This window comes from Roseateles sp. P2_H4 (genome assembly GCF_056403315.1).
Map to the genome: position 1 here is coordinate 1 of NZ_JBFUFR010000046.1, position 47406 is coordinate 47406.

46 protein-coding genes and 2 pseudogenes are annotated in these 47406 nt (G+C 69.5%); 29 read left to right on the top strand and 19 right to left on the bottom strand.

Annotation, left to right across the window (positions count from 1 at the left end):
• The first annotated feature begins 112 nt into the window (after positions 1–112).
• The gene (locus tag AC1DW3_RS25875) at positions 113–535 is read left to right on the top strand and encodes a GNAT family N-acetyltransferase (RefSeq protein ID WP_477936296.1); all 423 of its coding nucleotides are present in this window, start codon (positions 113–115) and stop codon (positions 533–535) included.
• Here the strand turns inward: AC1DW3_RS25875 and AC1DW3_RS25880 are convergent.
• From AC1DW3_RS25880 to AC1DW3_RS25890, 3 genes are read right to left on the bottom strand one after another with little or no spacing between them, the layout of a single operon-like run.
• Complete coding sequence (locus tag AC1DW3_RS25880; protein ID WP_477936298.1) at positions 532–1758, bottom strand: hypothetical protein; 1227 nt, start codon at positions 1756–1758, stop codon at positions 532–534. The two genes, AC1DW3_RS25875 and AC1DW3_RS25880, sit on opposite strands and share 4 nt — an antisense overlap.
• A gap of 58 nt (positions 1759–1816) precedes the next feature.
• Positions 1817–2476 carry an alpha/beta hydrolase gene (locus AC1DW3_RS25885; RefSeq protein WP_477936300.1) on the bottom strand — a complete coding sequence of 220 codons (660 nt, stop codon included), beginning with the start codon at positions 2474–2476 and terminating at the stop codon, positions 1817–1819.
• The gene (locus AC1DW3_RS25890; protein ID WP_477936302.1) at positions 2469–2918 is read right to left on the bottom strand and encodes a GNAT family N-acetyltransferase; all 450 of its coding nucleotides are present in this window, start codon (positions 2916–2918) and stop codon (positions 2469–2471) included. Before AC1DW3_RS25890 ends, AC1DW3_RS25885 begins: the two co-directional genes overlap by 8 nt.
• A 52-nt stretch (positions 2919–2970) precedes the next feature.
• Between AC1DW3_RS25890 and AC1DW3_RS25895 the strand changes: the two genes are divergently transcribed.
• From AC1DW3_RS25895 to AC1DW3_RS25915, 5 genes are all read left to right on the top strand, one after another.
• Positions 2971–3642: a histidine phosphatase family protein gene (locus AC1DW3_RS25895; protein ID WP_477936304.1), complete on the top strand. Its 672-nt coding sequence runs from the start codon at positions 2971–2973 to the stop codon at positions 3640–3642.
• A 44-nt stretch (positions 3643–3686) separates the two neighbouring features.
• Entirely contained in the window at positions 3687–4082 is a 396-nt protein-coding gene (locus AC1DW3_RS25900) for a hypothetical protein (protein WP_477936306.1), read from the top strand.
• A 117-nt stretch (positions 4083–4199) separates the two neighbouring features.
• Complete coding sequence (locus tag AC1DW3_RS25905) at positions 4200–4727, top strand: PEP-CTERM sorting domain-containing protein (protein ID WP_477936308.1); 528 nt, start codon at positions 4200–4202, stop codon at positions 4725–4727.
• 12 nt (positions 4728–4739) lie between these two features.
• Complete coding sequence (locus AC1DW3_RS25910; RefSeq protein WP_477936310.1) at positions 4740–5990, top strand: class I SAM-dependent methyltransferase; 1251 nt, start codon at positions 4740–4742, stop codon at positions 5988–5990.
• Positions 5991–6608 carry a YdeI/OmpD-associated family protein gene (locus tag AC1DW3_RS25915; protein WP_477936312.1) on the top strand — a complete coding sequence of 206 codons (618 nt, stop codon included), beginning with the start codon at positions 5991–5993 and terminating at the stop codon, positions 6606–6608.
• Between the two features lie 8 nt (positions 6609–6616).
• Here the strand turns inward: AC1DW3_RS25915 and AC1DW3_RS25920 are convergent, their stop codons facing one another.
• Together AC1DW3_RS25920 and AC1DW3_RS25925 are read right to left on the bottom strand one after the other, a co-directional pair.
• A complete protein-coding gene (locus AC1DW3_RS25920; RefSeq protein WP_477936314.1) occupies positions 6617–8188 on the bottom strand; it encodes a cation:proton antiporter in 1572 nt (523 codons plus the stop codon).
• Between the two features lie 58 nt (positions 8189–8246).
• Entirely contained in the window at positions 8247–9080 is an 834-nt protein-coding gene (locus AC1DW3_RS25925) for a PEP-CTERM sorting domain-containing protein (protein ID WP_477936316.1), read from the bottom strand.
• A 116-nt stretch (positions 9081–9196) separates the two neighbouring features.
• On the opposite strand from AC1DW3_RS25925, the gene AC1DW3_RS25930 reads away from it, so the two are divergent.
• Positions 9197–11833, top strand: coding sequence for a winged helix-turn-helix domain-containing protein (locus AC1DW3_RS25930; RefSeq protein WP_477936318.1), 2637 nt, complete (start codon positions 9197–9199; stop codon positions 11831–11833).
• Here the strand turns inward: AC1DW3_RS25930 and AC1DW3_RS25935 are convergent.
• Positions 11800–12480 carry a hemerythrin domain-containing protein gene (locus tag AC1DW3_RS25935; protein WP_477936320.1) on the bottom strand — a complete coding sequence of 227 codons (681 nt, stop codon included), beginning with the start codon at positions 12478–12480 and terminating at the stop codon, positions 11800–11802. The two genes, AC1DW3_RS25930 and AC1DW3_RS25935, sit on opposite strands and share 34 nt — an antisense overlap.
• Positions 12481–12651: 171 nt before the next feature.
• Between AC1DW3_RS25935 and AC1DW3_RS25940 the strand changes: the two genes are divergently transcribed.
• The 3 genes from AC1DW3_RS25940 to AC1DW3_RS25950 are packed head-to-tail and all read left to right on the top strand — an operon-like array spanning position 12652 to position 14476.
• The gene (locus tag AC1DW3_RS25940) at positions 12652–13488 is read left to right on the top strand and encodes an SRPBCC family protein (RefSeq protein WP_477936322.1); all 837 of its coding nucleotides are present in this window, start codon (positions 12652–12654) and stop codon (positions 13486–13488) included.
• Positions 13485–14006, top strand: a complete 522-nt coding sequence (locus AC1DW3_RS25945) for a c-type cytochrome (RefSeq protein WP_477936324.1) — start codon at positions 13485–13487, stop codon at positions 14004–14006. The genes AC1DW3_RS25940 and AC1DW3_RS25945 overlap by 4 nt, the downstream gene beginning before the upstream one ends.
• Before the next feature lie 26 nt (positions 14007–14032).
• Positions 14033–14476: a hypothetical protein gene (locus tag AC1DW3_RS25950; protein WP_477936326.1), complete on the top strand. Its 444-nt coding sequence runs from the start codon at positions 14033–14035 to the stop codon at positions 14474–14476.
• Positions 14477–14796: 320 nt separating this feature from the next.
• Here AC1DW3_RS25950 and AC1DW3_RS25955 read toward each other — a convergent pair whose 3' ends face one another.
• From AC1DW3_RS25955 to puuE, 8 genes are all read right to left on the bottom strand, one after another.
• Positions 14797–15324, bottom strand: coding sequence for a YcnI family copper-binding membrane protein (locus AC1DW3_RS25955; RefSeq protein WP_477936328.1), 528 nt, complete (start codon positions 15322–15324; stop codon positions 14797–14799).
• The gene (locus tag AC1DW3_RS25960) at positions 15321–17696 is read right to left on the bottom strand and encodes a TonB-dependent receptor (protein ID WP_477936330.1); all 2376 of its coding nucleotides are present in this window, start codon (positions 17694–17696) and stop codon (positions 15321–15323) included. The genes AC1DW3_RS25955 and AC1DW3_RS25960 overlap by 4 nt, the downstream gene beginning before the upstream one ends.
• A gap of 86 nt (positions 17697–17782) precedes the next feature.
• Entirely contained in the window at positions 17783–18178 is a 396-nt protein-coding gene (locus AC1DW3_RS25965) for a DUF2946 family protein (protein ID WP_477936332.1), read from the bottom strand.
• A gap of 12 nt (positions 18179–18190) precedes the next feature.
• Positions 18191–19501: a HipA domain-containing protein gene (locus tag AC1DW3_RS25970; RefSeq protein WP_477936334.1), complete on the bottom strand. Its 1311-nt coding sequence runs from the start codon at positions 19499–19501 to the stop codon at positions 18191–18193.
• 31 nt (positions 19502–19532) lie between these two features.
• The gene (locus AC1DW3_RS25975; protein ID WP_477936336.1) at positions 19533–20753 is read right to left on the bottom strand and encodes an ArgE/DapE family deacylase; all 1221 of its coding nucleotides are present in this window, start codon (positions 20751–20753) and stop codon (positions 19533–19535) included.
• Positions 20750–21115: a hypothetical protein gene (locus AC1DW3_RS25980; RefSeq protein ID WP_477936338.1), complete on the bottom strand. Its 366-nt coding sequence runs from the start codon at positions 21113–21115 to the stop codon at positions 20750–20752. Before AC1DW3_RS25980 ends, AC1DW3_RS25975 begins: the two co-directional genes overlap by 4 nt.
• Positions 21112–22869, bottom strand: a complete 1758-nt coding sequence (gene uraD, locus AC1DW3_RS25985) for a 2-oxo-4-hydroxy-4-carboxy-5-ureidoimidazoline decarboxylase (RefSeq protein ID WP_477936340.1) — start codon at positions 22867–22869, stop codon at positions 21112–21114. The genes AC1DW3_RS25980 and uraD overlap by 4 nt, the downstream gene beginning before the upstream one ends.
• A complete protein-coding gene (gene puuE / locus AC1DW3_RS25990) occupies positions 22866–23831 on the bottom strand; it encodes an allantoinase PuuE (RefSeq protein ID WP_477936342.1) in 966 nt (321 codons plus the stop codon). The genes uraD and puuE overlap by 4 nt, the downstream gene beginning before the upstream one ends.
• Before the next feature lie 31 nt (positions 23832–23862).
• Here puuE and uraH point away from each other — a divergent pair, with 31 nt between their 5' ends.
• The 5 genes and pseudogenes from uraH to AC1DW3_RS26015 form a co-directional block, all read left to right on the top strand.
• Positions 23863–24216: a hydroxyisourate hydrolase gene (uraH, locus tag AC1DW3_RS25995; protein ID WP_477936344.1), complete on the top strand. Its 354-nt coding sequence runs from the start codon at positions 23863–23865 to the stop codon at positions 24214–24216.
• Positions 24206–24430, top strand: coding sequence for a hypothetical protein (locus AC1DW3_RS26000; protein ID WP_477936346.1), 225 nt, complete (start codon positions 24206–24208; stop codon positions 24428–24430). Before uraH ends, AC1DW3_RS26000 begins: the two co-directional genes overlap by 11 nt.
• A complete protein-coding gene (gene xdhC / locus AC1DW3_RS26005) occupies positions 24423–25190 on the top strand; it encodes a xanthine dehydrogenase accessory protein XdhC (RefSeq protein ID WP_477936348.1) in 768 nt (255 codons plus the stop codon). Before AC1DW3_RS26000 ends, xdhC begins: the two co-directional genes overlap by 8 nt.
• 514 nt (positions 25191–25704) lie before the next feature.
• Positions 25705–26166: pseudogene (locus AC1DW3_RS26010) on the top strand (methyl-accepting chemotaxis protein); the annotation flags it as partial.
• Between the two features lie 111 nt (positions 26167–26277).
• Positions 26278–26769: pseudogene (locus AC1DW3_RS26015) on the top strand (Cache 3/Cache 2 fusion domain-containing protein); the annotation flags it as partial.
• A 3-nt stretch (positions 26770–26772) separates the two neighbouring features.
• Here AC1DW3_RS26015 and AC1DW3_RS26020 read toward each other — a convergent pair.
• Positions 26773–27606, bottom strand: a complete 834-nt coding sequence (locus AC1DW3_RS26020; RefSeq protein WP_477936350.1) for a substrate-binding periplasmic protein — start codon at positions 27604–27606, stop codon at positions 26773–26775.
• Positions 27607–27798: 192 nt separating this feature from the next.
• On the opposite strand from AC1DW3_RS26020, the gene AC1DW3_RS26025 reads away from it, so the two are divergent.
• The 4 genes from AC1DW3_RS26025 (at position 27799) to AC1DW3_RS26040 (ending at position 34068) form a co-directional block, all read left to right on the top strand.
• Positions 27799–28983, top strand: coding sequence for a urate hydroxylase PuuD (locus AC1DW3_RS26025; RefSeq protein WP_477936385.1), 1185 nt, complete (start codon positions 27799–27801; stop codon positions 28981–28983).
• On the top strand, positions 28980–30266 hold the full coding sequence (locus AC1DW3_RS26030; protein WP_477936352.1) for a glycerate kinase type-2 family protein: 1287 nt from the start codon (positions 28980–28982) through the stop codon (positions 30264–30266). The genes AC1DW3_RS26025 and AC1DW3_RS26030 overlap by 4 nt, the downstream gene beginning before the upstream one ends.
• Before the next feature lie 76 nt (positions 30267–30342).
• Positions 30343–31182, top strand: coding sequence for an HDOD domain-containing protein (locus tag AC1DW3_RS26035; protein WP_477936354.1), 840 nt, complete (start codon positions 30343–30345; stop codon positions 31180–31182).
• 54 nt (positions 31183–31236) lie between these two features.
• Positions 31237–34068, top strand: a complete 2832-nt coding sequence (locus tag AC1DW3_RS26040; protein WP_477936356.1) for a DUF3857 domain-containing protein — start codon at positions 31237–31239, stop codon at positions 34066–34068.
• On the opposite strand, the gene AC1DW3_RS26045 is transcribed toward AC1DW3_RS26040, so the two are convergent.
• Positions 34065–34610, bottom strand: coding sequence for a phosphoglycerate mutase family protein (locus tag AC1DW3_RS26045; RefSeq protein WP_477936357.1), 546 nt, complete (start codon positions 34608–34610; stop codon positions 34065–34067). The genes AC1DW3_RS26040 and AC1DW3_RS26045 overlap by 4 nt on opposite strands.
• 87 nt (positions 34611–34697) lie before the next feature.
• Between AC1DW3_RS26045 and AC1DW3_RS26050 the strand changes: the two genes are divergently transcribed.
• From AC1DW3_RS26050 to AC1DW3_RS26065, 4 genes are read left to right on the top strand one after another with little or no spacing between them, the layout of a single operon-like run.
• A complete protein-coding gene (locus AC1DW3_RS26050; protein WP_477936359.1) occupies positions 34698–35954 on the top strand; it encodes a lipoprotein-releasing ABC transporter permease subunit in 1257 nt (418 codons plus the stop codon).
• Positions 35947–36633 (top strand): lipoprotein-releasing ABC transporter ATP-binding protein LolD, encoded by a 687-nt coding sequence (gene lolD, locus AC1DW3_RS26055; protein WP_477936362.1) that lies wholly within the window; start codon positions 35947–35949, stop codon positions 36631–36633. The genes AC1DW3_RS26050 and lolD overlap by 8 nt, the downstream gene beginning before the upstream one ends.
• Positions 36630–37484 carry a formyltetrahydrofolate deformylase gene (gene purU, locus AC1DW3_RS26060; RefSeq protein ID WP_477936364.1) on the top strand — a complete coding sequence of 285 codons (855 nt, stop codon included), beginning with the start codon at positions 36630–36632 and terminating at the stop codon, positions 37482–37484. Before lolD ends, purU begins: the two co-directional genes overlap by 4 nt.
• A gap of 15 nt (positions 37485–37499) precedes the next feature.
• The gene (locus AC1DW3_RS26065; protein WP_477936366.1) at positions 37500–38330 is read left to right on the top strand and encodes a TatD family hydrolase; all 831 of its coding nucleotides are present in this window, start codon (positions 37500–37502) and stop codon (positions 38328–38330) included.
• Here the strand turns inward: AC1DW3_RS26065 and AC1DW3_RS26070 are convergent.
• The 3 genes from AC1DW3_RS26070 to AC1DW3_RS26080 are packed head-to-tail and all read right to left on the bottom strand — an operon-like array spanning position 38305 to position 40336.
• Positions 38305–38670 carry a hypothetical protein gene (locus AC1DW3_RS26070; protein ID WP_477936368.1) on the bottom strand — a complete coding sequence of 122 codons (366 nt, stop codon included), beginning with the start codon at positions 38668–38670 and terminating at the stop codon, positions 38305–38307. The genes AC1DW3_RS26065 and AC1DW3_RS26070 overlap by 26 nt on opposite strands.
• 17 nt (positions 38671–38687) lie before the next feature.
• Positions 38688–39512 (bottom strand): MOSC domain-containing protein, encoded by an 825-nt coding sequence (locus tag AC1DW3_RS26075; protein ID WP_477936369.1) that lies wholly within the window; start codon positions 39510–39512, stop codon positions 38688–38690.
• 14 nt (positions 39513–39526) lie between these two features.
• Complete coding sequence (locus tag AC1DW3_RS26080) at positions 39527–40336, bottom strand: mechanosensitive ion channel family protein (RefSeq protein ID WP_477936371.1); 810 nt, start codon at positions 40334–40336, stop codon at positions 39527–39529.
• A 48-nt stretch (positions 40337–40384) separates the two neighbouring features.
• On the opposite strand from AC1DW3_RS26080, the gene AC1DW3_RS26085 reads away from it, so the two are divergent.
• The 6 genes from AC1DW3_RS26085 to AC1DW3_RS26110 all read left to right on the top strand — a co-directional run bounded on the left by AC1DW3_RS26085 (position 40385) and on the right by AC1DW3_RS26110 (position 47001).
• Entirely contained in the window at positions 40385–40909 is a 525-nt protein-coding gene (locus tag AC1DW3_RS26085) for a DNA-deoxyinosine glycosylase (RefSeq protein ID WP_477936373.1), read from the top strand.
• A gap of 10 nt (positions 40910–40919) precedes the next feature.
• Positions 40920–42344 carry an amidohydrolase family protein gene (locus AC1DW3_RS26090; protein ID WP_477936375.1) on the top strand — a complete coding sequence of 475 codons (1425 nt, stop codon included), beginning with the start codon at positions 40920–40922 and terminating at the stop codon, positions 42342–42344.
• The gene (locus tag AC1DW3_RS26095; RefSeq protein WP_477936377.1) at positions 42341–43114 is read left to right on the top strand and encodes a spermine/spermidine synthase domain-containing protein; all 774 of its coding nucleotides are present in this window, start codon (positions 42341–42343) and stop codon (positions 43112–43114) included. Before AC1DW3_RS26090 ends, AC1DW3_RS26095 begins: the two co-directional genes overlap by 4 nt.
• A gap of 15 nt (positions 43115–43129) precedes the next feature.
• Complete coding sequence (tfpB, locus tag AC1DW3_RS26100; RefSeq protein WP_477936379.1) at positions 43130–44911, top strand: type IV pilus assembly ATPase TfpB; 1782 nt, start codon at positions 43130–43132, stop codon at positions 44909–44911.
• 105 nt (positions 44912–45016) lie between these two features.
• Positions 45017–45481 carry a tripartite tricarboxylate transporter TctB family protein gene (locus tag AC1DW3_RS26105; RefSeq protein ID WP_477936381.1) on the top strand — a complete coding sequence of 155 codons (465 nt, stop codon included), beginning with the start codon at positions 45017–45019 and terminating at the stop codon, positions 45479–45481.
• An 8-nt stretch (positions 45482–45489) separates the two neighbouring features.
• Positions 45490–47001, top strand: coding sequence for a tripartite tricarboxylate transporter permease (locus tag AC1DW3_RS26110; protein ID WP_477936383.1), 1512 nt, complete (start codon positions 45490–45492; stop codon positions 46999–47001).
• Positions 47002–47406: the final 405 nt, after the last annotated feature.

Consider the following 47406-nt stretch of genomic DNA (forward strand, 5'->3'; position numbering starts at 1 on the left):
GGTCGGTCCCCCGAGGGGACGGCGATGCTTGCGGCATCGAGCCGCAAGCACATCGCCAGCGCGGGCCGGCTAGGGAGCGGCCCGGCGCTCGGCCCGCAGAAATGCGATGACCATGATCCGCGATCTGGGCATCGGCGATGTCGATGCCCTTGTTGATCTCTATCAGCATCTGAACGCCGGTGATGCGCCGCCTTCGCAAGAGGCGGTGCGCGCTGTGTTTGCCTATCCGGGGCTGCGGCATTTCGGGCTCTTTGGCGGTGAACGGCTCATCGCCAGCTGCAACCTCGCCGTCATCCCCAACCTGACGCGTGGCGGCAGCAGCTACGGCGTCATCGAGAACGTTGTCACCCATGCCGAGCATCGCGGCCAGGGCCACGGCCAGGCCGTCATACGCCATGCCATCGACAGAGCCTGGGACGCAGGCGCCTACAAGGTCGTGCTGACCACCAGCCGCAAGGACCCGGCCGTCTGGGCCTTCTACGAGCGCTGCGGTTTCGACAGCGGCGACAAGCGCGCCTTCGTCATCCGGCGCTAGAAGTTCACGGCCTTGGTCTTGAGGCCACGCGCCACCAGCGTCGCGTTGATCAGCTGGGCCTGCTCCCGGCTCGGGAAGGGCCAGACCGTGGCGCGCCAGCCTTCGGGCGTCTGGATGACGTCGGCCTGCAGCGCATCGGGATTGCCGTGCATGCCCACCAGACCCGCCTTCATCTTCAGCAGCAGGGCTTCGGCCTCGGCCTTGCTGCCCGGCGGGCCGACGAGGGCGACGACGATCTTGTCTGGCGATTGGGCAAAGCGGGCCAGGCGCGGGTCGGCGGGTTCGGGCTTGCTGGCGGCCGCTGCTGCAGAGGCTGCCGCCGCCGTCTCGGTAGCAGCCTTCTCGGCAGCTTTTTCCCCCGGCGTCTCCGCGGGCTTTTCCGAGCGCTGCATGGGCGGGCGCTTGATGCCATCGGTGCGCTCCACGAAGCGCGGGCGGATGTCGGGCGGCGGCGCGTCGGCTGCCGCATCACTGGCAGCGGCTTCGGCGGCGGAAGCAGCGGATGCCGGCATCGATGCCGCTTGCGCTGCTGGCGCGGGCGCCGATGCCGCCGATGCCGCCGATGCCGCTGTGGCGGGTACGGCGACCGGTTCAGCCGCGTGGCGTGGCCACAGCGTCCAGGCACCCGCCGCGATCAGCAGCACCAGCACGGCCGCCACCGCACCCAGGCGGATCGGGTCCCACAGCCGGCGGCCGATGATTTCAGATGGGATGCCGCGGCCTGCCAGCACGCGGGTGCGGCCGCTGCCCATGTCGATGCCGGCCGTCATCAGATAGAGCTCGAAGGGCCAGCCGCCATGGCTGCTGGCCAGGCTCTCGTCGATGACGATGACCCGCCAAGGCTTGCTTTCGGGGGTTGCCGGCGGCTCGGCAAAGCCGTGCGCCAGTGCAAAGCGCTCGACCTGGTTCGGGCTCAGGCCAGGCAGGAATTTCTCGCTGAAGGCTCGCCACTGCGTGCGCGGGCGCCGGCTCAGCAGGCGCGGCAGCTGCTTCAGGCGCTGCTGCCAGGCCGCCCAACGTGACAGCGGTGGCGAGCCATGCAGCGCGTCGAAGGCGCTGACGACGTCGGTCAGCACGGGCTCGACCAGGCCGCCCGCCTCGGCGGAGGCGCGCACAAAGGGCAGGGCCACCACGCCCACGGTGTGCACATCGCCCAGGGCGATGCGCCGCGCCAGCGGGTGGCGGTTGTGCCAGTCAACGATCTGTTCGGCCAGGCGCTCCATGACTCATCGATCTTCGCCCAGCGCTGCAGAGGTCAGCGTCGGGAACAGGACGGCGAAGTCAGCCCAGTTGCTTCAGCAGCCAGGCGTTCAAGTCCTCGATCTCTTCCATGCAGACCGAGTGCGGCATGGGGTAGTCATGCCATTCGACCTCATGCCCCAGGGCGCGCAGCGCATCGCGGCTGGCCGTGCCGCGGGCCGGCACGACGACCGGGTCCTGGCTGCCATGGGCCATGAAGATGGGCAGGTCGGCGTTCGCCGCCGAGCGCTCGGCGGCCGTCGTTCCAGCCAGTGGCAGATAACCCGACAGGCCGACGGCACCGCCCAGGCGCTCGGGGTAGCGCAGCGCCGTCATCAGCGCCATCGCGCAGCCCTGCGAGAAGCCGATGAGCACGATGCGCTCGGCCGCGACGCCGCGCTGGCGCTCACCGTCGATGAGTTCGGCGATCTGCCGCTGCGATTCGCGCAGCCCGGCCTCGTCCTCGCGCTTGACGAGGTCGGCGCCCAGGATGTCGTACCAGGCCCGCATCACATAGCCGCCATTGATGGTGACCGGCCGCTCGGGCGCGTGCGGGAGGATGAAGCGCACGGCGCCCAGGCTCTTCAGGTCCAGCTCGCCGCAGATGGGCACGAAGCCGTGGCCGCTGTCGCCCAGACCATGCAGCACGATAAGGGTGGTTGCGGGGTTGGGGCCGGTCTCGATGACTTGGGCTTCAAGCATGGGGTTTCCAGTCTTCGATGTGCAGTTCAAAACGTTTGTCGCCGTAGGCGTCCAGGCCTTCGTCGGTCGGCGTCCAGCCGGCGCGGCGGTAGAAGGCCTCGGCGCGTGAGTCGGGCATGGTGCCCAGGTCCAGGCGCTTGTGGCCCTGCTCAAACAGCCAGTCCACCATCACGTCGTGCAGCTGGCGGCCGTAGCCCTGGCCGTGCAGCGCCGGGTCGACGAACATCGCCCAGATGTGGCCGTCGCGGGCGTCGCCAATGGAGAAGCCGGCAATGCGGCCAGGCTCGAGCTCGACGACCCAGCCACGGCCGTAGTCCTCGAGATAGGCATGCAGCTCGGCGTCGGAAATGCGGCCCGGCGTGAGGGTGTTTTCGGTGACGGCATAGCGCACGCGCCAGAGTTCGGCGGTGTCGTCGCGGGTGGCTTGTCGGAGTCGGGACATGGCGTCATTGTCGCGACAGCCGAAGGCGCCATCGCGATCCATGATGCGGGTCATGGGAAGCCTCTACCTCGTCCGCCACGGTCAGGCCAGCTTTGGCGCGGCCGACTACGACCAGCTCAGTGCCAAGGGCCATGAGCAATGCCGCCACCTCGGCGCCTACTGGCGCGAACGCGGCCAGCGTTTCGACGTCGTCTTCACCGGCACGCTGAAGCGCCATGCCCAGTCGCTGGCCGGCATCGTCGAGGGCTATGGCGAGGACCTGCCCGCCGTCGCGCTGCCGGGGCTCAACGAGTACGACAGCGAGGCCATCGTGCGTGCCGTCCACCCCGAGCCCATCGAGCCACCGACCAGTCCGGAAGCCGTCAAGCACCATTTCCGCCTGCTGCGCCAGGGCCTGCTGGCCTGGATGAGGGGCGAGACGGCGCCGGTGGGCATGCCGCTGCACGCCGACTTCGCCGCCGGCGTGGCCGATGCGCTGGCCCGCGTGCTGGCCCTGGGCGTGGGCAAGCAGGTGCTGATCGTCTCCAGCGGCGGCCCGATCGCGACGGCCGTGGCCCAGGTGCTGTCCACGCCGCCCGAGACCTTTGTCGAGCTCAACTTGCGCATCCGCAATTCGGCCGTCACCGAGTTCGCCTTCAACCCCAAGCGCCATCACCTCGTCACCTTCAACACGCTGCCGCACCTGGACACGGCCGAAACGCGGGCGCACATCACGCACGCCTGACGCAGTCCGGGTCGCCGCACAATGCGGCGACGGATGTGATGGCGATGACGAATTCCCGTTTGGAAATTGCGCTGGCGGTCTTCTTTATCGGCGGCGGCCTGGTCTGGGGCTGGCTTGCGACACGGAAGTCTGAGAGGCGGGCGACTGCAGGATTCCGGACTCGCGCTCACGCGCAGTTCAAGAATTCCAGGGTGGACAGCGTGGATGCGCGCTACGCGTTCTGCGGGCATTCGGTGCGCGTCGTCACGGAGCGGCAGCGCAGGCACTCCCGCGAGGGCTGGACGACCGACGTGGTGCTGGAGCGCTACTGCGTCAATGACAGCGGCGAATACTTCCACTTCATCTCGAACAGTGGGGGGCAGGCCTACATCCGGCACGTGCCGCATCACCTTGTGCGGCTGGTCTTGAAGGACAAATACGTCCCGCCGGCGGACGCCTGATCGGCCTGGCCCCAAACGGGCCATCACCAGCGGCATGGGCATGGCTCTCCTGGGCGAAGCGGCAGCGCGATCTGATCGGCAGCATGACGCCTCCTCAACCCCCGATGGAGTTCCGTCATGTCCACCCCTCGTTTTCTTGCCCTCTCGACCCTCGTCAGTCTGGCCGCGGCGTTCGCCCAACCGGCCCAGGCCGAGAGTTTCAATTTCAACCAGACCGGCTACGCCGATGGCGCCGCGCTGAGCGGCCACTTCGCCGGCAGCGACCTCGACGGCAACGGCTGGCTCTATGCCTACGAGCTGACCGCGTTCGAGCTCCACTGGTCCGGCAACCGCGCCGTGCAGGCCTTCAGCCTGGGTTTCAACGAGCGTGCGGGCCTGGAATACGAGCTGGGCAACGGCACGCTCTGGCATATGGCGGCCTTCAGCCAGAACGACGAGGGCACGCGCTTCTTCAGCTTCGACAGCAAGGGCTGGCCCACTTACATGATCCCCGGCGTCGTCACCGACGAGCGCCTGGGCCTGGTGTCCATGAGCTGGGAGCCGTTGCAGGTGACAGCCGCCGTGCCGGAGCCGCAAAGCGTGGCCCTGCTGCTGGCCGGCATGGGCTTCATCGGCCTGTGGAGCCAGCGCCGGCGGCCCCAGTGACAATGTGCGGCTATGGCCGCGCCCCTGTTCACGTCCCTCATCACGCCTCCGCCGGCCGCCACGGCGCCGGCCCACGAACGCTTTCTGCACCTCGTCCGCCTGGCCCTGGCCGGTGGGCAGTTCGGCAAGCTGCTGCTGTCGGGTCCGGTGGGCGATGACCTCGACGTCGAGCGGCTGACCGTGCGCCTGGTCGAGTTGCGCGGCGAGCCGGCGCTGAGCTTTCTGTGGCGGCACCGCACCAAGGACGTCACCAAGAACCACGCGCCCGAGGCGGGCCTGGCCGAGATCGCCACGCTGCTGGGCGCGCGCTTTCGCAACGCTCACTTGCATACGACCACCGAAGAGGTGCAGTTCGCCGTCAGCCGCAAGGGCCGCGAGACGCTGCGCGTGACGCGCGTGGACTCGGACAAGGGCGCCGAAGCGCCGGCACCGGCCGCCCATGACAAGGCCAAGCAGCGCCCGCTGGACATGGCCCACCCGGTCTGGTCGGCCCTGGGCCTGACCCATCTCGTCAAGGGCGAGCCGGCCCTGGTGCCGGCGATGGCGCGCAAGTGGAAGCAGATCAACCGCTTCGTCGAGATCCTGTCCTCGGCCGTCGAGGAAGCCGGCCTGGCAGGCCCTGTGCGGGTTGCCGATTTCGGCTCGGGCAAGGGCTATCTGACCTTTGCGGTGCACGACTGGCTGCAGTCGCAAAACCTGCAGCCGCGCGTGACCGGCATCGAGCTGCGCGACGACATGGTCAAGCTGTGTGGCGCCATCATCGACAACGAGGGCCTGACCGGCCTGCGCTTCGACCAGGGCGACGTGCGCACCCAGGCCGTGCAGCCGCTGGACGTGATGATCGCCCTGCATGCCTGCGACATCGCGACCGACCATGCCCTGCACGTCGGCCTGCAGTCGGGCGCCCGCGTCATCATGAGTTCGCCCTGCTGCCACAAGGAGCTGCGCCCGCAGATGACGATGCCGGCCGTGCTGCGCCCCATGCTCCAGCACGGCATCCACCTGGGCCAGGAGGCCGAGATGGTGACCGACTCGCTGCGTGCGCTGCTGCTGGAAAGCCAGGGCTACCGCACCCAGGTGTTCGAGTTCATCGCGCTGGAGCACACCAGCAAGAACAAGATGATCCTGGCCGTGAAGGCGCAGGGTTTGGCAGCCGAGGCGCTGGCCGCGCGCCGGCCCGAGCTGCTGGCGCAGATCGCCGAGATCAAGCGCTTTTATGGGCTGCGGGAGCAGCGGCTGGAGCAGTTGCTGGCAGAAGTCTGAGTGAGGGAGCGCCCACCAATGGCATCAGTAGCAGTCGACCCCAAGAACGTCCGCGAATTCGCCGATGAACAGGATTTCTACGACTGGCTCGCCCGGCATCACGACAAGGCGGATGAGGTCTGGATCAAGATCCACAAGGTGAATTCGGGGCTGGCATCGGTGACGCCGAAACAAGCCATCGACGTGGTGCTTTGCTGGGGCTGGATCGATGGCTTGCGCAAGGGGTTGGACGAGCAGAGTTTTCTGCAGCGCTACACGCGACGGCGCAGCAAGAGTGTGTGGAGCAAGATCAACGTCGCCAATGTGGCCAGGCTGATCCAGGAAGGCCGGATGACTGAGCATGGACTCAGGGAAGTCGAGGCGGCCCAGGCGGACGGTCGCTGGGACCGCGCCTACGGCAGCGGCAAGGAGATGAAGATCCCCGATGATCTCCAGGCGGCCATCGACGCCGAGCCCAAGGCCAGGAACATGCTGACGGGCCTCAGCGCGCAGAACCGCTTTGCGCTCGCCTTTCGCGTCCACAACATGAAGACCGCGGCGGGGCGCCAGAAAAAGATTCAGGCCTTCGTCGACATGCTCAAACGCGGCGAGACGATCTACCCGCAGGGAAAGAAGTAGGGCCGGGCCTACCCCGTCGCATCCGCATTCGCCGCCCTGAGCGGGTCCGACACCTCCAGCCAGTCCAGGTCGTTCTCCAGCGTGTGGAAGGCGTCGTCGCCGATGTCGCCGGCGTCGCGTAGGGCCAGCAGCACCTGGCGAGCGGCCTGCAGAGCGGCGCGGTAGCGGTCGTCGTATTCGGCGCCGAAGGAGGCGAAGGCGCTGCCGCTGTCGTGCAGCGGCCGGCCCAGGTGCATCTTCAGGTTCTTGCGCACCAGGCTCACGGCGGCGGAGCCGTCGGCCGGCAGTTGCGCAAAGGCGGCTTCCAGCATGCGATGGCGGGCCGCGTGCTCCTCGTGCTCGACGGGGTTGCCGTCTTGCAGGTCCAGCGCGCGCAGCAGCAGCTTCAGCGTCAGGCCCTGAATCAGCAGCGTGCCCAGCACGACGAGGAAGGCCGTCAGCACGATCAGGTCGCGGCCCGGAAAACCCTCGGGCAGCGCCAGCGCTGCCGCCAGCGTGACGATACCGCGCATGCCGGCCCAGGAAATCACCAGGCCGCTGCCGACCGTGGGCCTCAGCATGGGCCGCGGCGGGTTGAAACCGTGGCGGCGGTCGCGCCAGCGCACGACGGCGTTGAAGCTCATATGCCAGGCCATGCGCACCAGGATGACTGTCGCCAGCACGGCGGCGGCCACGCCCAGGTATTGCTCGCGCGCCGGCGCCTCCAGCCCCATCACGATGGGGCGCAGCTGCAGGCCGATGAAGATGAAGGCGAAGATGTTCAGCGCGAACACGACCGTCGCCCACACCGCATTGGTAGGGATGCGGACGCGGGCCGGGATGCGGGCGGGTGCCATGCGCGCCAGCGTCATCGCGAAGCAGACGGTGGTCAGCACGCCCGACAGGCCCACGTGCTCAGCCAGCTGCCAGACGCTGAAGGTGCCGACAAACTGCAGGATGATGGCCGTGGGGATGTGCTGCACGCGTTCGAAGAGGCGCTGGGCGAGAAAGCCCAAAGCGGGGCCTGCAATCAGGCTGCCCAGCACGGCCAGCAAAAAGGTCGGCGCCACCGCCTGCACGGAGAAGCCGCCGGCCGCCACCGCGCCCACGGCGAGGCGGTAGATCAGCAGCGCGCTGGCGTCGTTCAGCAGGCTCTCGCCTTCGAGGATGCCCAGGATGCGCTGGGGCGGACGCAGCGGCCGCAGAACCGCCGTGGCCGCCACGGCATCGGGCGGCGCGACGATGGCGCCCAGTGCGATGGCCGCGGCCCAGGGCAGGCCGGGCACCAGGGTGTGGACCACGACGGCCACCGCGGCCGTCGTGAGGCCCACCGCGACGATCACCAGGCCGACCAGCGGCGCCCAGTTGTCTTTCAGGTCGCGCAGTGAGGTGTCGTAGCCGGCATCGACCAGGATGGGCGCGACGAACAAGGCCAGCACCAGGTCGGGCGGCAGGCTGAGGCTGGGCGCGCCGGGGATCAGCGCCAGCAGCGCGCCGCCGATGGCCAGGAAGACAGGGTAGGGCGCACCGGCGCGCCGCGCGGTGGCGGCCAGCACCACGGCCGCAACGAAGAGGATCAGGATCTGTTCGAGGGCGTGCACCGCGCGGAGTATGGCGGCCTCGCTCGGACAAAGGAAGGCGCGGTCGGCGCCTCCCGATTCAGTCGGCGCGGCGGCGCCGTGCGAGCATCCCCAGGCAGCCCAGGCCCGCCAGGATCATGGCCCAGCTGCCCGGCTCCGGCACGGGCACGGCCGAGGTGATGAAGTGGCCGTCGGTGGCCAGGCCGTTGGCGGCCGTGAAGCCGTAGAACACCGGCACGCCGACGAGGCCGAGAGCCTCGAAGCTGACCTGGGCGCTGACCGTGTAGATGCCGAGGTTGAGGTGGTCGATGGTGCCGGTCAGCGTGCCGGCGTTGTCGTTCAGGCCCGAGGGCGTGTACTGCACCGAGGCATACCACTGGAAGTCGGGGTCACGGATGCTGTCGCCCAGGCCCGTCTCGGTGGCGCCCAGCGGCGTCACCGAACCGCCGGACAGGATCTGCAGGCTGGGCGACACCGGCTCGCCATTGAAGTGGAAGGTGTCGATGGCGAAGGCGACGCTGGCCGGGCTCAAGCCCTCGTAGCCCAGGCCCGAGCCGGCATTGCCCACGCCGGCCGTGTCGCTCAGCGTGAAGGTGAAGCCGTCACCGCGCAGGCCCTGGCTGACCGGGATGAAGAAGTGGAAGTCGAAGCTGAAGGCCTGGTTGAAGTCCAGCGCGAGCGACTGGGGCGCAAAGCCGGCGCCGCCCTGGCCGCCGGCGCCCGGCTGCGTCAGCTCCAGATCGCTGTAGGTGAAGCCGTTGCCGGGCGTCATGTTCTGCGCCGTCGCGCTGCCGTACAGCGACCAGGTCGTGAAGTCGGTGAAGCCGCTGGCGAGGCTCACGCCCTGCTGGGCATGGACGCCAAGGCTGGCGGCAAGGGTCAGGGGCAGGAGCAGCAGTCGGGCGAGCTTCATGGTGGGGTCTCCGATCAGGTTGGGCGCCAGTCTGGAAAGCCACCGTTAGGCAATCGTTAGCGGCAAGGCCCGCGCGACCCCCTCGATTCGGGGTGCTTGCACTAGCATGCGCGCCCATGGCCCTCGCCCACACCAAGACCCGTGCGCCGCGCCCCCGTGCCGGCCTGCTGCTGCCGCGTCCGGCCCTGCTGGCCCATGTGCGGCAGGCGCTGGACGGCCACCGCGTGCTGCTCATCTGCGCGCCGGCCGGCTACGGCAAGACGGCGCTGCTCACGCAGGCCCTGGCCGACATGCCCGCCGACGGCGCCGTGGCCTGGGTGGCGCTGGACGAAGGCGACGACCTCGGCCGCCTGCTGGACTGCCTGTTCGCCGCCTTCGAGCCCTATGACCCGCCCTGGCGCACGGCCCCCGAAGGCCTGCGCGACGCGGCCCTGCGAGGCGGTGCCGAGATCGTCGCCGTGGCCGACGCGATGCTGAATGCGCTGGAGGCCTGCGAGGTCGAGCGCGGCCTCATCGTGCTGGACGACGCCCACCACCTTGTCGACCCGCCTTCGCTGCAGTTCCTGGACCGCTGGCTGGCGCGCATGGGCGAGCGCTGGCGCCTGGTGCTGGCGGCCCGCCACGAACCCGAGCTGCGCCTGTCCCGCCTGCGGGCCGCCGGCGAACTGGCCGACATCGGCCCGGCCGAACTGGTGCTGGCGCGCGCCGAGGTCGGGCAACTGGTGCAGGCCGCGGGCCTGGACGAAGCCGCCGCGGCCGGCATCTACGAACGCTGCCAGGGCTGGCCGGCCGGCCTGCGCCTGGCCCTGGGCATCAACCAGGGCGGCCAGCGCCAGCCGGCCGCCATCGACCGCGCCACCTTCGACTACCTCGCCGCCGAGGTGCTGGACCGGCTGGAGCCCGGCCTGCGCGGCTTCCTGCTGCGCACCAGCGTGCTGCACGAACTGGACGCCGCCCGCTGCCAGGCCCTGGGCGAGGATGCCCACGCCGCCGGCTGGCTGGCCGAGATGGAGCGCCTGGCCCTTTTTGTCACCGTCGTCGACCTGGCGCCGCACACGCTGCGCCTGCACCAGCTGCTGCGCGACATGCTGCAGCAGCGCCTGCGCCAGGAGCAGCCCGAGGTCTACCGCCAGCAACTCGAGCGCGCCGCGGTGCTGGAGACGGACGCCTTGCGCCGCCAGGGCTTGCTGCTGGCCGCCGGCCGCCCCGAGCGCGCCGCCGAGCTGCTGCTGGGTGACGGCGCGCTGCTGATGAACCAGCTCGGTGCCCAGGGCCTGCTGGACCTGACCCGCCATTTCGACGCCGCCTTCGCCGAGTCCAACCCCGAACTGCACCGCGTCAAGGCGCTGGCCCTGTGGGTGCTGTGGGAGGCCCAGCAGGCCGAGTGGCATCTGAGCCGCGCCGAGGCGCTGTTCGACGCGCGCGGCGATGAAGCCGGGCTGCGCGCCTCCCGCGCCCACCGCAGCATCCTGCTGATCGCCCAGGGCCGGCTCAACGAGGCCGAGGCGCTGCTGCGCGACCTCGACCCCTTTGCACTGAGTGGCGAACTGCGGCGCCTGACGCTGCTGGGCCGGGCCTGGCATGCGCTCGAGAGCTGCCGCTTCGACGCCGTCGCGCCGCTGTTCGACGCCCTGGTGTCCGAGCTGGAGCAGACCACCTCGCTGGAGGCCTGGTACACCGGCTCGCCGCCGCCGCGCCAGATCAGCTGCGTCGGCATGGCCCCCGTGGCCGACCGCTGGTATCGCGGTGCCATGCAGGTGATGGGCGACCGGCCGCTGCCCTTCGGCGTCAATGCCCACATGGCCCAGGCCTGGAATCTGTTCTGGCAGGGGCGGCTGGCCGAGTCCGGCCAGCTGCTGGCGCGCGCCGAGGCCGACGCGGCCTGGTTTGGCCGCATCGTCATCGCGCGCAACCATGGCCAGGCCCTGCACGCCATGCAGGACCTGATTGCCGGTCGCCACGACGAGGCCCTGGCGCTGATGCGGCTGCGCCTGGCCGAGCATGTGCCGGGTTATGGCGCCTGGGGCGGCTGGCATGCCAGCTTCTTCATGTCGCGCATGGCGGCGGCCAGCGGCAACCGCGAGGCCCTCGTCGAGGGCCTGGAGCGGCTGGTGCGCATCGGCGCCGACCTGCCCGACCTCGTCATGCCGCACCGGCCCCGGCCGCTGCTGGGCCTGCAGGCCCAGCTCGCGGCGTTGGAGGGCCGGCGTGACGAGGCCATCGCCGCCTGGCGCGCTTTCCTGGCCGACGGCGAGAGCGGCGACCTGCTGGGCCAGCTCGCCGAGGCCCGCGTGCGCCTGGCGGCGGCCCTGCTGGAGGCCGGCGACCGCACCGGCGCTGCCCAGGCCCTGGCGCCAGCGCTGGCCAGGCGCGAGCCGGGCGGCCTGATGTGGGCCGTGCCGCGCCTGCTGCAGATGGCGGCGCAGGACTGGGGCGATCTGCTGGAGGCAGCCGATGTCGCTCGCCTGCGCGGCTGGGCGGATGCCGTTCGGCCGGCCACGCTGGTTGTTGTCGAAACGGCGGCAGCGCCGGTGGACGACCGCCTGTCCCAGCGCGAGGCCGAGGTCATCGCCCAGATCGCCGCCGGTGCCAGCAACAAGCACATCGCCCGCGCGCTGGACCTGAGCCCCCACACCGTCAAGCGGCATGTGGCCAACATCCTCGACAAGCTGGGCCTGAACTCACGCGGCGAAGCGGCCGCATGGTGGAACCACCAGCGTCATGCCTCGACGAGGCCCGGCGCGCTCGGCTGACCCAGGGCCCGGCACAGCTTGGCCCAGGCCGTGTCGTTGAGCAGCGACCGGGCGGCGGCCAGCACCGGCCCCTGGACCTGGGGCGGCAGGCCGCCGACGACCAGGGCGCGCTCGGCGGGCGTCAGCGCCGGAATCATCCAGCGCAGCGTCTCGCTCATCTCGCGCGGGCCGATGCTGGCGAGGATGCGGTGGTGGATGTCCAGCAGTTCCGCATCCGTGTAGGCCGCCCACAGCGCCTGGTTGTGGCGGCTCTCCTCCACGCCCATGTGCTCGAAGTTGTGGGCCACGAAGGCCGCGAAGCGGCGGTACAGGCGCTGCGCCGCGCCGGGCGTGGGCATGGCGCGCAGCGCGGCCGACTCGGCGCGCAGGCCGGCGATGGCGTCCAGATGCTCGTCGTGCTCGACCTCGATGGCCGCGCTGGCGCCGGCGCGGCGGGCCTCGATGGCGGGGTGGACGAACTCGTTCTCGCGCTCGACATGCTGCCTGGCGGCCTCCAGCAGCGTGTCCAGCTGGGCCAGGCTGGTGGCCAGGTCCAGCGGGTCGTCGACGTCGAGGCGGCCGAGCTGCTGCAGCGTGTCGCTCATGAAGAGGCGCAGGGCCTTGTGGATGTGGGCATACAGGTCCAGGCGCGGGGCGGTGGGGGTCATGGGATTCCTTGAGGCCGGTGCGAAGGTGAACCGGATGGCCGCCAGTGTTCCGGCCGGGGCCGCGCCTGCCATCGCTCCGAAGGGCCATGTGCGATGGCTGATGGCGATGGCCCGCCGTATGGCTCTTAGTGGCGATGGCAGGGCCAGGTCCGCTCGGCACAGTGCCGGTCCATGCACTCCCTCGCCCTCGTTCTCCTGCTCGGCACCGCCGCCTTGGTGGCGCGTGCCGAGCTGCCCGAGCGCCTCAGCCAGACCGGCCTGGGTGAGGCCGGTGTGCGCAGCTTCGAGCCGCGCTTTGCGCTGTGGTCCGACGGCGCGAGCAAGCGGCGCTGGATCGCGCTGCCGCCCGGCGCCCAGGTCGACGCGAGCCAGCCGGACGCCTGGCGCTTCCCGGCGGGCACGCGGCTGTGGAAGGAGTTCAGCGTCGACGGCGTGGCCGTGGAAACGCGCCATCTGCGGCTCGGCCAGGACGGCCGCTGGGAGTTCGCCAGCTATGTCTGGAATGGCGCCGACGCCGTGCGTGCGCCGGCCCGCGGCCAGGTGCTGGATCTGCCCGGCGGCCGGTCCTATGTGATTCCTTCGGTCGGCGACTGCATTGCCTGCCATGCCGGCGCGCGCAGCCCGGTGCTGGGCTTCGCCGCCCTGCAGCTCGGGCCCGCCGTGCCGGCCCTGGCGCGCACCGGCCTGCTGAAGAACGCGCCTGCGGCCTGGGCCAAGCAGGCGCCGGATTTCGTCGCCGCGGACACGGCCGAGCTGGTCGCCCGCGGCTATCTGCACGGCAACTGCGGCCACTGCCATTTCGCCGGCGGCGTGCCGGTGCCGCTGCGCCTGGCGCTGGACGTGGGGCAGCCGCCGGTAGCCGTGGATGCGGCCAAGGTGATGCGCCGTGCCGGCACCCGCAACCCCTACCAGCAGATGCCGCCCCTGGGCACCCGCGAGATCGACGCCCAGGGCCTGGCTTTGTTGGCCCATCACTTCAACCCGCTCAACCAGGAAAACCGCCCATGAAAGCCTTGATCCCCCTGCTCATCCTGCTGGCCGGCAGCGCGCAAGCCACCGATCGCATCGAACGTGGCCGCTACCTCGTCAACACCAGCGGCTGCGCGGACTGCCACACGCCGCTGAAGATGGGCGCCAACGGCCCCGAGCCCGACGCGGCGCGGCATCTGTCGGGCCACCCGCAGCAGCTCGTCATCACCGCACCCGTCGCCGCGCCGCCGGGCCCGTGGATGGTCGTCACCGCCGCGACGGCCACGGCCTTCTCGGGGCCCTGGGGCGTCAGCTTCACGGCCAACCTGACGCCGGATATGCAGACCGGCCTGGGCCGCTGGAGCGAGAACGACTTCATGCAGACCATCCGCACCGGCCGCCACCTCGGCCGCGGCCGGCCGGTGCTGCCGCCGATGCCCATCCCCGTCTACAGCCAGATGACGGACGACGACCTCAAGGCTGTGTTCGCCTATCTGCAGAGCCTGCCTCCCATCCGCAACCAGGTGCCCGAACCTTTGGCACCGCTGTCCCACTGACCCCCGTCTTTTTTCAGGAGACCTCCATGAAGCGTTCTGATTCCTCCGCCCCGCTCGGCCTGGGCTGGGCCCTCGTCACCGCCCTGGGCCTGGTAGCCGCCGGTGTGCTGACCCTGCCCGCCGAAGCCCATGCGGCGGCTTCGACCTGTGAAGACAAGGCCGCGCTGCAGCGCCGGCTGGATGATTTCGATGCCCGCTGGAATGCCAGCGACGCCTGGGGCCTGACGGCCCAGTTCACGCTGGACGGCAGCCTGGGTGCCGCCAGCGAGGCCGGCCGGCAGGCGGTCTACCGCGAGCTGCTCGACAGGCTGGGCCGCTCGCCGCAGCCGCGCAAGACACAGTTGCTGCGCGCCACCAGCGTGGGCCCGACCTGCCTGGTGGACGTGCAGGTGCGCAGCGGCGACCGCAGCGAGGCCGGCCTGTTCCTGCTCGCGCCGGCCGCCGAGGGCGGCATCGTCGCAATGCGTTGATCCAAAAAGGAAAGCCCCGCCTGGCCGTAGCCAGTCGGGGCGCAAGAGCGCCTCACGCCGCCCGGGACACACCCGGATGGGTGCGTGGGGCTGCGGCGTTCATCAGCGCAGGCGGCCTGCCTGAAGCGACACCGGCAGGCGGTGACGCGGGCGTGGCCCGGATCTCGTGCTTTCATGGTCGCGGGCGGTTCGCGTTTGTCCGCCTCGCCAGGGGCCGCAACGTTGCCGGGGGCCATGCACTGGTGACGGGCTGAATCATCGGCGCAGCAGCCTGCGAACAAAGCCGCGATCAGCCGGGGTCAGCCCGGCTTTTTTTCGCTTCAGTGGACGTGAGCTTCCGCCCGAGCCGGGGTCACCTTCAGGCGTACGGCCGGTGCGCGCGGCTTGGGGTTGGCGGCGCTGGGCAGCTCCGCCCAGTTCCATTCGCCCTGGGTGCAGACCTGGCGCACGGCGAAGGCCAGTTCGCCCGGCTCGGTGGGCAGCGAGGCGCGCAGGATGAACTCGTCGTACCAGGCGTCCGGCAGGTAGTTGGCCTCGCCGTTGGCTGTCCAGCGCACCTCGGCCAGTTCGTCGGTGACGGGTTTGCCATGGCTGTCGTAGGGCGTCTTCAGCGGGCGGCGTTTGGTCGCCAGCGTCCAGCCCGGTTTGGGCATGGGCTTGGCGCTGCCCAGTCCTTCGGGCAGGGTGACGACGATCTCCTTCGTCGCCGCGCCGCCCTCGCAGCCATGGCCGACCTTGAAGACGGCGCGGTAGCTGCTGCCGGCAGCGGCTTCGGGCTGGTCCAGCGCGATGTGGGCCTGGGCGGCACCCGTGAGGGCGAGCAGGGAAGCGGTGAGGGTGGTCTTCATAGGTCGAATTTCAGCTCAGCCGAATAGCTGCGTTGCGGGTAGGGGTGGAAGTTCCAGTACTTGTCGTTGTTCAGGTTGTCGATGCCGAAGGCGGCTGTCCACTGGCGGTCGATCTTCCAGAGCAGGCGCACATCGGCCGTCGCGAAGCTGCTGACGCCCATGTAGGCGAAGCCGTTGACGTCGGCATTGTTCAGCGTGCGGTACTGGCGGCCGCTGTAGCGGGCGGCGAGGCTGGCGCTCCAATGCGCGTCGAAGCGGTAGCCGGCCAGGGCCGTGGCGCGCCAACGCGGGATGTTGGGCTGCCAACGGCCGAGGGTGTCGCCCGGCGTCGTGACGAAGCCGGCGTTGGCCTTGATCCTGGAGTCCGTGTAGGTCGCGCTGGCCGACAGATCGAGCCCCTTCACGAGCCAGTCGGTGGCGGCCAGCGTGGCCTCCAGGCCGGTCGTGGCGATGCGGTCTATATTCTGCACGCGGCTGATGTTCCGGTTGGCCACGGGGTCGAGGAGCGTCTGCGAGTACAGCGAATCGCGCGTCGTCTCGGCGAACAGCGTCAGGCGGGACTGCAGCGGCCCCCAGGCCTGTTCCGCGCTCAGCTCGGCCGTCCAGGACTTCTCGGGCTTGAGGTTGGGGTCGTTGACGTACTGCGAGTTCGTCGTCGCCGTGGCGCCATAGAGCTCGCTGACCGTGGGCATGCGCACCGCGCGGCCGACCGAGGCCTTGAGCACCGTGTCGGCCGTGGCCTGCCAGGACAGGGCGGCCTTGGGCGACAGGAAGTTCTCGCGTCGGGCGGCGTAGTCCTGGCCAGCCGTGGCCGAGAAATCCGTGCGGCCGTTGCGGGCCTGCCAGGACTCGGCGCGCAGGCCCAGCACCGCCTTCCAGTCCTCGCTGATCAGCCAGGCGTCCTGGGCATAGGCGGCCTGCAGGCGCGTGTCGCCCCGCACATTGGCGGCGAGAGCGCCTGGCGCGTCGACGAGGTAGTTGCCGGCGATGCTGGACGTCAGATAGCGCAATTGGTAGCTGTCCTGCTGCAGGCCCAGGTCCACGACATGACCGCTGCCGGCCGGGCGCCAGATGCCCTTGAGCGCCAGCGTGTGCCAGCCGGTGCCGCTGCCGTCGGCCAGCGTGCCGGCCCCGCCGGTCCAGGCGCCGGGCTGAGGGTTGCCGGCGGCGTTCTGGCGCTTGTCGTCCTGGCGGTAGTCGTAAAGGCTGGCGGCAAGCTCCCAGTCCCATTCACCGCCGGTGTGGCTTTTCACCGAGACACCGTGCATGAGGTGCAGCAGCCGCTCGCGCGTGAGGGCGAAGTCGCCGCCTGTCAGCGCGGCGAACTGCTTGCCGTCGATGACGATGGCGCCGCTGTAGACCGGCTTGCCGTTGGCGTCGCGCAGCCAGCTCTCGGCATTGCCGTCCGAGTCGTTGCGCCAGGCGCCCATCGCATAGCTGGCGCGCAGCGTCGGGCTGAGGTCATAGGCCAGCTTGAGCTTGAAATGATCCTGGCGCGTGCTGTAGGTCGTTGCCGAGCCCAGCAGATACCAGGGCTGGCCATTGCTGTTGGGCATGAGCACGGCACCGGTGACCGGCGTGCCGTTGGTGACGGCAGCGCCCGTGCTGGCCAGCCGGTTGGCAAAGGTCAGCGGCTGGCCGTCGCTGTCGGTGTGGTTGACGTTGAGCCACCAGCTGAAATCACCGGCACGGTCGCCCAGCGAAGCACTGGCCTGCCAGGCGCGGTAGGTGGCCTTCGTGCCGTAAAGATCGAAGGGCTGGACGACGTAGCCGACCTTGGCGTGGGCCTCGAACTTCGTCGGCATGCGCGTCACGTAGTCGACGACGGCACCGGCGGAGTTGCCCGGATAGGCCGCAGAGAAGGGGCCGTACATGACGTCGACGCGTTCGATCTCCTCGGGCGTGACCAGGCCCCAGCGCGGCGGGAAGCTCAGGCCACCGACGCCATTGCCCAGGTAGTTGGACAGCAGCATGCCGTCGGCATAGACGGCCGAGCGGGCGCTGTTGCCGGTGCCCGAGGCACGGCTGGAGAGGATGGCGTGGTTGTAGTCGCCGATATAGCGCTTGCGCACCAGCAGGCTGGGCAGGTACTTCAGCGCGTCCTCGGCATCGGTGGCGTTGACGCTGCGCTCAATGTCTTCGCGCGTGACGGTCTCGCGGGTGGTGGGGATGTTGGTGGGCAGGGAACTGGGCGCGGCGCCTTGCACGCGCACCAGGGTGAGCTTGTTGCGGGGCGTGGGCGTGTCGGCGGCGGTGGTCTGTGCGGACGGCGTCGCGTCGTCGCAGTCGCATTCGTCGCAGGCCTGGGCGAGGGGCCAGACGGACAGGGCGGCGCAGGCGGCAGCCGCGCGCGCAAGGGAGGAGGGTTTCATGGAAGGGCTGGATCTGGGTCGGCCATCGCCCGGGGGGCGGACGACGGCAAAACGCCGGGCCTGCACGGGCCGCGGCGACAGAGGACTCAGATCAGCCCGGGTGGGGCGCGTGCGCTGGCGGGTCGCCAGGCGTGGGCAGTGACGGGGGCGGTCCAGAAGCGCTCCGGGGCTTCCAGCACCAGGTCGTCGCGCAACTGCAGCTCGGGTGCCGCAGGAGGCTCGATGAGGTCGGCGACGCCCAAATGGCAGGCCGGGCAATGGCCGTGGGCCAGCAGGTCCAGCGCCGCTTCGATGGGCTTGGGCTTGGCGGCATTGGCGTTGGACGTCGGCGCACGGCAGATGTCCTGCCAGGCCGAGAAATCACCGCGCGCATGGGCCAGCGCCGCGCTGAGGCCCGGCGCAAGCACGCCCAGCAGGAACACCGCCACCAGCCACCACGCCGAGCGGCGGGCGGTGCGGGTCGTGATCGGGAGCTGGGCCATCGTGGGCGGATTCTAGGAGAGGCGCCCGGCCATCTCGCCGGCCACGTCACGCAGGCCACGACTCACGTCGCCGGAGCGGGCGAGTGCGTTCCAGAAAGCCCGTGCCGGCACGCGCGCACCGCTATCCAGCGCCAGCGCGTCTGGCTCAAAGGGCGCGTAGTCCGGTGCGCCGCCCAGCGTGGCATCGGGTCGCCACCGCATCGGCAGCATGTCGTACACCGGCGCCAACGTGAAGCGGCCGCGCAGCATCTGCGCCAGGCTTTGGCCCTCGGCCCACAGCGACAGGTTGCCGGCGTGCATGTCGGTGTTGCCGATCAGGCGGCCGAAATGCCAAAGTGCCTGGATCTGCGCGGTATCCAGCGCTGGCAGACGCCGCTGCCGGGCCAGTGCCTCGGCGGTGCGTGGCCAGCTCCAGTAAGCATCCGAAACGAAACCGGCATGCGCGCCGCCGATAGCCACCACGTGCCGCCGGCCGCGAGGCCCCAGTCGGTCAAAACGGGTGCTGACGAAATAGCTGCGCGCGGCGCTGCACACCACGCGGCTCGCGGCCACGGGGACGCCGTGCTCGGCCAACACCTGCAGCGCCAGGTGTTCTGCATGCAGCAGGTCGTGCCAGCGTTCGCCAAAGGGTGTGCCGCGCGGGGGCGTGAACTTCACGAGCAGCGCCTCACCCTGGCTGCCATGTGCAAGGAATTTGGGCTGCTCGCCGCCTGCCGACGAGCCCGCCGGCAGCGTGCGTGCGACGTCGGCCGCCAGTGCGTCAAACGCCGCGGCCTCGCCTTGCGCGTCGGCCGGCAGGCTGACGGGAGCTTCGTGCGCCGGTTCGCCCAGCGTCAGCGCGCCGGGCCCGTCGTGCAGATGCAGCGCGGCGAAGAGCTGTGTTTCCAGCCGCCAGCCGGCCGGATCGGGTGCGATGCCGGGTGCCGCCAGCCGCTGCGCGAGCAGCCGGCCGAGAAACCCCTGTGCGAGCAGCGGCGCAAGCAGCCAGGGCAGCTCTCCGTTCGCGCTCAGGCCCGCTCCCGGGCCACCGACGTGCAGCACCTCGGGCGCCATCAACGTGACGTTGCCGATGCGCTCCATGCGGCCGTCGGCCATCGTGAGGAAGAGCGGCTGCTGGCCGCTCGATCCGTGAATTGATTTCAGCAGCCCATAACGGGTGGCGCGGGCCCGCCCGAAAGGGGCCACCTGCCCGCCCAGGTCTGCCAACAACCGCGACACGCCGGCCTGACTTCTCTGGGTGATTTGCTGCAAATCGGCCGAGGTCAACGGCCCCCGCGCCGCCAAGGCACCGAGCGCACGGTGATGGTCGGGCCCGAAATTCATCGCTGGTTCGTGAATAGATACTGAATAGATACTACACCGTCATCAGCGCCGCGAGCGTCTGCGCCACCACCTGTGTGGCGCGCTTGAGATCGTCGAGCACCAGATGCTCGTCAGCCCGCTTGGCATTGCTCTCCAGCACCGTGCGCGGCCCGGCGCCGTAGATGGCGGCCGGGATGCCGTGGGCGGTGTAGAGGCGCACGTCGGTGTACAGCGGCGTGCCCGAGGTCGGGATGGGCTCGCCAAACACGGCCTCGCCAGCTTGCTGCAGCGCGGCGACGAGAGGTGCGGCGCCGGGCAGGGGCTTCATGGAGTTGGCGAGCAGCAGGCGCTTGATGTCGAGCTTGATGCCAGGGCTCTGGGCCACCGCGTTCTCGATCAGTGTGCGCACCTCGGCCTCGACGGCCGCCGGGTCCTCCTCGGGAATCATGCGGCGGTCCAGCTTGATGACGACCTTGCCGGGCACGACATTGGTGTTGCTGCCGCCCTCGATGCGGCCGACGTTCAGATAGGGATGGGTGATGCCGGCCACCTCGGAGCGGCGCATCTTCAGCACGTCGTTGTGGGCGTACAGCGCCGTCAGCAGCTTCGTTGCGGCCTGCAGCGCGTCGATGCCGGTGCTCGGGTAGGCCGCATGCGAGGCCAGGCCGTGCAGGGTCACCTCCATCTGCAGGCAGCCGTTGTGGGCCGTGACGACCTGGTAGCTGAAGCCGGCGGCGATCAGGTAGTCGGGCTTGGTGAGGCCTTGCGCCAGCAGCCAGCCGGGGCCGAGCTCACCGCCGAATTCCTCGTCGTAGGTGAAATGCAGTTCGACGGCGCCCTTCAGCTTCAGCCCTGAATTCTTCAGGGCCAGCAGTGCGAAGGTGTAGGTGGCGAAATCGCTCTTGCTGACAGCCGACGCGCGGCCGTAGAGCTTGCCGTCGGCGACATCGGCCGAGTAGGGGCCATGCGTCCAGCCTTCGCCGGGCGGCACCACGTCGCCATGGGCGTTCAGCGCAATCGTCGGGCCGTCTTCACTGAAGCGGTGGCGCACGATCAGGTTGGTGATGGACTGCATGCCCGCGGCCTGCACGTCGGCAGCCGGCACGGCGTGCTTCTCGACCTCGAAGCCGAGTTCGGTCAACAACTCGGCGGTGCGGTCCGCGTGCGGCGCGTTGTTGCCGGGCGGCGTGTCGGTGGGGATGCGAACGAGGGCTTGGAGGAAGCGGACTTCGTCGTCGAAATGAGAAGCGAGCCAGGTGTCGATGCTGTTCATGGCGAGGGATCCGAGGAGGAGCGAGAGCCGACCGAGGCGTCGTCGATACGGTAGTGACAGGTGGGGCACTCTTGGACGTCGAGCAACCAGTTCAACCACTGGCCGACGGAATGCTTGGAGATGGCGTGCCAGCACAGGCTCATGCCGCAACTGGGGCAGCGAAGCGAGACGACCGCCAGCAGCAGGACCAGGCAACCGAGCAGCGTGCCGGCCATCGTGATGATGACAGGCTCGACACCGACGGCCCGTGCCATGAGTGATGGCGTCCAAGACGCCGCTGCGGTGAGTGCGGCCAAACCGCCAGCCAGCCAAAGCCGGCCCCGCATGGCGCTGACCAGCGGCGGCGAGCTCGCATCGGTCATGGGCAAGCCAGGGCGTCCAGCAGGCGCGCGAAGGCCTGAACGCTCAAATCCGCGTCATCCACCGTCACCGACTCCAGCGGGTTGTGGCTGATGCCGCCATTGCCGCCGCGCACGAACAGCATGGCCTGCGGCAGCAGCTCGTGCAGCTTCATCGCGTCATGGCCGGCGCCGGAGGGCAGGCGGTGCAAGGGCAGGCCCAGCTCGGTGACGGCGTTCTCCCAGCGTGACTGCCAGGCGGCGTCGCTGGGCGCGGCGTTGGCGGCCAGTGTCGGCTGCAGCGTGAAGCTCAGGCCGCGGCGCTGGCAGATCTCGTCGAGCTTGGCGCGCACGTCGGCGTCCAGCGCGTCGCGAGCCGTGTCGGTGGTGGCGCGCAGGTCCAGGCTGAAGCGGCAGCGGCCGGGGATGACGTTGATGGAGCCCGACGGCACCTCCAGCATGCCGACGGTACCGACCACGTCGGGCACGGCGGCGGCGCGTTGTTCCGTGAACAGGATCAGCTCGGCCACACCGGCCGCCGCATCGCGGCGCTGGCCCATGGGGGTGGTGCCGGCATGGCTGGCCAGGCCGACGATCTCGCCGGTGTAGCGGCGGCTGCCGTTGATGCTGGTGACGATGCCCAGCGGCAGGTCCAGGCTGTCCAGCACCGGGCCTTGCTCGATATGGACCTCGACAAAGCCGAGATAGCGTGACGCGTCGCGCGTTGCGGTGTCGATGCTCTGCATCGTGCCGGCCAGGCCGGCGGCCTGCATGGCATCGCGCAGCGTGATGCCCGCAGCGTCGGTCTGGTCCAGCCAGCTTGCCTGGAAAGCGCCGATCAGCGCGCTCGAGCCAAGGAAGTCCGCCGGGTAGCGCTGGCCCTCCTCCTCGGAGAAGCCCACAACCTCGAGGCCGAAGGGCAGTCGCTTGCCTTGACGGTGCAGCTCGCGCACCACCAGCATGGGAACAAAAATGCCCAGCCGCCCGTCGAAGCGGCCGGCGCGGCGCACGGTGTCGTAGTGGCTGCCGGTCAGCAGGCGCTTGTCGTCACCCGTGCCGTTGTAGATGCCGACGACATTGCCGACCGCATCGCGGCTGACTTCGTCGAAGCCGCAGTCGCGCATCCAGGCCATCAACTGCTCGCCCACGGCGGTGTGCGTGGGCGTGGCGTAGGTGCAGGTCAGGAAATCGTCCGTCTCGCTGTGCGCGGCGAGCGCAGCAGCCCAGTCCCACAGCTGCTCGCCGAGTTCGGGTTTCACGCCGAACTTGTCGTTCAAGCGGATCTCGGCAATGCGGTGGATCTGGCGCAGGCATTCGGCCCGCTCCAGGTCGGGGTGCGCGCGCAGGCGGCGCTCGAAGGTCGCGATGATCTCGGCGCGTGTGAAGCCCGTGCCGCGCGGCCCGCGCACGGCCAGGATGAAGGGAAAGCCGAAGCGCGTGTTGTAGTCGGCGTTGAGCTTCTGCAGCTTCGCGAACTCCTCCGGCGTGCAGGCGGTCAGCCCGGCCTTCTGCTGTTCGTTCGTCGACTCGGCCGTCAGCTCGCCGGCGACGGCCGCCTTGCCGGCCAGCTCGGGGTGGGCACGGATCAGGCCGAGCTGCTCATTGACGCTGGCTTCGCGCACCACGCGGGCCAGGGCCACCTTCAGCGCGGCGAGGGTTTTGAAGGGCCGGGCCGCCGCAGCACGCTCGGCAATCCAGGGCGAGTGTTCGTAGGTGCCGTCCAGCAGCGCGACAAAGTCCGCGGCGCTGGCGTTGTTGAGGTCGTTGAGTTTCATCATTCCCAGACAAAGGCCGTCTTGGCGTCGAAGGGGTGAACAGTCTTCCAGTGTCTGGCGATATCCAACCGGCGGCAGACCCAGACGCGGTCATGCGCCTCGATATGGTCCAGGAACTTCTGCAGCGCGCGCATGCGCCCCGGGCGGCCGAGCAGGCGGCAGTGCATGCCGATGCTCATCATCTTCGGGCTGTCGGCGCCTTCGGCATACAGCACGTCGAAGCTGTCGCGCAGGTATTCGAAGAAGGGTTCGCCATGGCTGAAGCCCTGGGGCAGGGCGAAGCGCATGTCGTTGCAGTCGAGCGTATAGGGCACGACGAGATGCGGCGCCAGCTCGCCATTGGTCTTGCGCACCTGCAGCCAGAAGGGCAGGTCGTCGCCGTAATAGTCGCTGTCGTACTCGAAGCCGCCGAAGTCGGCCACCAGGCGGCGGGTGTTGGGGCTGTCGCGGCCGGTGTACCAGCCCAGGCCGTGCGGGTCACGGCCCAGGGTCAGGCGCTTGAGCGAAGCCATGGCCTGGGCCAGGTGGGCGCGCTCGGTGTCCTCTTCCATGGTCTGGTAGTGGATCCAGCGCCAGCCGTGCGACGCGATCTCATGGTTCAGCTCGACAAAGGCCTGGGTCACTTCGGGCGAGCGCTCCAGCGCCATGCCGACGCCGAAGACGGTCAGGGGCAGGGCGCGCTGCTCAAACTCCTTCAGCAAGCGCCACACGCCGACGCGCGAGCCGTATTCGTAGATGCCCTCCATGCTCAGGTGGCGGGCCGGGTAGCTGGGCGGGTTGAACATCTCCGACAGGAACTGTTCGCTGCCGGCGTCGCCGTGCAGCACCGAGTTCTCGCCGCCCTCCTCGTAGTTCAGCACGAACTGCACGGCCACCCGGGCGCCCCCCGGCCACTGGGCCTGGGGCGGGTTTTCGCCGTAACCGATCAGATCGCGGGGGTAACGGGGTTGACGGGGTGCGTTCATCCCTAAACTTTGCCCCATCTCAGGAGATTTGATGGGCAAGCTGACAACACATGTGCTGGATACCGCCAATGGCTGCCCCGCCGCGGGCATGGCGGTGCGCCTTTACCGCTTCGACGCGGAAGGCCCCAAATGGCTGCGCAGCCTGCATCTGAACGCCGACGGCCGGGCCGACGGCCCGCTGCTGGATGGCGCGACCTTCACGGCCGGGCGCTACCGCCTCGTCTTCGAGGTGGCGGCCTATTTCCGCGCTCGCGGCGAGAAGCTGCCCGAGCCGGCCTTCCTGGACGAGGTGCCGCTGGATTTCGGCATCGCCGACGAGAACTCGCATTACCACGTGCCGCTGCTGGCTTCGCCGTGGGCTTACTCGACCTACCGTGGCAGCTGAAACCCCGCCAAAGCCTGCCAACCGGGGTGAAAGCCTCGGCGACGGCGCCCTGATCGTTGTCGAAGGGCTGGCCAACCTGGGCGTCTGGGGGAGTGCCGGCTTCGCCGTCGCCATGGGCAAGTTCCTGCTGGGCGGCGCCCTGGCCGCCCTGGGCCTGGGCGTGTTCCTGCGCTTCAAGCGGCTTCGCATGAAGAGGAGGGCGCAGCGTGGCTGAGGCCGCCTGCATCCTCGTTTCCGTGGCCCGCAGCACCGGCAGCGTGCCGCGCGAGGTCGGCGCCTGGATGGCGGTGACGTCGGATGGCATCACCGGCACGGTGGGCGGCGGCCATCTGGAATTCGACGCCATCGCCCGCGCCCGCCGGGCGCTGAGCGGTGACGAACTGGAAGCCGAGGTGCGTTACCCGCTGGGCCCCAGCCTGGGCCAATGCTGCGGCGGCGTCGTCTGGCTGGCCTTCGAGCGCGTCGCGGCGGGTGAAGACCTGGCCGCTCGCCTGCCCCAGCCGCCGCTGCGGCCGCTGGCCCTGTTCGGCGCCGGCCATGTCGGCCTGGCCATTGCCCACATCGCCCGCCACCTGCCGCTGGCCCTGCACTGGATAGACAGGCGCGAGAACCAGTTTCCCGCTCAGCCGCCCGAACGCGGCTGGCGCCAGGAGGTCTGCGACCCCGCGGCCGATGCCGTCGACGACCTGGCGCCCGGCTCGGCCGTCCTCATCATGAGCCACAACCATGCCGAAGACTTCGACATCGTCGCCGCCTGCCTGAAGCGTCGCCGCGAGCGAGGCGATCTGCCCTTCATCGGCATGATCGGCAGCCGCACCAAGTGGGCGAGCTTCCGCCAGCGCCTGGAGACGCGTGGCTTCGCGCCGGACGACCTCGGCCATGTCGTCTGCCCCATCGGCGTTCCCGGCGTGGCGGGCAAACAGCCGGCGGTCATCGCCGTTTCGACCTTGGCCCAGATACTGGCCCTGCCATGAACAAACAGGATGGATCGATATGGGATTGAACGCGGAGCGCGGGGCCGCGGCTTCCTCACCGGGTGGGCTGTCCACCACGCACAAGCTGGCACTGGCCTTTGCCTGGTTGACCGTGCTGAGCGTGGGGCTCGCGGCGGCGGCGCTGTATGCGCTGGGGCCGGTGCTCATCCTGAGCCTGCTGGCCGCCAGCGTGCTGTCGACCGTGGCGCTGGCCGTGCTGCTGTCGCGGGTGCTGGTGCGCGAGCTGGGCGCCGAGCCGCGCGTGGTGGCCCGGCAGCTGCAGTACGTCGCCCATGGCGACCTGACCCACCACGTGCCCGTCAGGCCCGGCGACGAGGCCAGCCTGATGGCGGGCCTGGCGCAGATGCAGCAGCGGTTGATCACCGTCGTCGGCCAGGTGCGCGAAGGCGCCGAGAGCGTGGCCCTGGCCAGCGCCGAGATCGCCACCGGCAACACCGACCTCTCCCACCGCACCGAGCTGCAGGCCGCCGCCCTGCAGCGCACCGCCGGCGCGATGGACACGCTGCGCCAGCAAGCGCTGCTCAGCGCCGACCATGCGCGTGATGCCAGCAGCGTCGCCACCAGCGCGAGCGGCGTGGCCGTGCGCGGCGGCACGGTGGTGGGCGGCGTGGTGGACACCATGCGGGGCATCAGCCACAGCTCGGCCCGCATCGCCGAAATCATCGGCGTCATCGACAGCATCGCCTTCCAGACCAACATCCTGGCCCTCAACGCGGCGGTGGAGGCGGCCCGCGCGGGCGAGCAGGGCCGCGGCTTCGCCGTCGTGGCCGGCGAGGTGCGCGGCCTGGCGCAGCGCAGCGCCAACGCCGCCAAGGAGATCAAGCAGCTCATCTCCGACAGCGGCGAGCAGGTGCAGCAGGGCTCGCGCCAGGTCGACGGTGCGGGCGAGACCATGCAGCAGGTGGTGGACGCCATCCAGAAGGTCGACCGCATCGTCAACGAGATCAGCGCCGCAGGTGCCGTGCAGGCCACCCACGTGAGCGAGGTGAGCGAGTCCATCGCCGAGATGGACCGCAGCACGCAGCAGAACGCCGCCCTCGTGGAGCAGAGCGCCGCCGCAGCCGAGAGCCTGCGCGAACGGGCGCGGCAGCTCGTCGGCGCGGTCGCCTTCTTCCGCCTCCATGCGGCCGGCAACCCCCAGGCCCTGATGGCCGACATGCAGGCGCGCCTGGCCCAGCTCGGCACGCCGCGGGTGCAGGGCAGCGAGCGTTGTGGCGCCGGCCAGGCGCCAGGCCTGTACTTCGGCTCGCGCAAGCTGAACAACGACTACCAGCTGGTGGACGACATCAAGCGCAAGACCGGCGCCACGGCGACGCTGTTCGTGAAGTCGGGCGACGAGTTCGTGCGCGTGAGCACCAATGTGCTGACGCCTGAAGGCACGCGCGGCGTCGGCACGCCGCTGGCACGGGCCAAGGCCTATGAGCTGGTCAGCCGGGGCCGGCCCTTCAGCGGCGAAGTCGAGGTGCTCGGCCAGCCCTTCGACGCCTGCTACGCCCCTATCCTTGACGCCGGCGGCGCGGTGATCGGCGTGGCCTACGTCGGCTTCAAGAAGAGCTGACCATCAAGGCTGCAGCCGTGCGGGCGCTGATGCCGGCGCCGCCGGCGTCAGCGTGAGGCTGCGCCCGGGCTGGGCCTGAAAGCGGCTGTTCTGCGCGTCGATCTCGCGCTCATAGGCTGCCCAGGCCTGCTGGATCTCGCCGCGCTCGCGCATGGCGCGCAGGGCCTGCTCCAGCGGCGCCACCCAGGCGGCATGGGACTCGTGCACGCCGTGGAAGAGGGTGGTGCGGCTCAGCGGCGTGGGCACGCGGCAGACCGAGCCCTGGCGCGTGTCCACGGGCATCTCGGCCATCCAGGGCGTCGTCAGCATCAGGGCGTAATCGGCCTGGCCCGAAGTGAGGTTGAGGAAGGCGTCGCTCGGCGTGTTGGCCGGCACGCGCGCGGCTTCGGGGATCAGCACCTCGGCGGCGACCATGCCGCGCTGATAGCTGATGCGGCGCCTGGCCAGCTCCTCGGGCGCCAGTGCGGCGGGGCAGAGCGCCCGCGCAAAGGCATAGACATGCAGGTTCAGCAGCGGCACGTCGACCTTGCGCATGAAGGGCGACTGCTCGTAATAGGCCTCCACGCGCATGGCCACGGCGTCGACCCGGCCGGCGCGCAACTCGACCTGGGTGCGCGGCAGCGGCCAGGGCACGAACTCGACCTGCAGTCCCAGCGAGGCATAGGCCTTGCGCAGCAGCGCCTCGGCCGGTGGGAAATAGCTGCGCTCGACATTGGTGGCAATGCGCACGGCGGCCGGCTCCTGGGCCTGGACAGCGCCCGCGGTCAGTGCGATGGCGGCCAGCACGCGCAGGCGCCGCCCGAGGGACAGGGGCTTGCGGGGCTGGCTGGCGGTCATGGGCCGATTGTGAGAGCCAAGCCCGCGGCGTGCCGTCGCGCTGCCGCGCCGACGTGAAGCCGGTCACGGCGCCTGCATACACTCCGGGCCTGTCGCAGCGGTGTCGGGCCTGCCGGGAGGAGTGGGGGCCTGCGGACGCGACCCTGGAGGCTCCACAGCACCCGCCGTGGTGGAGCCGTGGAGAACCGCGACTTGGACATCTATCTGCTCGACTGGGCCAGCCTGCTGCTGCGCTGGCTGCACGTCATCACCGTCATCGCCTGGATTGGCGCTTCCTTCTACTTCGTCTGGCTGGACAACCACCTCGTCAAGCCGATGTCCGACGAGCTCAAGGCCAAGGGCGTGGACGGCGAGCTCTGGGCCGTGCATGGCGGCGGCTTCTACAACCCGCAGAAGTACATGGTGGCGCCCAGCAACCTGCCGCAGGACCTGCACTGGTTCTATTGGGAGAGCTACTGGACATGGATGAGCGGCATGGCGCTGTTTGTCGTGCTCTACCTGTGCAACGCCAGCCAGATGCTGATCGACGCTCGCGTCCATGCCTGGGGCGCACCCTGGCAGGCGGTGGCGGCGGCACTCGGCTTTCTCGTCGTCGGCTCGGCCGTCTACGACATCGCCTGCCAGGCCCTGGGTCGCACCAAGGATGGGCAGATCGGCAATGACGGCCGCGTGATGGCCGTCGTCGTGGCCTTTGTCATCTTCGAGAGCTGGCTGGCCTGCCAGCTGTTCGCCGGCCGTGCGGCCTTCCTGATCGTCGGCGCCACGTTGGCGACCATGATGACGGCCAACGTCGCGCACTGGATCATCCCGGGCCAGAAGAAGGTCATCGCGCAGATGCGCGCCGGCCAGAAACCCGACCCCATCCACGGCCAGCGCGGCAAGCAGCGCAGCGTCCACAACACCTATTTCGGCCTGCCGGTGCTGATCGCGATGCTCAGCAACCACTACGGCATGCTGCATCAGCATGCGCAGAACTGGGTCGTGCTGTGCGTGCTGATGGCAGCGGGCGTGGCCATCCGCATCTTCTTCGTCAAGCGCCACAAGGGTGTCAACAGCTGGGGCGCCGTCGCGCTGGCCCTGGCGCTGCTGGCCGGGCTCATCGTCTGGATGGCGCCCAGGCCCCAGCCCGCCGCGGCCGCGGTGGTACCGGTCACGCTGGAGCAGGTGCAGGCCGTCGTCGCGCAGCGCTGCGCGATGTGCCACACGGGCGAGGTGGCGCAGAAGGGCGTGCGGCTGGACTCGGCCGAGGGTTTGAGCGCACACAAGGCCCAGATCTACCAGCAGGTCATCGTGCAGCGCGCCATGCCGCTGAACAACGCGACCGGGCTGACCGAAGAAGAGCGCGCCTTGATCGGCCGTTGGGCGCTCCAACCATGACGCTCGACCCGCGCGCGCTGCTGCGACAGCTCTACGACGTCGCCGTCGCGCGGGCGCTGCCGGGGCGCGTCCTTGCGGCCCACCTGCCACCGCCGCCGAAAGGCCGCACCCTGGTGCTCGGGGCCGGCAAGGCCGGTGGCGCCATGGTGCAGGCGCTGGAGGCTGCCTGGCCGGCCGACGCCAAGCTGTCGGGCTTGGTCATTACGCGCTATGGCCACATCCCCGGTGGCTGGCGGCCGCGGCGCATCGAGCTCGTCGAGGCTGCCCATCCGGTGCCGGACGCCGCTGGGCTGGCTGCCAGCGAGAAGATGCTGGCCCTGACCCGCGGGCTGACGGCCGACGACCTGGTCATCTGCCTGATCTCCGGCGGCGGCTCCGCGCTGATGAGCCTGCCCGCGCCTGGCCTGACGCTGGCCGACAAGCAGGCCATCAACCGCGCGCTGTTGAACAGTGGTGCCGCCATCGGCGAGATGAACTGCGTGCGCAAGCATCTGTCCGCCATCAAGGGCGGGCGGCTGGCCGCGGCCTGTGCGCCGGCGCGGGTGCTGACGCTGGCGATCAGCGATGTGCCGGGCGATGACCCGGCGGTCATCGCTTCCGGCCCGACGGTGGCCGATGCGACGAGCTGCGCCGATGCACTGGCCATCTGCCGCCGCTACCGGATCGAGCTGCCACCCGCTGCCCGGGACGGCCTCGCGTCGGGCGCCTTCGAGTCGCCCAAGCCGGGTGACTTCGCCCAGGCCGGCCACGAACTCGTCATGCTGGCCACGCCGCAGATGAGCCTGCAAGCGGCCGCCGCCTTGGCCCGGGAGCAGGGCATCGCCGCCCACATCCTCAGCGACGAGATCGAAGGCGAGTCGCGCATCGTCGGTGGCCTGCACGGGGCGCTGGCGCGTGCGGTGGCGCGTCGGGGCGAGCCCTTCGCCAAGCCCTGCGTCCTGCTGTCCGGCGGCGAGACGACGGTGACGGTCGATGCCAGCCGCCCGGCGGGCAAGGGCGGTCGCGCCACCGAGTTCCTGCTCGGCTGCGCGCTGGCGCTGCATTGCGAGCCCGGCGTGTTCGCGCTGGCTGCCGACACCGACGGCATCGACGGCGTCGGGCCGCACGCCGGCGCGCTGCTGACGCCCACCAGCCTGGCGCGCGCCCGCGCCCTGGGGCTCAACCCCCAGGCCCTGCTGGACGCCCATGACAGCGCCAGCTTCTTTGCGCCGCTGGGCGATCTGCTCGTCCCGGGCCCGAGTTTCACCAACGTCAACGACTTCCGTGCATTGCTGATCGTTTAGGGGAGGTGAAGTCCGTGGCGCGGGCCAAACCTTAGGCCTAGACTGGCCCGACTGTCATCGCTCCCGGAGGTCAAAGATGAGTGCAGCTGCCGAACGTTTCTTCGTCAAGCACAACGCCCTGCCGACCATGCCCGAGGTGGCCTCGCGGCTGCTGAAGAGCTTTGACGACGACAACGTCGGCCTGTCGCAGATCGCGGCGCTGATCGAGAAGGACGGGGCGCTGACCGCCAAGGTGCTGCGCCTGGCCAACACGGCCCACTACAGCCCTTCGCACCAGATCTCCACCGTCGTCGATGCCGCCCACGCGCTGGGCCTGGAGACGCTGCGCAATCTCGCGATGGCGGCTTGCCTGAGCGGCGCTTTCCCCAAGGTGCAGGGCCTCGACCGCGCCACCTTCTGGCGCCACAGCGTGGCCACCGCCAACTACGCGCGCATCCTGGCCCGCATGCTGGGCGCCGACGCCGCCACGACTGACACCGCCTACCTCGCCGGCCTGATGCTGCGCACCGGCCAGCTGCTGATGGCCCTGGACGAGCCGCATCTGGTGGCCGACGTCGAGACCCATGCCGCCGAGCCGGGCAGCCGCTTCTCGCTGGAGGAGCACCGTTTCGGCTGCACCCACGCCGACGTGACGGCGTCGCTGGCAGCGCACTGGCATTTCCCGCACGCCATGGTGGAGGCCTTCAAGGACGCCAACACGCCGCTGGAGATCCGGCCCTTCTCGCTGATCGCCGCCGTGCTGCATGTGGCCGAGGTGCTGGCCGACGCTGCCGAGCACCATGACGAGCCCGTGCACGCGCTGAAGGTGGCGGTGCCCGAGCTCATCGAGCATCTGCACCTCGACCTGGAACTCCTTGCCGCCAAGATCGCTGCCACGGGCGATCCGGCGGCCGAGGTGGAGCAGATGCTCCACTGAGGGGGCACTCCTGGCCAAGCCGCACAATCGGGGCGGTATGCCGGGAGGACGTGGATGAGTTGGAAGTTCTGGCCAGCGCTGTTGCTGGCCCTGTCCCTGGGGGCTGCGGCGCAGACGGCGCCCAAGCCTGCCGCCAAGGCCAGCGCGTCCCATCCCGTCGTGCCCGCCGGCGCCGGCTACCGCTTCGGCCCCGTGCCGGCCTGGGTCAAACCGCTGCCGCCTGCTGAGGCCCGGCCCACGGTCAGCGCCGGCGCCAAGGCGCGCCGCGAACCGCTGATCGACGTGCAGGTGCAGCTCGCACCCAAGTCGGCCACGGCCACCTACATCCATCTGCAGCATGAGGCGCTGGACACCTCGACGCTGCGCGATGTGTCCGAGCCCCAGATCAGCTTCAACCCGGCCTATCAGCAGCTCGTCATCCACCAGGCTGCCGTGATCCGCGACGGCCAGCGCCTGGACCGGCTCAAGGGCGTGCGCATCGAGCTGATGCGCCGCGAGCAGCAGCTCGAGCGCCAGCTCATCGACGGCGTGCGCACGGCCCTGGTCGTGCTGAGCGATGTGCGCGTGGGCGACGTCGTCGACCTGGCCTACACGCTGGAGGGCCAGAACCCCATCTTCGACGGGCGCTATTCGGCACTGATGCAGCTGGCCTCCGACGCGCCGGTGGAGCGCCTGCACCTGCGCATCGAGGCACCGCCGGAGCGCAAGCTCGCGGTCAAGGCGCTGGCCAGCGACATCGTGCCAGAGCGCTTCGAGGAAGGCGGCCGCCAGGTCATCCGCGTGCTGCGCGAACATGTGCCGGCCGTGCAGGACGAGGCCGCCACGCCGCCCTGGTTCAAGGTCTACCCGGCCCTGCACGTCAGCGAATACGCCAGCTGGGCCGAGGTCGACCAATGGGCCCGGGGGCTGTTCGCCGTCGAGCCGGCAAGCGGCGCGGTGGCGGCCAAGGCGGCCGAGCTCAAGGCCCAGGGTGGCACGCCCGAGCAGCAGGTGGCCGCGGCACTGCGTTTCGTGCAGGACGAGGTGCGCTATTTCTCGGCGTCGCTGGGCGAAAGCTCGCACCGGCCCAAGCCGGCGGCGCGCACCCTCGCCGAGCGCCTGGGCGATTGCAAGGACAAGACCCTGCTCTTGAACACGCTGCTGGCGGCCATGGGCATCGACGCCAGGCCGGCGCTGGTCTCGATGGCGCGCAACCGCGGCATCGTCAACTACCTGCCCTCGCACGACCAGTTCGACCACATCATCAGCCGCGTGCAGCTGGGTGACGCGGTCTACTTCCTGGACCCGACGATGAACGGCCAGGGCCATTCGCTGGAGAAGCGCGGCTACTACCGCTATGGCGCGGCACTCGTCGTCGGCCAGGGCCAGGCCGGGCCCGAGCCCGTCGTGCCGCCGTCCTTCGCGCAGGACGGCCTGAGCTTCCGCCAGGACTGGGACTTCAGCCAGCTGGCCCGCCCCGTGCAGCTGAACACGACCTTCAAGGCCAGCGGCCTGGCCGCCGAACGCTGGCGCGCCAACCTCGCCACGGCCGGCCTGGAGCGCATTGCGGAGTCCATCGGCGGCGCCTATGTGCGCCTGCTGCCGGGTCTCGTCAGCGTTGGCCAGCCCGAGGTCAGCGATGACCGCGACAGCAACGAGTGGGTGCTGAAGCTGCATTTCGAGCACCCCAGCATCGGCCGCTACCAGCGCGGCTGGCTGGACCTGGAATTCCCCGCCGCCGAGCTGGTGGACGCACTGCCGGTGCCGCCCGAGGCGCGCCGCCGCCAGCCCTTCCGGCTGGAGGGCGCGCGCCTGGCCGAGCTGCGCCTGAGCGTGACCGGCGCGCGCCCCTTCACCGCCCAGGCACCCGCGCCCCAGCAACTCACCGACAAGCATTTCGCCTTCAGCAGCCGCGTCGAGGTGCAGGGCGCGACCGTGCAGTTCATCAGCCGCGTGGAGCGCCGCGCCGAGGAAGTGTTGCYGGCCGATGTGGACGGCTACCGTGAGCGCGTCGGCCGCACGCGCCAGATGCTGGGCGCCCAGCGCCTGCGCCTGAACCTGGTGGATCGCAAGGCGCTGGAGGCGCCCTTCACCGCCATCGCCGAGCGCATGGCACGCTTTCGCAATGGTGCCCCGCCGGATGCGCTGTGGGAGCTGATGCTGGGCAACGAGATCAACCGCCTCATCGACGCCGAGCTGCTTTCGCAAGTGGCGCCCACCAGCCGCCTCGCCGCCTGGGTGCGCATCGAGCGCGCGCAGGCGCACAACCAGCTCGGTGATTTCGCGCTCGCGCTGGCCGATGCCGAAGCGGCCCTGGCCATCCGCGGCGAAGGCGACGAGGGCGGGGCGGCGCTGGAGGCCCGGGGCGTCGCGCTGGTCGGCCTGGGCCGGCCGGTCGAGGCGCTGGCGGCCTTCAACCAGCAGGCCCAATTGGTCGGTACAGGTGCCGGCTCAGGCGGCAGCTGGCTGGGCACGGCCCACTACATGCTGGGCGACTACGCGCGAGCCGAGACCGCACTGCGCGACAGCGCCGCCAACGCCAGCGGCGAGGCGCGCCAGTTCACGCTGCTGTGGCTCTACCTCGCGGCGGAGCGCCAGGGCGGCCGCGGCAGGGAGGCCATCGCCGACGAGCTGGCCGCGGCCGACGCCAGCAAATGGAGCGGCGCGCTGCTGAGCTATCTGGGCGGCAGCCTGGGCCGCGAAGCCCTGCTCAAGCTGGCCAAGGAAAAGCCCGAGACCGAGAGGCTGCGCCTGGCCGAGGCCTATTTCTTCATCGGCCAGCAGCTGGCCGCGCAGGGGCGGCGCGGCGAGGCCCTGCCGTGGTTCGAGCGCACGCTGACCACCCAGGCCGTGCCCTATCGCGAGTTCACGCTCGCGCAGTGGGAGCTCAAGCGCGGTGCGAACTAGAGGCAGCCCGCCTGCGGGGCCACCGAGGCTGCGCCGTAGCTGAAGTGCGCCCAGCGCGGCGGCTCGTTTGCGGGCGCGGCGGCGGGCTGCAGCAGGAAGGCGTGATGAAAGCTCGTCTCGCACAGATCGGCCAGCTTGGGGCCACCCAGGGCGGCGATGACGGCCGGCACCGTGTTGCTGTGGCCGACGACGAGGACGACGCCGGTCTGGGCGCGCACCGCGTCCGCCACCGCCTTGACATGGTCGGGGCCGCCGTCCACCGCCTTGGGCTGCAGGCCCAGGGCCTGGGCCAGCGGCGCGGCCGTGTCGCGCGCGCGGCGCGCGGGCGACGTCAGGATGGCATTCACGCGCAGGCCGCCCAGCGCCTGGGCCAGCGCCTGGGCGCGCTGCTCCCCCGCGGGCGTCAGGCCGGGGTCGTTGGCCTGGGTGGCCTTTTCGGCATGGCGCACGAGGATGACGAGATCGGGCATGGCGGCGGCCGGTGAGGAGATGAGGGCAGCTGTCAGCAGACATGCCGGCAGCAGGACGGACAAGGGCTTCATCGCGGGTTCCCAAGGGCTGGAGCTGCATTCTGCGCCGGGCGCCCAGTTACCATCCCGGCCCCATGCCGTACGCCTTTGCATCGCTCCATGACCCTGCCGTTTGAACTCCAGGTCGGCTGGCGCTACACGCGCGCCGGCCGCGGCGGGCGGCGCAACCGCTTCATCAGCTTCATCTCGGGCGTGTCCATCCTCGGCATCGCGCTGGGCGTGGCGGCGCTGATCATCGTGCTGTCGGTCATGAACGGCTTCCAGCGCGAGGTGCGCGACCGCATGCTCAACGTCATCGCCCACGTCGAGCTGCTGAACTACACCGGCCAGGCCCTGCCGGACTGGCAGGCCACGGCCGCCAAGGCACGCCTGAACCCCGAGGTCATCGGCGCRGCGCCCTTCGTGGCCAGCCAGAGCCTGATCGCCCGCGGCGAGGACATGCGCGGCGCCATCATCCGCGGCATCTCGCCGGCCGAGGAGGCCACGGTCACCGGCCTGGGCGCCCAGCTGAAGGACGGCGCCTTCGCCCAGTTGCAGCCCGGCGCCTGGAACATCGTGCTGGGCATCGAGCTGGCCCGCCAGTTGGGTGTGGGCGTGGGCGACAAGATCACCGTCGTCGCACCGGGCGGCCAGGTCACGCCGGCCGGTGTCGTGCCGCGGCTCAAGAGTTTCAATGTGGTGGGTACCTTCAGCGCCGGCCACTATGAATACGACTCGGGTCTGGCCCTCATCCACGTCGACGACGCGGCCCGCCTCTTCCGCACCGAAGGGCCGACCGGCGTGCAGCTCAAGCTGCGCGACGTGCACGAGGCCCGCCGCGTCGCCGCCGAGCTGAAGGACGTCATGGGGCCGCAGATCCTGGTGCGCGACTGGACCCGCTCCAACGCCAACTGGTTCGACGCGGTGCAGATCGAGAAGCGGCTGATGAGCATCATCCTGACGCTGATCGTTGCCGTCGCGGCCTTCAACCTCGTCTCCACGCTGGTGATGACGGTGACCGACAAGCAGAGCGACATCGCCATCCTGCGTACGCTGGGTGCCAGCCCGCGCTCCATCATGGGCATCTTCATCGTGCAGGGGGCCGTGTCTGGCGTCATCGGCACGCTGGCGGGCGTGGGGCTGGGCCTGCTGGTCGCCTTCAACGTCGACGTCATCGTGCCGGCCATCGAGCACCTGCTCAACACCAGCTTCCTGCCGGGCAGCATCTACGTCATCAGCCAGATGCCCAGCGACCCTCAGCGAGCCGACATCATCCCGATCGCGCTGGTCTCGCTGGCGCTGTCCTTCCTCGCCACGCTCTACCCGAGCTGGCGCGCCAGCCGCGTACAGCCGGCGGAGGCGCTGCGTTATGAGTGAGCAAATCCTGCAAGCCACTGGCCTGACCCGTCGCTTCAGCGAAGGCGGCCTGGACGTCACCGTGCTCAAGGGCGTGGATCTGCATGTGTCGCGCGGCGAGACGCTCGCCATCGTCGGCGCCTCGGGCTCGGGCAAGAGCACGCTGCTGCATCTGCTGGGCGGCCTGGATGTGCCGACCTCGGGTGCCGTCACGCTGATGGGCCGTTCGCTGGCGTCCATGGACGAGGCCGAGCGCGGCCGCTGGCGCAACCAGCAGCTGGGCTTTGTCTACCAGTTCCATCACCTGCTGCCGGAGTTCTCGGCGCTGGACAACGTCGCCATGCCGCTGCGCATCCGCCGCCAGACACCCGCCGACGCCCGCGCCGCGGCGGCCGAGATGCTGGCCCGCGTCGGCCTCAAGGAGCGCGTCATGCACCGCCCCGCCGAGTTGTCGGGCGGCGAGCGCCAGCGCGTGGCCATCGCCCGCGCCCTGGTCACCCGGCCGGCCTGCGTGCTCGCCGACGAGCCCACCGGCAACCTCGACCGCGACACCGCGTCGGCCGTCTTCGAACTGATGCTGGAACGCGCCCGCGAATCCGGCACGTCCTTCATCCTCGTCACCCATGACCGCGATCTCGCGGCGCGCTGCGACCGGCAGCTGCGCCTGGTCGCGGGGCAATTCCAGGCAACGCCCGCATGAACCCGCGCTTCGTCCTCAAGCTCTCCTGCCCCGACCGCGCGGGCATCGTCCATGCCGTCACCGGTGTGCTGCTGCAGCAGGGCGGCAACATCCTGACGTCGCACCAGCATGGCGATGCGGATCACGCCCGCTTCTTCATGCGCATCGAGTTCGAGGCCCAGGCCGAGGAGGCTGCGCTGCAGGCCGCGTTCCAGCCTTTGGCGGACGAGTTCGGCATGGATTGGGAATTGGTCGCCCGCGCCCGCAAGACCCGGGTGCTGCTGCTGGTGTCCAAGCTCGGTCATTGCCTGAACGACCTGCTGTTCCGGGTGAAGACCGGGCATCTGCCCATCGAGATCCCGGCCATCGTGTCCAACCACCGCGACTTCTACCAACTCGCGGCTTCGCACAACATTCCCTTTCACCACTTCCCGCTGCTGGGCGCCACCGATACGCAGAAGGCAGCCCAGGAAGACAAGATCCGCGAGGTGGTGGCCGACAACCAGATCGACCTCGTCGTGCTGGCGCGCTATATGCAGATCCTGTCGCCCGAGCTGTGCCGCGACCTGTCGGGCAAGGCCATCAACATCCACCACAGCTTCCTGCCCAGCTTCAAGGGCGCCAAGCCCTACCACCAGGCCTATGAGCGCGGCGTCAAGCTGATCGGTGCGACGGCCCATTACGTGACCAGCGATCTCGACGAGGGCCCCATCATCGAGCAGGAGGTCGCCCGCATCGACCACAGCATGCCGCCCGAGCAGCTCGTCGGCATCGGTCGCGACATGGAATGCGTGGCGCTGGCGCGGGCCATCCAGTGGCATGCCGAGCATCGCGTGCTGTTGAACGGCAACCGCACGGTCGTCTTCCGCTGAGATACAACTGAAGGCATGTGGATAGACACCCACTGCCACCTCGACGCGGCCGAGTTCAACGCCGACCGTGACGCCGTCGTCGCCCGTGCGAAGGCCGCGGGCGTCACGCAGATCGTCATCCCGGCCGTCGACGCGGGCAACCTGGATGCGGTCCGGATGCTGGCCATCCAGCATGACCTGCGCTACGCCCTCGGCATCCACCCGCTGTGCGTGATGCGCGCGGCCGAGGGTGATCTCGACAGGCTGGCCGAGGCACTGCAGACCCACCATATCGACCCACGCCTCGTCGCCGTCGGCGAGATCGGGCTGGACTTCTTCGTCGCAGGCCTCGACCCCGACGTCCAGCAGCATTTCTATGTCGAGCAGCTCAAGCTGGCCAAGCGCGCCGGCCTGCCGGTGCTGCTGCATGTGCGCCGCAGTGCCGACAAACTGCTGGCGGGCCTTCGCCGCATCGGCTTCGCGCATGGTGGCATTGCGCACGCCTTCAACGGCAGCGAACAGCAGGCGCAGGCCTTCATCGATCTCGGCTTCAAGCTCGGCTTCGGCGGCACGGTGACCTTCGAGCGCTCATTGCAGATCCGCCGCATCGCGGCCAGCGTGCCGGAGACGGCGCTGGTCATGGAGACGGACGCGCCGGACATTCCGCCGCAGTGGCTCTACAAGACGGCCGGGGACCGCGAAGCCAGCCCGGGGCAGGCACGCAACGAGCCCTCCGAGCTGCCGCGCATTGCGCAGAGCCTTGCTGAGCTGCGCGGCTGGTCACTGGAAAAGACGGCGGCGATCACGAGCGAGAACGCGCGCGCGGCCTTGCCGCGGCTGGCTAGTGAACGGTGGTGTTCAAGCTGAATTCGTCCACGTACTCCTGATCGGCCTCGGCCGGCAGGCAGCGCCGGTCGGCAAACATGTCGCGAGCGACCCGCTTGGCATCCCTGGATGCGAGACCGCCCTCCACGCGAACGTTCTCGATGCTGCCGTCGGCCTTGACCAGAGAGCGAATGACGAACTTGAAGTCGCCGGCGGGCATCTTTCTCAGCATGTCGACCCGTGGCGGCGGGCAGCGCCCTTTGGAGGAGTTGGCGGCCGCCGACGCAGGGCTGGCGGCGGGAGCCGCCGCGGTTGCGTCGGGTTCGGCGGCCTGACAAGCCAGTGCGGCGCAAAGAGTGCTGAAGAGAAGGACGTATTTCATTGGTGTTGAGAGAGGTTTCAGGCGTCACCAAAATTCAGCGACAACTCGACCCGGTCGCCGACGCGCAACTCGCCGGCACCGCTGCCGCGTGCATAGATGCCGAACTGCACCGGCGCGCCGGGTGCGCGCTCGGCACTCAGCTGCGTCAGGGCGTCCAGGGCCGGCGGCTGGGGCAGGCCGGTGGTCGGGTCCACCGTCGGCACGACGCAGCGCACGCAAGGCAGTGTGCGGCTCAAGGTGAGGTCGCCGACACGGGCTTCGGTCAGGATGTCTTCGATGAAGGCGGGCAGGGCGTCGCCCCCGTCGTCGGCGCGCAGCAGCAGATTGGGCCGGGCCCGCTCGGCCGGGCGGCTCAGCGGCTGGGCCATGGCTTCGGACCAGGCGCGCAGCGAGCCGTCGCCGACGACGTGCAGCGCGTTCAGGATCGGTCGGCGCTGGGCCTCCAGGCTCAGCCGCACCAGGCGCAGGCGCTCGCCGGTCGTGGCGCGCAGCAGGGCGGCCACGTCGTCGCCGGCGTCCCAGGCCTGCAAGGCGTCGAAGTCCTGGCGCTCGCCGTTCCAGCCGCGCACGCCGACCGCGCTGCCGGCGTCGGCGGCCACCTGCAGCACCCGCCCCTCGGCTTCCAGTTCCAGGCCGCCGGCCAGCAGGCGCGCGCTGACCAGCGCCAGGCGCGGGTGGGCGCCCATCCAGGTCAGCTCGCCGCCCGCATCGACCACACCCCAGCCCCGGTCGCCCACGGGCCAGCCGTCGGCGCCCAATTCCAGCGTGTCGACGGCCTCGCCAGCGCAGGACTTGACCGGGTAGCGCCACAGCGCGGCGATGCGGGCGATCAGATCAGCCATGGGGCGTCTCGACGTCAACGGTTGCGGGGGGCGAGTGGCGTCTCGGGCACCGGGTAGCCGGCGGCACCGAAGGTCGCGACGACGGCCTTGTGGGTGTCGAAATAGACCTGCCAGTAGTGATCGGTGTGGCAGTAGGGCCTGACGCAGAGCAGCGGCCCCTCGGGCGTGAACTGCAGGATCTCGATGTCGGGCGCCGGCGTGGCCAACACGTTCGGAATGGCCGCGATGGCGGGCCTGAGGCGCGCGATGGCGTCCAAGGGGTCGACGCTGTTGGCGACCTTGGCCAGGCAGTCGACACGGCGGAAGGCCTGTGCCGAATAGTTCTGGATGGCGCCGCCGAACACCGTGTTGTTGCCGACGATGGTGTGCACGTTGTCTGGCGTGTTGATCGTCGTGCCGAACAGGCCGATCTCGGTGACGGTGCCGGTCACGCCGCCGGCCTGCACGAAGTCGCCGACCTTGAAGGGCCGCAGCACCTGCATGAAGACGCCGGCCGCAAAGTGCGTCAGCAGCCCGCCCCAGGCCGTGCCGATGGCCAGGCCCGCGCCGGCCAGCAGGGCGGCGAAGGAGGTCGTCTTGACGCCGAAGATGTCCAGGATGGACAGGATCAGAACAAGGTTGAGCAGCACGCTCAGGATGGAGCGCAGATAGGTGACCAGCGTCGAGTCGATGCGCTTGCCGCGCAGCAGCGCGGCCGAGAACACGCGCAGCGCCATTGAAATGAGCCACCGGCCCACGACCCATGCGGCGATGGCCGCGAGTATCTTCAGTCCGAAATCCGCACCTTGGGTGCTGAGAAACAGCCAGATGGCTTCCGTGTTCATGTTGTGATGCTCCCTGTGAAAACCCGTGCATCCTCGCAGCCACCGGCCGTGTTTGCCAAGTCCCCGAACGCCCCGGTCGAGCGCCTTGTCGGCCTCGCCCCCGTTTTCGACACGCGCGCACGCCTGCTCGTGCTTGGCAGCTTCCCCGGTGCGGCCTCGCTGCAGGCGGCGCAGTACTACGCGCATCCGCGCAATGCCTTCTGGCCGCTGATGGCGGCCCTGCTAGGTGATGCCGAGCTTGCCGGCATGCCCTACGACGCGCGCTTGCAGGCCCTGCGCGCGCATCGCGTCGCGTTGTGGGACGCGGTGGCCGCCTGTCGCCGCGAGGGCAGTCTCGACACCGCTGTCGAGGCCGCCGAGCCGAGCGACCTGCTCGAACTCGTCGCCCGCCTGCCCGAACTCCGTGCCATCGCCTGCAACGGCGCGCTGGCGCACAAGCAGACGCTGCTGGCGCTGGGTGAGCCCGGCCTACCGGTGGTCAGGCTGCCGTCCACGAGCCCGGCCCATGCCGGCCTGGCTTTGGCCGACAAGATCGCCGCCTGGCGGGCCGGGCTGGCGCCGTATCTGGCCTAGGATGCCCCGCATGAAAAGATTGCTGACGGCCGCGTTGGCGGCCTGGGCGGGTTGGGCCGCTGCTGCGCCGGCTATTCCCGCCGACCTGATCCTGCGCGACGCCACCGTTGTCGACGTGGCCGCCGGCCGACTGCTCAAGAACCAGGCCGTCGTCACGCGCGGCGAGCGCATCCTGGCGGTTGTCGATGTGAAGCAGCTCGGCCGGTACAAGGCCAGGCAGACGTTGAGCCTCAAGGGCCGCTACCTGATCCCGGGGCTGTGGGACAGCCATGTGCATTTCGGTGGCGGCGAGGCGCTGATCGAAGAGAACCGCCAGTTGCTGCCGCTCTACCTCGCCCATGGCATCACGACGGTGCGGGACTGCGCCGGCGACCTCAGCAGCACGGTTCTGCAGTGGCGCGACGACATCGCCGCCAAGAAGCTGCTCGGCCCGACGATCTTTGCGTCCGGCGCCAAGTTGGAAGGCTACAAGCCGCTGTGGAAGGGCACGCAGGAGGTCGGCACGCCCGAGGAGGTCGGACAGGCGCTGGACAAGCTGCGCGACGACCGTGCCGACTTCGTGAAGATCACCGAGAACACGATGCGCGCCGACATCTATCTCGACGCGCTGCGCCAGGCCAAGGCGCGCGGCCTGCCGAGCTCGGCGCATCTGCATGGCGCGGTGACGCTGGACCAGGCGGCCGAGGCCGGCCTGGGCACGCTGGAGCACCTGAACTATCTGCTGCGCGCCGCGACGCCGCGCGAGGCCGAACTGACGGCCCAGGTGGCCGCCGGAACGATCACCGCGCGCTCGGCTGCCGAGCAAAGCCTGGCCAGCTACGACGAGGCCACGGCCCGCGCCGCCTTCAAGCGCCTGGCCGCGCGCGGCACGGCCGTCGTGCCGACGCTGTCCGTCATCCGCATCACGGCCTATCTGGACCAGGACGACCATGCGGGCGACCCCTATCTGAAGTACATCGGCCCCAAGCTGCGCCAGACCTATGACTGGCGCGTCAAGCGCGCGGCGCTGGACGGGCCCGACGCGATTGCCTACCGGCATGCCAGCTATGAAAAGACCGCCCGCCTGTTGCCGCTGCTGGCCGAGGCCGGGGTGGAGATCGTGGCCGGCACGGATGCCGGCTTCCTGAACAGCTTCGACTATCCCGGCCAGGCCCTGCATGACGAGATGGCCGTCTATGTGCGCTCGGGCCTGACGCCGGCCCAGGCGCTGCGCTCGGCCGTCGTTGCCGGCCCGCGCTTCCTCGGCAAGCTGGACCGTTATGGCGCGCTGGCCGAAGGCAAGCTGGCCGACATCGTCGTCTTGCGCGCCAACCCGCTGGAGGACATCGCCGCCACGCGCCAGATCGATGCCGTCGTCACCCGCGGCCGGCTGCTGGACCGCCGGCGCCTGGACGCGATGTTGAAGGAAGTCAGCGACTGGGTGGCCACGCAATGAGATCCAAGCCGCAAACCTGGGGCCCGGCGACGCTGAGCGAGTTCGATGGCGTGCGCTTCCTGCATCTGGATTCGATCTGGGTGCAGGGCGCCATGCGCATCAGAAAGCCCGATCAGCTGGAGCTGGAATACATCCAGCGCATGTGTGCCTGGATGCTGTGGCGCGAACCGGCCACGCTGGGTGAAGGCCATGCGCTGCAGCTGGGCCTGGGGGCAGCGGCGCTGACGCGCTTCTGCCATGGCCAGCTGAAGATGCAGACCACGGCAGTAGAGATCAACCCCGAGGTCATCGCCGCCTGCCGGCATTGGTTCCGCCTCCCCGGCAACGATGCGCGGCTGAATGTCGTCAACGAGGACGCGGCGCGTTGGGTGATGGATGACGCCCATCTGCAGACGGTCGACGTGCTCAATGTCGACCTCTACGACCACGACGCCGCCGCGCCCGTGCTGGACGACGAGGCCTTCTACGCCGCCTGCCGCGGCGTGCTGGCCGATGGCGGGCTGATGACCGTCAACCTCTTCGGCCGCAGCGCCAGCTTTGCGCGCAGCGCGCTGCGCATCGCCCGCGCCTTCGGTTCTGACCAGGTCTGGAGCCTGGCACCCACCAAGGAGGGCAACACCATCGTCGTCGCGGCCCGCGGCGTGCCGGTGCCGCACCGTGAAGTTCTCGAGCAGCGCGCGGCTAATATCGAATCGCGCTTCAAACTGCCGGCCCGCAAATGGCTTAGGCTGGTGCGGCCCTTGCCGATGAGCATCCTCAACGCCCTTTGAGAAGCAGAGCCCTCGATGTCGACCAAGTCCAAGCCCTTGGCTGCCCCCACGAAGACCGAAGGCCGCCTGGAATGGCGCCAGCTGCTGCACTGGCTGCAGGAGGACGGCCTCATCGACGAGACGCAGGTGCAGCGCACCGAGCAGCGCTTCGCGGCGGGTGACAGCGCCTTGCACCCGCTGGTGCGCCTGGGCCATGCGGCCCTGGTGCGGCTGAGCACGGGTAAGCCGCTGGATGTGGACGCCTTGTCCGAATGGCTGGCGGTCCGCGCCAAGCTGCCTTATCTGCGCATCGACCCGCTGAAGGTGGACGTGGGCCGCGTCGGCGACGTGATGTCCATCGGCTACGCGGAAGCCAAGCGCTGCCTGCCGGTGCAGTTCGGCCTCAACGACGTGACGGTCGCGACGTCCGAGCCCTTCGACACCGGCTGGGTGGCGCAGATCGAGTCGCATGTGCGCAAGCCCATCAAGCTCGTCATTGCCAACCCGCTGGATATCGCGCGCTACACGACCGAGTTCTTCACGCTGGCGCGCTCGGTGCGCGCCGCGGCCAAGGCCGGCGAGCAGAGCCAGGTGGCCAGCTTCGAGCAACTCGTCGAGCTGGGCAAGACCAACAAGCAGCTCGACGCCAACGACCAGGGCGTCGTGCAGGTCGTCGACTGGCTGTGGCAATACGCCTTCGATCAGCGCGCATCGGACATCCACCTCGAGCCGCGCCGCGAGATGGGGGTCATCCGATTCCGCATCGACGGCGTGTTGCATACCGTCTATCAGCTGCCGCCGACGGTGATGAGCGCGATGACCTCGCGCATCAAGCTGCTCGGCCGCATGGACGTCGTCGAGAAGCGCCGCCCGCTGGATGGCCGCATCAAGACGCGCAACCCGGCCGGCGACGAAGTCGAAATGCGGTTGTCGACGCTGCCGACCGCCTTCGGCGAAAAAATGGTCATGCGGATCTTCGACCCGGAGACGGCGGTCAAGGATCTGTCGTCCCTGGGCTTCGGCCAGCACGATGCGGACCGCTGGGAGGGGCTGGTCAAGCAGCCCCACGGCATCATCCTCGTGACCGGGCCCACGGGCAGCGGCAAGACGTCGACGCTGTACTCCACGCTGAAGCGCCTGGCCACCGACGAGGTCAACGTCACAACCATCGAAGACCCGATCGAGATGATCGAGCCGTCCTTCAACCAGACCCAGGTGCAGAACGTGCTGGACTTCGGCTTCGCCGAAGGGCTGCGCGCGCTGATGCGCCAGGATCCCGACATCATCATGGTCGGCGAGATCCGCGACCTGGAGACGGCCGAGATGGCCATCCAGGCGGCGCTGACGGGTCACCTCGTCTTCAGCACGCTGCACACCAACGACTCGGTCTCGGCCATCACGCGCCTGCAGGACCTGGGCGTGCCCAGCTATCTGATCAGCGCCACCGTCATCGGCGTGCTCGCCCAGCGTCTCGTGCGCACGCTGTGCCCGCATTGCAAGCAGCCCGACCCGATGGTCACGCGGGAGAGCCTCAACGACCTGGTGCGCCACTGGCGCCTGGGCGGGGGTGTCAAACCTTTCAAGCCGGTGGGCTGCCTGGAATGCCGCAACACCGGTTTCCGCGGTCGCGCCGGCCTTTACGAATTGCTGACGGTGACAGAAGGTGTCAAGGGTGCACTGGCCGATCTGACGGCCCTGCGTCGCCAGGCCATGCAGGAGGGCTTGCGCCCGCTGCGCCTGGCCGGAGCGATGAAGGTCGCGGAAGGGATGACGACCGTGGAAGAAGTGCTGCGCAGCACACCGGCCTGGGAAGGCTAGGGCGCCGTTTGTCTTACGTGTAATCCACAGTCGGGCCCATGGGGTCCGACTGACAGAATCGTCCGCAACAGAACGCGCGCCCTACGGCGCCGGAGGCGACAAGCAATGAAGATCAAAAGCCAGCGGGACTTCTGGTCCGGGCTGATGTTCCTGGTGGTGGGCGTGGCGTTCGCATGGGGGTCGACCGAATACTCCTTCGGCACCTCGGCCCGGCCCGGTCCCGGCTATTTCCCCTTTGGCCTCGGCATCCTGCTGGCCCTGCTTGGCGGCCTGGTGCTGTTCAAGGCGCTGACGCTGGAGTCCGAAGGGGGCGATCCCATCGGCCCTATCGCTTGGCGCCCCCTGCTCATCATCGTTGCCGCCATCGCCGTCTTCGGCGTCGCGTTGCCGCGCCTGGGGCTGGCCTGCACCCTGCCGATTCTCATCACGCTGTCGGCACTGGCCGGCAGCGAGTTCCACTGGCGTGACGTGCTGATCAGCAGCGTCGTGCTGACGGTGGGCAGTTGGGCCCTGTTCATTCTTGGCCTGAAGCTGACCATCCCGCTCTGGCCCATCTACATCACCGGCTGAGGGCGAACATGGACCTGCTGAACAACCTCGGTCTCGGATTCCAGACGGCGCTGACGCTGCAGAACCTGCTGTACGCCTTTTTCGGCACGGTGCTGGGCACGCTGATCGGGGTGCTGCCCGGCCTCGGCCCAGTCGCCACCATCGCGATGCTGCTGCCGTCCATCTACACGCTGGATGCGACGCCCGCTCTCATCATGCTGGCCGGCATCTATTACGGCGCCCAGTACGGCGGCTCCACGACGGCCATCCTGATCAATGTGCCGGGCGAGTCCAGTTCGGTCGTGACCGCCATCGACGGCTACCAGATGGCCCGTCGCGGGCGTGCCGGCGCCGCGCTCGCCGCCGCCGGCCTGGGCAGCTTCTTCGCCGGTTGCGTCGGCACCATCATCATTGCGGCCTTCGCGCCGCCTCTGACCGAACTGGCCTTCAAGTTCGGCTCCGCGGAGTACTTCTCCCTGATGGTGCTCGGCCTGGTGGGTGCCGTCGTGCTGGCGTCTGGGTCGCTGATCAAGGCCATCTCGATGATCTTGCTCGGCCTGCTGCTCGGCCAGATCAATACCGATGTCATCACCGGCACGGCGCGCTTCTCCTTCGATATTCCCGAACTAACCGACGGCATCGGCTTCGTCGTCATCGCCATGGGCGTGTTCGGTTTCGGCGAGATCATTGCCAACCTCGGCCAGCCTGAGGAACACCGCGAAGTGTTCACCAAGGAGGTCAAGGGCCTGTGGCCAACAAAGGAAGACTTCAAGGAGGCGTGGCCCTCGGTGCTGCGGGGCACGGCCCTGGGGGCGGTGCTGGGCGTGCTGCCTGGGGGCGGCGCGCTGTTGGCGTCCTTCGCCTCCTACACGCTGGAGAAGAAGGTCGTACGCAACCCCCGCGTCCCCTTCGGCAAAGGTGCCATTCAGGGCGTGGCTGGTCCCGAGAGTGCGAACAACGCCGGCGCGCAGACGTCCTTCATCCCCATGCTGACCTTGGGCATCCCGCCGAATGCGGTGATGGCACTGATGGTGGGCGCCATGACGATCAAGGGCATCCAGCCCGGTCCGCAGGTCATGACGAGCAACCCGGAGCTGTTCTGGGGCCTGATCGCGTCGATGTGGATCGGCAATCTGATGCTGATCGTGCTCAACCTGCCGCTGATCGGCATCTGGATCAAGCTGCTGACGGTGCCCTATCGCTTTCTCTTCCCGGCCATCGTCGTCTTCTGCTGCATCGGCACCTACTCCCTGAACAACAACAGCTTCGACGTTTACCTGACGTCGGCCTTCGCGCTGGTGGGCTATATCTTCTACAAGCTGAGCTGTGAGCCGGCGCCGCTGCTGCTGGGCTTCATCCTGGGTCCCATGATGGAAGAGAACCTGCGCCGGGCCTTGTTGCTGGCGCGCGGGGACTGGAGCACCTTCCTGACCCGCCCGTTGTCTGCCGGCCTGCTGATTGCCGCAGCGCTGATGATCGTGGTCGTCATGCTGCCGTCCATCAAGAACAAGCGCGAAGAAGCTTTTCAAGAAGAGGCGTGACGGTCAGCCCGTAGATAGATCAAAGGGGTCGGGATGCGGGAGCGTCCCGGCCTTTTCTACTTTTGGCGCCAATGAGCCGCCTATCAATGCGTGCAGGTCTTTGCGCGGCCTTCATTCAAAGAAAGCAGAGCAGGGCTTTCACGTACGGAAAAACCTGTGCTACAGTCGTGGGCTTCGCTGATCACAACGCAGCGCTTGTCGGGAACGGCAGCAGCGGTGGAGTGGTTGGAGAGGGGCTGGATCTGGGCTTCGGTTTGGATCTGGTGGCGAGCTTGAGAGAGTTGCCGAGTGCTTCGAAAATAATTTTCAAAAGTACTTGACGACACTGCGAAAGCAGATCAAAATCTCGCCTCTTTGCTGCTGACGAAGCGCTTCGGAAACGAACAAATCGGCGGTAGTAAGGAA

Excerpts from the sequence above, each read along its gene's own strand:
- AC1DW3_RS25875 (WP_477936296.1), top strand. The coding sequence starts at position 113 with ATGATCCGCGATCTGGGCATCGGCGATGTCGATGCCCTTGTTGATCTC.
- AC1DW3_RS25880 (WP_477936298.1), bottom strand. The coding sequence starts at position 1,758 with ATGGAGCGCCTGGCCGAACAGATCGTTGACTGGCACAACCGCCACCCG.
- AC1DW3_RS25885 (WP_477936300.1), bottom strand. The coding sequence starts at position 2,476 with ATGCTTGAAGCCCAAGTCATCGAGACCGGCCCCAACCCCGCAACCACC.
- AC1DW3_RS25890 (WP_477936302.1), bottom strand. The coding sequence starts at position 2,918 with ATGTCCCGACTCCGACAAGCCACCCGCGACGACACCGCCGAACTCTGG.
- AC1DW3_RS25895 (WP_477936304.1), top strand. The coding sequence starts at position 2,971 with ATGGGAAGCCTCTACCTCGTCCGCCACGGTCAGGCCAGCTTTGGCGCG.
- AC1DW3_RS25900 (WP_477936306.1), top strand. The coding sequence starts at position 3,687 with ATGACGAATTCCCGTTTGGAAATTGCGCTGGCGGTCTTCTTTATCGGC.
- AC1DW3_RS25905 (WP_477936308.1), top strand. The coding sequence starts at position 4,200 with ATGTCCACCCCTCGTTTTCTTGCCCTCTCGACCCTCGTCAGTCTGGCC.
- AC1DW3_RS25910 (WP_477936310.1), top strand. The coding sequence starts at position 4,740 with ATGGCCGCGCCCCTGTTCACGTCCCTCATCACGCCTCCGCCGGCCGCC.
- AC1DW3_RS25925 (WP_477936316.1), bottom strand. The coding sequence starts at position 9,080 with ATGAAGCTCGCCCGACTGCTGCTCCTGCCCCTGACCCTTGCCGCCAGC.
- AC1DW3_RS25930 (WP_477936318.1), top strand. The coding sequence starts at position 9,197 with ATGGCCCTCGCCCACACCAAGACCCGTGCGCCGCGCCCCCGTGCCGGC.
- AC1DW3_RS25935 (WP_477936320.1), bottom strand. The coding sequence starts at position 12,480 with ATGACCCCCACCGCCCCGCGCCTGGACCTGTATGCCCACATCCACAAG.
- AC1DW3_RS25940 (WP_477936322.1), top strand. The coding sequence starts at position 12,652 with ATGCACTCCCTCGCCCTCGTTCTCCTGCTCGGCACCGCCGCCTTGGTG.
- AC1DW3_RS25945 (WP_477936324.1), top strand. The coding sequence starts at position 13,485 with ATGAAAGCCTTGATCCCCCTGCTCATCCTGCTGGCCGGCAGCGCGCAA.
- AC1DW3_RS25950 (WP_477936326.1), top strand. The coding sequence starts at position 14,033 with ATGAAGCGTTCTGATTCCTCCGCCCCGCTCGGCCTGGGCTGGGCCCTC.
- AC1DW3_RS25955 (WP_477936328.1), bottom strand. The coding sequence starts at position 15,324 with ATGAAGACCACCCTCACCGCTTCCCTGCTCGCCCTCACGGGTGCCGCC.
- AC1DW3_RS25960 (WP_477936330.1), bottom strand. The coding sequence starts at position 17,696 with ATGAAACCCTCCTCCCTTGCGCGCGCGGCTGCCGCCTGCGCCGCCCTG.
- AC1DW3_RS25965 (WP_477936332.1), bottom strand. The coding sequence starts at position 18,178 with ATGGCCCAGCTCCCGATCACGACCCGCACCGCCCGCCGCTCGGCGTGG.
- AC1DW3_RS25970 (WP_477936334.1), bottom strand. The coding sequence starts at position 19,501 with ATGAATTTCGGGCCCGACCATCACCGTGCGCTCGGTGCCTTGGCGGCG.
- AC1DW3_RS25975 (WP_477936336.1), bottom strand. The coding sequence starts at position 20,753 with ATGAACAGCATCGACACCTGGCTCGCTTCTCATTTCGACGACGAAGTC.
- AC1DW3_RS25980 (WP_477936338.1), bottom strand. The coding sequence starts at position 21,115 with ATGACCGATGCGAGCTCGCCGCCGCTGGTCAGCGCCATGCGGGGCCGG.
- uraD (WP_477936340.1), bottom strand. The coding sequence starts at position 22,869 with ATGATGAAACTCAACGACCTCAACAACGCCAGCGCCGCGGACTTTGTC.
- puuE (WP_477936342.1), bottom strand. The coding sequence starts at position 23,831 with ATGAACGCACCCCGTCAACCCCGTTACCCCCGCGATCTGATCGGTTAC.
- uraH (WP_477936344.1), top strand. The coding sequence starts at position 23,863 with ATGGGCAAGCTGACAACACATGTGCTGGATACCGCCAATGGCTGCCCC.
- AC1DW3_RS26020 (WP_477936350.1), bottom strand. The coding sequence starts at position 27,606 with ATGACCGCCAGCCAGCCCCGCAAGCCCCTGTCCCTCGGGCGGCGCCTG.
- AC1DW3_RS26030 (WP_477936352.1), top strand. The coding sequence starts at position 28,980 with ATGACGCTCGACCCGCGCGCGCTGCTGCGACAGCTCTACGACGTCGCC.
- AC1DW3_RS26035 (WP_477936354.1), top strand. The coding sequence starts at position 30,343 with ATGAGTGCAGCTGCCGAACGTTTCTTCGTCAAGCACAACGCCCTGCCG.
- AC1DW3_RS26045 (WP_477936357.1), bottom strand. The coding sequence starts at position 34,610 with ATGAAGCCCTTGTCCGTCCTGCTGCCGGCATGTCTGCTGACAGCTGCC.
- lolD (WP_477936362.1), top strand. The coding sequence starts at position 35,947 with ATGAGTGAGCAAATCCTGCAAGCCACTGGCCTGACCCGTCGCTTCAGC.
- purU (WP_477936364.1), top strand. The coding sequence starts at position 36,630 with ATGAACCCGCGCTTCGTCCTCAAGCTCTCCTGCCCCGACCGCGCGGGC.
- AC1DW3_RS26065 (WP_477936366.1), top strand. The coding sequence starts at position 37,500 with ATGTGGATAGACACCCACTGCCACCTCGACGCGGCCGAGTTCAACGCC.
- AC1DW3_RS26070 (WP_477936368.1), bottom strand. The coding sequence starts at position 38,670 with ATGAAATACGTCCTTCTCTTCAGCACTCTTTGCGCCGCACTGGCTTGT.
- AC1DW3_RS26075 (WP_477936369.1), bottom strand. The coding sequence starts at position 39,512 with ATGGCTGATCTGATCGCCCGCATCGCCGCGCTGTGGCGCTACCCGGTC.
- AC1DW3_RS26080 (WP_477936371.1), bottom strand. The coding sequence starts at position 40,336 with ATGAACACGGAAGCCATCTGGCTGTTTCTCAGCACCCAAGGTGCGGAT.
- AC1DW3_RS26090 (WP_477936375.1), top strand. The coding sequence starts at position 40,920 with ATGAAAAGATTGCTGACGGCCGCGTTGGCGGCCTGGGCGGGTTGGGCC.
- AC1DW3_RS26095 (WP_477936377.1), top strand. The coding sequence starts at position 42,341 with ATGAGATCCAAGCCGCAAACCTGGGGCCCGGCGACGCTGAGCGAGTTC.
- tfpB (WP_477936379.1), top strand. The coding sequence starts at position 43,130 with ATGTCGACCAAGTCCAAGCCCTTGGCTGCCCCCACGAAGACCGAAGGC.
- AC1DW3_RS26105 (WP_477936381.1), top strand. The coding sequence starts at position 45,017 with ATGAAGATCAAAAGCCAGCGGGACTTCTGGTCCGGGCTGATGTTCCTG.
- AC1DW3_RS26110 (WP_477936383.1), top strand. The coding sequence starts at position 45,490 with ATGGACCTGCTGAACAACCTCGGTCTCGGATTCCAGACGGCGCTGACG.